Origin of the sequence: Streptomyces sp. H27-H5, assembly GCF_026627505.1 — a bacterium.
In the GTDB taxonomy this organism is placed as follows: Bacteria; Actinomycetota; Actinomycetes; order Streptomycetales; family Streptomycetaceae; genus Streptomyces.
Window position 1 is genome coordinate 1 of record NZ_JAPNLK010000023.1, and the last position, 56089, is coordinate 56089.

The window sequence follows — 56089 nt, forward strand, 5'->3', positions numbered from 1 at the left end:
CAGCGCGGCCAACTCCTCGTACGAGGGCAGCTGCGGCGGGGCATCGGTCACAAGGTCAATCTACCGGCCCCGCAGGACCACCTCGCACCACATCGCCGCAGCTCACCGGCCGTCCAAAACAGTCACGACTGCGCAGCGTGAGCTGCCGGGGAACGCGTGCACCCAGCGCGAAAAGAGCGACGCCCAGTCGTAATCCCCTCTCACCTCGCTCCAGCATTCCCTCCTCAACGAGTTCCGAGATGATCCGATGGGCGGTCGCCTTGGGCATATCGGCTCTGCGCGCTATTTCAGACAGCTGGAGTTCTGGTTCACCCGGCCGAAAGCAACGCAGAACACTCAGGCCGCGCGCGAGCATCGAGCGAGTGTGCTGAATGGACAAGGACACCTCCCGTGAGGGCCTGGTGGAGGGGGTCAAGGGCGCGCCGACGCATGCGCCGGCGGGCATGCCGACTCCCCGATCTCACCTATTGCACGTGCAGAGACATCGAATAAGGAACCCGCGTACCGGCATGCGAGTGCCACAGGACACGCGAAAGCCGGCCCATCCCCCGGAAACACGGCCCCCTTTCGCCACCTTCCGTATCACCATGCGTGGCGCCCGAGTCGGGAGCCGAAAGATGTACGGGAAGAAAACTGTAGCAGTGCGGGAATAGTCACCATGACTTTGCCGCAACGATCCGGTCATTCTGCACGCGTTTATGGGGAAGGGTTTGGAGGTGGCACGCCCGCTGTTGACGCAGGGAAAGGCACGTGGGGTGCGTGCGGCAGGGGCAGGCCCCACAGGCCGCCCACAGCGGACAAATGACGGGAACCAGTCATCCCATCGCACATCACCGCGAGCATCACCGCCGGGCGCGCCTCCGGGGGTTCCAGAGCCCGGGAGGCCGGGCTTCCGGGACCGCGCAACACGTCCGCGACGCATCTCTTGTGACGCGGACAGGAACGACGGCGAGCTCTGTCCGGGTACGGGCGGGGCTGCGTGCGGGTGTCCGGGATCAGCCCGGAATCGGACACTCTCCGGCAGGTTCGGGCCCGGCACGCCCGGCCTATGGGCGGTTCACGCTGTACGTCGGCGGCCTGCGGGACTGGAACCTCGGCGACCTGCAAGGGACCACGAACCAGGACTGCAGCGGATCGTTCGTGAACCAGCACACGAACGGGCAGTTCGCCTGGAATAACGGCGGGTGGGCACCGGACGACGGTGACAGCCCGGTGATCCTGGCTCGCGCCGCGGCCAGGCTCGCAGACCCAGCCCGCGATCCGGGCACCACACGGTAATCGACGGCCAACGATGCCCCCGGCCGTGATCCGGTCGGGGCGTTGGGCAGCCCCACTGACGACGCTTCAGAGCTGCGGGCCTTCAGTTGGAGCTCCGGCGGCCAGGATCGCCCGCAGGGCCGCGATGTGGCCGTTGAAGGCGTCTCGCCCGGCGCCGGTGAGCCGCGCGTAGCGCTTGTGCCGGCTTCCGCTGAGGCGGCGTTCCGTGGCGACGTAGCCGGCTTCTTCGAGTGTCGTGAGCTGTTTGGACAGGGCCGAGTCGGAGAGCTGGACCCGGTCCTTGAGGAAGGCGAACTCCGCCCAGTCGACCGCCGCCAGTGTCGCCACCAGCGACAGCCGGGTGCTGGGATGGATCAGTTCGTCGAAACGCGCATCCGTCATGCCCGCGCCCACCGGCGCAGTACGCGCAGCATCTCCGGCCCGCCGAAGCCGATGACCGCCGCGACCGGCACGGCCGCCCAGATGCCGGCGTGCTCGGCTCCGTCGGCGTCGAGCGCGAGCGCTGCCGCGATGGTGACCACGACGAGCACGAGCAGCATGCCGATCACGATCAAGGGGACGCGGCGGCCGGCGACCGTCCTGCTGACCCGCACCTGACCGGTTCGACGGCGTCCATCGAGCAACCGTGACGCCAGCACCGCGTGCCCCATGCCGAAGGCCAGGGTCGCGGCCCCCGCCAGCCACGGGGAGGCCAGGCTGCCGAGTACCCCCAGCAGGATCCATCCGGCGGCCATCGACCACCAGTAGCCGCGTGGCAGGCCCACCTCCTCGGCGACCTGGTGACGGGCGCGCTCGGCTGCCTCAAGGGCGATGCCGGCCTGCTCCGGAGTGATGTCGGCCATGGCGATACCTCACTTTCCTGGTGGGAAAGCGAGCGTCCCACTTTCCCGCCGGGAAAGTCAAGCGTCGGGGATCGGGGGTGGAAACGGGCACTCATCCTCGAACCGCACGCAACGGTCGCGTACTGGCACGACGGCGCGCTGACCGTCCACGACACCACCCAAGGGCCGTCAGGGACGCGTGACATCCTCGCGCGCCTCTTCGGGATCAGGCCCGACCAGGTACGTGTCATCGCCCGTCACGTGGGGGGAGGCTTCGGTTCGAAGGCCGCGCCGAGGGCCCATGCCGATGCCGAGGGGGACACGCGGCCCCAGGCGATCGCAGAGCCTTCCACCGAGGGGCGCGAAGACGACCGTGGGCAGAGTGAGCGGCAGCACGGCGACACCTGCTTCGAAGGGGGACATTCCCACGACGTCCTGGAGCCAGATGACCCCGAACACCGCGCACCCGACGAAAGCGAAACGCACCGTGGAGATGACGGCGGCTCCCACCGCGAACTCCTTGTGGGCGAACAACTCGAAGTGGATGAGCGGATGGGCGATCGGGCGTTCGCGTACCACCAGGAGCGTCATCAGCGTGGCCCCGGCGGCGAGCAGCGAGCAGCGAGATGACGGTGGCCGAGGCGGGGAGCCGCCCCGTAGAAGAGGGTGGAGATGCTGGACGAGATGCCCATGGCCTGGCCCCGATCCCGGCGGCCGAGTTCCTTGAAGATGAGCACTTGGGATGCGGGGCGAAGGACCGCCGCACCGGCCCCCTGGGCCGCGCGCGCGGCGATGAGCCAGGCCTCGGACTGGGCCAGACCCGCGGCGGTCGACGCCACGACGAACAACAGCGTTCCGAGGCGGAAGGTGCGCTCGTGCCCCAGGATGGCGCCGATGCGTCCGCCGATCACGCTCATACCGACGAAGCTGAGCAGATACGCACTGATGATCCACTGGAGCCCCGGTGGACGAGGCGTCCAGACTCCGCTGGATGGTGGGAAGAGCGACCAGCACCACCAAGGCATCGATGGCGATCATCGACGAAGCGCAGGCCATCACGCCCAGGATCCACCATGGGTGACGCCTGCTCAGGAATTGCTGCCGCCGTTTCACGCGTTCTCTCCCGGTAGATCCCGAGCGGCGGACACCTGCGAACCGGGCGGGAATTCGGCTCGCATCGGTAAGGCGGCAAAAGTTACCAAGACGGGGGCGACTTCCACCGTGCGGACACTCGGGCAGCGTCCCTGTTCGTGCTGGTGCGCGAGGGTGCGAGAGGCCGCGAGAGGCCTTTGACTACCCGGGCGCGAGCCTCCACTTCGGCGCGTCCGCGTCGGAAGCCCGGGCCCAGTAGAGCTTGGCATCGAGGCCCAGCACGGTGAGGAAGCCGTCCGATCCGGTCCGAACGCCGGCGGGGGCACCCGATATGAGGAGTTGGGCGGTGGTCCATCGCGGTGTGCCGCCGCCGATCAGGGTCGTGCCGAGGGTGCCGTCGGGGCCGCGGCCGGCTATGGCGGGGCCGCACAGGCCCACCGCGCCGTAGCCGCCGACTCCACCCAGGTCGAGCACGACCGGGCGGCCCGAGCCGTCGAGCACAGCCGTCTGGACGGCGCCCGAGTCGGGCTTGCGGAAGAACACCCGCACCCCGTCGCCGTCGGCGCGGGCGGAGAGTCCGCTGACCGTGGTCGCGGGCAGGCCGCTCTGCCGGGGACGGGCCGAGAGAGGGGCACCGGGTGTGGACTGGGCCCAGGTCAGCACGGACTTCGGGGTGGCGGCGACGACGTGGATGCGGCCGGCGCTGTCGGTCGTGGCGGCCGGGTCACCGTGCAGGCCGGTGCCACCCAGGTCGCTCCACCCGGACCATTTCCCCTTTGCGTCCTGCTCGATCTGGTACAGCCTGAGGTCTCCCCCGCGCACGAACACCGCGAGGCGGCCGGAGCCGTCGACGGCGGGGGCTGGGGCCGACAGGTCGGACAGGACGCTGGCGCCGCTCTGGGGCGGCGATCCGAGCGGGCGGAAGGGGCCGAAGTCGCCCCCGGGGCGCTGCTGGACCGTGGTCACGATCTCACGACGGTAGTCGGCACCCCGGCCGAGGTGGGTGCAGGTGCCGAACACGGCGATGCGCCCGTCGGGCAGCCGTACCGAGGTGAGGCCGCCGTCGAGCAGCCCGTCCGCCGCCAGTAGTTTCGGGGCCGCCCACGTGTCGTTCGTGCCGGACGGCTTGTGCCAGACGGCCAGCTTCTGGTCGAGGACGCCGAACGCCCACAGGCTGCCGTCCTCGCCGGGCTGGAGCCAACTGGTTGAATTCGCGCGGGAGTAGCGGATCGACTGGGCCCAGTTGTTGCCGTACGGGCGGTTGGAGACCTTGCGGTCGCCACAACCCGCCGGGCTGCCACAGTAGTTGTCCTTCGGATCCATCCAGGCGTATGTCTTCACCGTCTCCGCCTTGGCATCCGCTCCCGCCTTGTCAAGGGTGTGCGGCAGGTAGCTGGTGTTGTAGCCGAGGTAGGTCTGGACGGTGAAGTTCGGGTGGCCGGAGAGGGCGGCGTATTTCTGGAGCGCCGCCTGGGCGAAACGGGCGCTGAAGACGTGGTCCTGGTGGTCGATGATCTGATGCCTGACGCCCTCGCGGGCCGGGGTGGGGTCCAGGGTGCGTATATGGGTGGGGCGGAAGCGCTGCATCAGGCCGACGAGCGCGTCGACGAGCTGGTCCTTGGTGTAGCTGATGGGCTGGGCCGGGGTGCCGGATGCGAGGAACGGCTCCAGCGAGGGGGTCTGGCCGTTCCACAGGCCGCGCAGGCTGTGCGCTACGTCCTTGTACATCTCGCGGGCTTCGCGCAGTTGTATCCAGACCAGGTTGATCTGGGGGTGTGCCTGGAGGGTGTCCAACTCGGCGGTGCCGCCACCGGTGGTGGGTATGGAGGTACGGGTCCAGGGGCTGGTCTTGTCTCCGGTCGCCATCTGGGCGTATGCCGCGCGTATGCCGTTCTGCCTGGCCTCGGCGTACTGCGGCCGGTCGGCGGGCGGCATGGGGTGCCCCACGGACGCGCGCCCGGGGGCGTTGACGCCGTCGGCCTCCCCGGACGTCACGTACACCGAGGTCATCGGGCGGCCGGAGCGCACCGAGTGGCCCGTGTCCGGGTTCATGAAGAACAGGTCGTCGTCCGGGTGGGCGACGATCTGCATGACCGATTCGCTGCTCACGAGGGGAATCTCCTGCGCGCTGTCGGTTCCCGCGCCATCGTCCGCCTCCTCCGTTCCGCCCGGCCAGGAAGCCACCCCGTACCCGGCGGCTCCGACGAGCGCCACCGCCGCGGACGCCAGCATGAAGTGTCTGCGGGACGGCTTGGTTCGGTGCTGACTGGGCGTCATGTATCTGTTCTTTCGGTGCGTCGGCCCGGCAGGGCTCGTTCTCGGGGCGTCAGCACCGCTCTCCGTCTCCGGCCGCGAGTGATGCTCGAATCAGGGCTGGTCAGAACCCGATCCGAATGAGAGACGGAAGGGACAAAAGTTGGGTTTATTGCGACCCGTGTATCTTTCGTCACACCCTGGCCGCACCCTCGTCCCGAGACTGAGGTGCCCCCGGCGACGATGGGCCGCCTACGGGAAATTCCGCCGACGCCGGCTGTGAGTGTCCGCCGCTCGTCGGTGAACCTCTTCATCCACGACACCGAGCGCACCCCGACCGTCGTGTCGGCGCGTCCGCATGTCGGTTGATGACAAAAACCGCCGCATATCGCCCCGCCGGGCAGGTCAGGGTGTTAAGTACTTCCCTACGACGAAGGGATCACGCCATGGCAATGCCCGTACTCACCCCGGCCCAGAGGGCCGAAGCCCGCCGAAAAGCCGCCGCAGTCCGCAAGGAACGCAGTGAACTGATGACCGCGTTGAAGACCGGCGACCTGAACCTGGCTTCCTTGTTGGAGCGTGATGACGCCGTGGTCGGCAGGATCCGGATACGCCGCCTCATCGAATCGCTGCCCGGCATAGGCTCCGTGCGCGCGGAACGACTTCTCGCCAAGCTCGACATCTCCGAGACCCGCCGCATCCAGGGACTCGGCCCCAACCAGCGCGCCCGACTCCTCGCGCTCTCGCCGCACCAGGCCTGACGCCCGGCCAGTTCCCCCGTTTCGGCCGGCGGCGGGGCCGGATGAGGGTGCCGGCGAGGCGGGGTGTGGCCTGGTGGATGAGGGCGAGTTCATCCGTTCGGTTGGCCAGGCCGCACCCCGCCGAGGCGGGTGATGCCTCGTTCGACGGTGTTCAGTGTTCCGCTGCGGCAGCATTCGCGGTCAAAGCCGGGTGAGCGGCTGGCGTTGCGGCCTCACCTCAGAGCGGTGGCCGATCTCGCACCGGCTGGAACCGGGAACTCACCCGGAGACCGCCGCCCGGGCTCCCTCCGGTGACGACATCTCGAACTGCTCCGCCCGAGCGGGCCCGGCCTGCTGCTCCCGCCCTCGCGTCGCGGCGAGCCGCTGCTCCTTCCCGGCGGCTGACGCGCACGCCGGAGACCCGTTCCCCACCCTCTGGTGACCTGGCTTGCCGACCGCGGCCATGCGGGTACCGGCTTCGTGCCCAGGGGAGTTGACATGGAGCTTCCGGTGGCGGCCGTGGCGTCGATGGCGTCCGAGGCGCCGGCCTGGACCGAGCTTGCGGCGGGCGAGGACGAGGATGGTGAGCGCGGTGGCGGCGCCTGCGGCGGGAAGCCCGGCGAGCGCGTCGGGGCGTGCGGCGAGAGCTGCGGCGAGCGCGGTTCCGGCGGCCTGGCCGGTGCCGACGGACAGGATCAGCCAGGCGTACGCCTCGGTGGTGCGAGAGGCGGGAGCGAGAACGTCCACGGTGTGGAACCCGTTGGTGATGATCAAGGTGAAGAACAGACCCGGGATCGCCGTGAGGGCGATGGCCGTGCGGGGGCCGGGCTGGGCGAGCAGAGGCGTCCAGCCGAGGAGGAACAGGGCGCTGGTGGTGATGAGCTGGGTGGAGGTCGGGCCGGGCCGCGCCCGGCGGGCGTAGATCAGGCTGCCCAAGAGACTGCCGGTGGAGAACGCGGCGGGAAGCACGCCGGAGAGCATGGCCAGGCCGTGGGTGGCGGCCATGCCCGCGGACCACACGTTCATCGCTCCGAAAGCGAACCCCGTTCCCGCCAGCGCGGTGAACAGCAGGGTCAGGCCCGCGCTCAGCAGCCGTTCGCTTCCGGTCTCCCCGTCGGCGGCGGGACGCCAGGCCTGCGACGGTGCCGCGGTCAGCACGACCGCCGTGCCGACGAGGGTGAGGGCGGCGGTCGCGGTCAAGGCGGTGTCGGGCCCGTACGCGGTCGCCAGCCACGAGGCGAGCAGGGGGCCGGCGATGTACAGAAGTCCCTGCGAGCCGGTGTCGAGGGCCTGGACCACTCGGCGCCGCCCGAGGTCGGGCAGGACCGTCGGCCACAGCGCTCGTAGTCCTGCCTCCAGCGGCGGGGTGACCAGACCCGCGAACCCCACCACCGCGGTCAGCGCCGCCGGGTGCCCTCCCGCCCCGATCAAGGGAAGCGCGGCCAGGCAGCCGGCGTTGAGCAGCACCGCCGGTGCCGATACACGGGTCTGGCCCTGGCGGTCCATCAGCCTGCCCTTGACCGGCTGGGACAGCCCGGACGCCAGCCCGTACAGCGCGGCAAGCAGGCCGGCGAACGCGAGGGACCCGCCGCCGTCGGTGATCCACAGGACGAGTCCCACGGGAACCATGCTGTTGGGCAGACGCCCGGTGAGAGTGCCGCCGAGCAGACGAACGACGTGTCGGCTGCCCAGTACGGCGCCGTACGTGGCGGACGGCGGGACGGCGGTCGGGTGATCGGCCAGGGTCAACAGGGCAGGGCTTTCCGTCAGGGGGCGTGCGAGGCGGAGGCAGGTACGGTCGGGGCGCCATCGGCGTGTACGGAGCGCATCCGCAGCCGGATGGCCATCTCACGGCAGGACCGGGTGTTCGACGTGGTGGCCCAGGAGGCGCAGCTGTCGAGGAACCCGGAGCGGGAGCGTAACCCGGAGCGGACGGGCCGGGGCGGAACTTGTGATCTTCCGACAAGACCGCGGGAACGGCCGCGGACGCGGACGCCCAAGGAACCGGCCCTCCCCCGCACTTGCGCGGGGGGGAGGGCCGGTTCCTTCTGGAGGGGGAGGTGTCGTCCGGGGGTTTACAGGCCGTTGATTCGGGCCATGCGTCCGGCGCCCAATGCGGGGCGGAGTTCGGCGGTGACGACGCGGGCTCTGCGGGTCACTCGGGAGTGTTGGCGCCTGACCTGGGCCATGAGGCGCCGGCTGCGCAGGGCCATCTCCAGTTCGAAGCGGGTGCGGGGGTCGCGCAGTCCGGCGCCGAAGAGCTTCTCCAGTTGCCGCATGCGGTAGCGGACGGTCTGGGGGTGGACGCTGAGGGCCTTGGCGGCTTCGGGTGCGCCGCCGCCTTCCAGCCAGGCGAGGAGTGTGACTTCGAGTCGTTCGCTCTGGCGGGGTGTGAGGTCGGCCAGGGGGCGCAGCCAGCGTGCGGCCAAGGCCTGGGCCAGGGGTTCGTCCTGGAGGAGCATGAGGGTGGAGAGGTGGTCGTCGACGAACACGGCGCGTGCGTCGGGGCCGGACCGGGTGGGGGTGAGGTTGAGCAGGCGTACCGCCCAGCGGAGGGAGGAGGCGGTGTCGCGGGGTGGGACGGGGTGGCCGACGGCGGCGAATCGGCCGCGCAGGGAGCCTTCGAGTGTGGTGCGGGCCTCGGGGTCGGGTGTGGGGACCAGGAGGCAGGGTTGGCCGTTGACCAGTCCGGCCAGGGCGTCGTCCAGGACGGCCGCGAGTTGCTGGGTTTCGCCGGGCGAGGCCAGGGCGATGGCCCGCACGGAGGCGGGCAGGGGCCAGCGGGCCGCCCCGGCCAGTTCGGCCAGGGCTATTTCGGACATGGGCATGTCAGACGTGAGAGCGGCGAAGAGCTCTCGTCGAGCGCGTTCGGGCCCTGTGCTGAATCCCTGGGAAGGGACTGCCTTGAGGGTGGGCAACGAGCCGCCGCCGTGCGCGTCCTGAGGGAAGAGCGCGTCCGCGTCCTGCTGCCGGGGGTTTCGGGTCGACTCCGTCTGCCGGGCCGACTGAATCTGATCTGCTGCCTCACCCTGCGGTGTTACCGGCGGTTCGCGGTAACCGAGAACCGTGAGCAGGGCCGACTCCACGTGCTCTCTGACGACCTCGTCGTCGATGTCCTCGATCAGAGTGGAGAAACCGGGGATGTCGCTCCGCAGTTCCTCCACGATCCCCGCGGCCAGCGCGGGTAGTTCCTTTCGCAGGACCCGGGTCCATTCGCCGCGTGGGCGGGACCAGATGCGGTTCAGAAGTTCGCACATTGTTACCTCGTTCATGCCGGGGTATGGCCTGCCCCGTGGGAGGGTGACAAGCCTGTAGGGGCTGTCCTCCTCCCCGTCGACGTCAGTGCCGACGGGGGAGTTGAGCGCCTCGTACTCCCTCCAGGAGCATGCCAACCACTTGCAGTCCCGCGACCTTGCCTAGATTTTGCCAACGGGGAGGTGTGGCGGCGGACAAGGCGTGAACCTCGTCGCAACCGCACCACTGGAAGGGAATCTTCCGGGGATGTTCGAGTCGATGACTGCGCGGGGGCCAGAAATTATCACGTTTCGATAAATCCCGTGGAGGTGCTGCGAAGGTCCACGATGCTTCTGCACTCCGGCCCCCGCTCCCGGCCGGCGAGGCACCATCTCCCGCCTGCCGCGGAGCAGTTCCGACGACAGTCCCCGGGCGCCGAGCGCGAGGTGGAGTGCTCGGAGCCCGGGCGTATGGGAGAACTACATGCCCTTGTCCACGCCTCGTACGCCGAGCTCACACCGGGCACGCAGCACCAGACGGCACGCCGGCATGGTCGCCGCCGCGGCCGCCGGGAAGCGGGCCCTACGGCGGCCGCCCCTGCTGTCCGCCGCCGGCGGCCCGCACCCCGGTGCCATCACCCTCGCGGCGCTCGCCGCCCTGGCGGCCCTGGTCGTGATGGCGCAGGCCGGTGCCCTGACGGACTTCTGGAACTTCCTCGACTTCGGTGCGGGCGTGCTCTCGCTCGTCTCGCTGAGTTCCACCGTGCTCTGGGGCCTGGCGGCCACCGACCGGACCCTGTTCTCGTCCGGGCACCGGCTCGTCGCCCAGGGCGTGCACCGCGGCCTCGCCGTCGCGGGACTCGGCTTCCTCGGCCTGCACGTCTGGGTCAAGATCGCCAAGTCGCAGACGGTGGCCGCCTCCGCGGTCGTCCCCTTCGCGGACCCGGTCCAGCCCCTGCGCGTCGGGCTCGGCACCCTCGCCGGCTACCTCTTCATCGCCGTGGCGGTCTCCGGCGCGGTCCGCAGCGCCTTCGCGACCAAGGGCCGCTCCATCTGGTGGCGGGCCCTGCACATGGGCGCGTACCCGGCCTGGGGCGCCTCCCTGGTGCACGGACTCAAAGCCGGCCGCCCCGCGAGCGGCTGGGTGACCGTGGCGTACGGCCTCTGCCTGCTCGGCGTCGCCGCCGTACTCGTCATCAGGCTCCGTCGGCGACTGCGCTCCCTCCCCGACCGGCCGCCGGGCGGAACTCCCCCGAGCCCCAAAGGCGCCAAAGGCCCCAAAGCCCCCGAGCAGGCGCCGCCGCGAAACCCGGGGCCCTTCGTGAGCCGGCCCGCGGAGTGGGCCGCGTCCCGACTGACCGCCCGCCTGGCGCGGCAGTCGGACGAACTCCCGGAGGCGCGTCCCGACTGGGACCAGGAACCCGCACCGCGCGCCGAACAGGCGCCCGCACAGCCCTACGGCCGGCAGTACGCCCAGTCCTACCCTCCGCCGTACGCCGAGCCGTACGCCCAGCCCTCGTACGGTCAGCCCTCGTACGCCGGCCAGGGAGCCGGCCGGGAGCCGCGACCGGGCCCGGTGCCGGACACCCTCCTCATCCAACGGGGAGCCGCCGGCCCGGTGACGGCGGCCCGACCGCAATCCCCACCCGAACCCGACTATCCGGCGTACGGAACCGTGTTCATCCCCAGTCAGGCCCAAGTCACCACCGAAAGGCCCGGCGGGCCCTTCGACGGTAGCCGGGGGCGGCAGTGACCGATCTGCCGCGCCCGGCACTCGGCTGTGTGGGCATGCCCAGACTGCTGGCGGGACTCGACGTCATGGCGCGGCTCGATCGCGCCGCCCACCTCTCCGTCCACGGCGACCTGCCCCGGTACGGTCTCGAAGACCTCGTGCAACTCGCCGAGGGGATCGACCTGCGGGGCCGCGGCGGCGCGGGCTTCCCCTTCGCCCGCAAGCTCCGCGCCGTCGCCCGGTCCGCCCGGGCGGGCGACGGACGCTGCGCCGTCGTCGTCAACGCCAGTGAGGGCGAACCCAGTTGCCTCAAGGACACCGCGGTGCTGCTGCACGTGCCGCACCTGGTCCTCGACGGGGCCCTGCTGTCCGCGGGCGCGCTCGGCGCGGAGGAGGTGGTCATCGGGGTGACCCGCGACGACGTCGAACAGTCCCTGCGCGAGGCCGTCGCCGAACGGGGCCCGGCCGGCCGGCGGGTGCGCGTGTCCCGACTGCCCGAACGCTTCGTCACGGGGGAGGGCACCTCCCTCATCAACGGCATCGACGGCGGCCCCGCACTGCCCAACGGGCAGAAGGTACGGACCAGTGAACGCGGGCTGAGCGGCATGCCCACCCTGCTGTCCAACACCGAGACGTACGCCCAGATCGCCGTCGCCGCCCGACTGGGCGTCGAGGACTACCGCTCCGTCGGCACCGAGAAGGAGCCGGGCACCGTCATGCTCACCGTCGCCGGCGCCACCGCCGTCGAGGTCCCGCTCGGCACCTCCCTCGCGTACGTCCTGGAACTGTGCGGCACCGCCCCCGGCCAGGGCGTCCTGATCGGCGGCTACCACGGCCGGTGGCTGCCCCCGGCGTCCGCGCGCCTGGCCGCGCTCTCCCGGGAATCCCTGACCTCGTACGACGGGGTGCTCGGAGCCGGCGCGGTCCTGCCGCTCCCCGAGGACACCTGCCCGGCCGGCGAAGTCGCCCGGGTGACGCGCTGGATGGCCGGCGAGTCCGCGGGCCAGTGCGGCCCCTGCGCCAGAGGCCTGCCCTCGCTCGCCGACGCCGTGGACGCCCTCGTGGCCGGCGGCGGCGGAGCCGCCCTCGACGCGGTACAGGCCCGGATGCGCGGCGTACGCCGCCGCGGCGCGTGCAGCCACCCCGACGGAACCGCCGGATTCGTCGCCTCCGCGCTCGCGGTCTTCCCCGATGAGTTCCGCGACCACGCGCTCGGCAGCGGCTGCGGACGCCGCGTCCTGGGGGCGCTGCCCCTGCCCGAGGACGAGAGCCCCGAACGTCTCGTCGTGGACTGGACGTTGTGCAGGGGGCACGGCCTCTGCGTGGACCTGCTGCCCGACGTCGTCCGCCTGGACGAGGACGGCTTCCCCGCGATGGCGGTGATGCCGGTGCCCGCACGGCTGCGCCCGAAGGCGCTCCGCGCCGTCCGCCGTTGCCCCGCGCTCGCACTCCGCATTCAGGAATGAGCACGCGGTAGACAACCGCCCGGAAATCGAGTTCAACGTTTGGCACGATCTGACAAAATCCTTTGATTCTGAATTCAGTTGGCCCCACAGGCCTTATGAATAAGCCTGTAAGCGAAAACGCCGGGCTGGACCCGAAGGAGTGATCGTGAACAACAGGCATCGTGGGACGGCAGCCGCCGGATCGGTGATGGCGGTACTTATGCTGGCGGCGGGCTGCAGCGGCGGGGATTCAGACCGCGCGGTGGATTCCGTACAGCCGGCGGGAGCCGGTCAGGCCATCGGCAAGGGATATGACTCGGGAGCCGGATCGGGATCCGGAGCCGGCTACGGGGTGCCCGGCTCGGGCGCGAATCCGGCGGCCGGCGCGGGATCCGGGTACGGCGACGAGCCGGCGGCCGCGGCCAAGGCCGCACCGGCGGGACAACTGGCCCTGCGGGAGATCCCGGAGGTGGGCAAGGTGGTCACCGACAGCGCCGGCGCCACCCTCTACCGCTTCGACAAGGACACGCCCAAGCCCCCCAAATCCAACTGCGAGGGCGGCTGTGCCGCGACCTGGCCCGTGGTGTCGGCCGACGACGCCAAGGCCTCCGCCGGCATCGATCCGAGCATGCTCGGATCGGTCGAACGGGCCGACGGCACCAAGCAGCTGACCCTCGGCGGCTGGCCCGTGTACCGCTACTCGAAGGACGCCAAGGCGGGCGAGGCCAAGGGCGAGGGCGTCGGCGGGACCTGGCACGCGCTGGCCGCGGACGGCAAGAAGGCGATCGACAAGAAGGACGCGCAGCCGCCGAAGGAAGAGGCCGCGCCCCCCAAGACCGGTGGCTCCGACGAAACGGGTGACGCGAATTCGAATGAGAAAATAGAACTCGCGGTGGCCGCCAACGAGAAGCTCGGAAAGATTCTCGTGGATGCCGAGGGCCGCACCCTCTACCGATTCAACAAGGACAGTGCGTGGCCCATGAAATTCGGCTGCCTCGACGCCTGCCTGAACACCTGGAAGCCTGCCCCTCCCGTGGACAAGGCGAAGGCGTCCGGAATTCCCGCAGGGCTGGTGGGCAAGGTCAAGCGACCCGACGGGAGCGAGCAGCTGACGATCGACTGCTGGCCGGTCTACCTGTTCACCGGTGACAAGGAGCCCGGCCAGACCAACGGGCAGGGCAAGCAAGGCCTCTGGTTCGCGGTCAACGACGCCGGCAAGAAGGTCACCACGACCACCGGCTGACCCGAGCCGGAGCCGGAACCCGTGCCCGCCCCGAGCCCTGTGAGGGAGACGTGTCAGCTTCACCCCGGATCACCGCCCGCCACCTGGTGCCCTGTGTCGCCGTGCTGATCGCCTCGATGATGTGTGGCGGCTGCGCGGGACAGGAGAAGGCGCGGGCGGGCGCGACCGACGCCCACCCGGCCGGCGCCGCCACCGCGGCCGAGCCGTCCACCCCGACCGCCCCGGCGCCGTCCGCGACCCCGGCGAGCCCGACGCCGTCGTCCACCGCCCGCCCCGCCTCCCTCGACCAGATCGCCGCCGCCCTCGACTGCCGACCCGAGATCACCGTCGACGCGGAGGAACTGAAGGAAGGAGCGTGCGGGGCGGGCAAAGAGGGATTCCGGATGGCCACCTTCGCCGCCGACCAGGGTCAGCGGGCATGGCTCGACGAATCCCGGATGTACGGAGGCGTGTACCTGGTCGGAGAGCGCTGGGTCGTGACCGCCGCCTCCGCCGAGGCCCTGGCACCCCTGCGGGAACGCCTCGGCGGAACCGTCGAGACCGGCTCCGGCCACGGCGCCTCGCACGGCACGGAGCACGGCGCCTCGCAGGGCCCCTCGCAGGGCGCGGAACACCCCCCGGGCCACGAGGCCATGAGCGGCGCGGGTTCCTGAGGCCCCGCCTTCCCGGGCGACCGTCGGGATCCGTCGCCCCCCCCGGGTGCCGGAGCCCGGCGGCCGCCCCTCCTCGCGGAGCCGGACGCGTCCCGCGAGGCCCCGGCCGTCCCCCTCGGATCGTGCGGGGCCGACAGCGCCCCGTCCCGCCGCCCGGGTTCACGATGCGCCGACCCGCTTCTCCCGCGACACCCCTTGATCTATCGTCGGGAACGATCGACGGGATCGGCGTCGTACGCACGTGAACGCGGGGAGGACGGCCATGACCGGGGACATCGGTGGACGCGTCGCCGTCCTCTCGGACATCCACGGAGTCCTGCCCGCCTTGGAGGCGGTCCTCGCCGAGCCGGACGTACGGGCCGCCGACCTCGTCGTCCTCACCGGGGACATCGCGGCGGTACCCCAACCCACCCGGGTGCTCGACCTCCTCGTCGGCCTCGGCGAACGCGTCGCCCGGGTCGGCGGCAACGCCGACCGGGAACTCCTCGAACACCGTCGCGGCACACGCGACGTCCTCGGCGACCCCGTCTCGCCATGGGCCGCGAAGCAACTGCGCCCGGACCACCTCGACCACCGCCCGCGCACCCTCTGTTGGGCCGACTACTTCCTCCACGCCCGCGCCACCGACAACGAAGTCCTCGACGCGTTCGCCCCCCGAGACGGCCGATCCCCCGACCAGCAGCAGGAGGCACCGTGAGCGAGCACATCTGCGACATCGACGCACTGGCCGAGGACGCCGCCCGGGCGGCCGCACTGCTGGACCGGCCGATCCTGCTGGGCATCGACGGGCCGGGAGCATCCGGCAAGAGCACGCTCGCCGCCCTGCTGGCCGAGCGGCTGGACGCGGCGGTCGTCATCCACGTCGACGACTTCCACCTCCCCTCCGCGGACCGCCCCCGGACCGCCGGCGCGATCGCGGCCGACGTCGACCTCGCCCGACTGGAAACGCAGGTGCTGCGACCTGCGGCCACCGGGGGCACCGTCCGGTACCGCCGCTACGACTGGGACCTGGACCGCCTCGCGGAGTGGACCGAACTCCCGCCCGACACCACGCTGATCGTGGAGGGAGTCCACGCACTCCACCTGCGGCTGCGCCACGTGTACACGTACCGGGTGTTCTGCGACGCCCGCCGCGAGGTGCGGCTGAGCCGTGGCCTCGCACGGGACGGGGAATCGGCGCGCCGGTTGTGGGAGGACGACTGGATGCCGGCCGAGGACCGCTACCTGGCGACCCACCGACCGCACCTGCGGGCCGATGTCGTGCTGAACAGCTCGGTCCACACGAAGGGGGTCGGCGCTCCCGCGTACGCGGTGGTGGCCCACTGACCTGCGGACGGCCCCACGGCACGAGGGGTGGGGCGGATCAGGCGGTACGGGCCGGCTCCGCCGGAGCGGCCGCGCCGAGGAGGCGTTCGGCGCGGTACGGGGACGTGTCCAGCTCCGACAGCACCCCGGGGGCGGCGATGTTGGGCAGCACCAGATCGAAGAGGTTGGAGATCTCCCTGGGCAGATCGCCGCCGGGGATGTCCTCGGTGATCAGCAGCACCCCGGTCCAGGCCCCGACGAGCAGCCGCGAGATCTCGGACGGTACGACGTGCCCGAGCAACTCGCCGCGAAACTGGGCCTCTTCGAGCAGCTGCTTGCCCACCGAGATCCAGTCGGGCCACCGCGTCCCGAACAGAGCGCGGGCCTTGACGTCCACCGACAGCCGCACCGAGGCGCTCAGTACGGGGTCCTTGGGCAACCGATGCGCCAGGAGCAACCCCAGGTCCACCCACTCCTGGAGCTTGTGGGTCTGCGGGGTCAACCCCTCCAGGGTCACGGCCTCGTCGAGGACCGCCCGCGCCAGTTCCTCCTTCGAGGTGAAGTGGAAGTAGAGGCCGCCGCGGGTGAGTGGAATGCGCTCGATGAGGCCGCCGATCGTCGTCGCGTCGTAGCCGAGTTCGTCGAACATCTCGGCCGCGGCCTCGACGATGATCCTGCGCGTCTGGATCGCGCGCTCCTGCCTGGCCACTTCACGCCTCCTGTGTGCACGGCCCGTCGGCGTTCGCAGGGCCCCACCCGCCACCCGCACGGAAACCGACCGAGTGTCCGGTACAGTACCAGCGCTCCGGCCACCCCCCGGACCTCCCGCTTTCCCCAACAGGCCGCCGACGCACCGCTGTTGAAGCGACCGATCGCAGCCGCCCGACCCGTCGGACGGCCCGGGCGGGGGCGGTCAGCGGGGGGAGTCCCCGCCGGCTGGTTCCCGACCGGCGCCGGCCCGGAGGAAGGCGCGCCGGGCGTGCGCGAGGAGTTCGCGGGCCGCGGGGCCGTGCGGGGTCTTCCAGGCCAGCGAGAGCAGGGCGGGCGACGTGACGTCGTCGATCGTGCGGGCGGTGAGCCGGTCGGCGTACTCGGCGGCCATCGACTCGCTGAGAATGGCGACGCCGAGACCGCGGACGGCCAGGTCGACGATGGCGTCGGCGGCCCCCGCCTGCAACGCGATCCCGATCCGGACGTCCTGCGCGGCGCACGCCTGGTCGAACACCGTGCGCAGACCGGTGCCGCGGGGCATGCAGACGATTGGATGAACACCCAGGTCGCGCAGGGTGACCCCGTCCCGCCGGGCCAGGGGATGGTCGAAGGGCACGGCCGCCACGAGCCGCTCGCTGACGATCGTGAAGGTGTCCAGTCCCTCGTGGGCGGCGGTGGAGGTCCCGACGAGGGCCATGTCGAGCGTGCCGTCGCGCACCCCGTCGATCAGCCGGTCGGAGTTGTCCTCCCACAGGGAGATCTCCACCCCGGGATGGGCCCGGTGGAACGCGGCGAGGGCGTCGAACAGCGGTGTGACGGTGCAGCCGATGACCATGCCGACGGTGAGCCGACCCCGGATCAGCTCGGTCACCTCGCCCACCGCCTGGCTGACGGCCGCCGCGGCGGACAGCGCGGCCCGGGCGTGATCGAGGGCCGCCCTGCCGGCGTCCGTGAGGGTGGTCGTGCGAGCCGACCGGTCGAACAGCTCGGCGCCCAGCTCCCGCTCCAGCCGGCGGATCTGCGCGCTGACGCCCGACTGGCTGATGTGCACCCGCTCGGCGGCCCGGGTGAAGTTCCGCTCATCGGCGACCGCGACGAAGTATTCCAACTGCCTCAGGTCCATGACTGTCGATTCTAGCTCTCAGCTGATCCAGCTGTTGGACTACTGGTTCGGCATCGATCAGGCTGGGAGGTGTCGCAGCCCGACGACGATCGTCGAGCACACCAGGCATCAGGCATCAGGCATCAGGCATCAGGCATCAGGCATCGAGGAATGAGGAAGCCCATGACGGAGAACAAGTCGACGAGCGGGTCGGGGAACCGGTCGGAGTACGAGAAGGCCATGCGCCCCGAGGACATCACCCGGCTGTTCGTCGAACGATCCAACGCCGGCGACGCGGCCGGGGTCGCCGCGCTCTACGAGGAGGACGCGGTGATGGCCTATCCGCCGGGCTCCCGGACGGTGGGCCGCGAGGCGATCCGCGCGCTGTGGGAAAAGGTCCTGGCCGGCGGCCCCCGCTTCGAACCGGAGCAGCCGCTGCCGACGCTGATCAGCGGAGACATCGCCCTCACCTCGACCCCGCCGAAGGACGGATCGGGCGCCCGCGCCCAGGTCGTCCGCCGCCAACCCGACGGGAGTTGGCTCCGCCTCCTCGACCAGCCCGAGTTCGTCCCCCCGACCGGCTGACCCACCGGGCCGCCCCCTGATGCGGGGCGCGCCGACGATCGGCCGCGTCAGCGGTACCAGTCCTCGCCGGGGCGGGACAGCGCGCTGCGCAGGTACGCCTCCAGGCGCGGCGCCACCCAGGTACGGCTGTCGTTCCCGCAGCGCGGCCGGGAGCGGCTGCCCCAACGCGGCTGCCAGGTCGCGTAGTTCCTGCTCGGAGGCAGGTTCGTTCAGTTCGGCGCCGTCATGCCGCTCCACGAGTTCACGCCACACGAATCCTCCAGGGGTCCCACCGTCCGCGGCATCGTATTCCGCGGCCCCACCGGGAGGGCTGACCGGACAGGTGAACCGTTGTACGCTCCGGGGACGGCCCTTGACCCGCGATGAGCGGGCAGGGAGCAGACACATCGGGAGTACTCCATGCTGCGCACCATGTTCAAGTCCAAGATCCACCGTGCCACCGTGACCCAGGCCGACCTGCACTACGTCGGGTCGGTCACCGTCGACGCCGATCTGTTGGACGCGGCCGACCTGTTGCCCGGCGAGCTGGTCCACATCGTGGACATCACCAACGGCGCGCGGTTGGAGACGTACGTCATCGAGGGCGAGCGCGGGTCCGGTGTCATCGGGATCAACGGCGCCGCCGCCCACCTCGTGCACCCCGGGGACCTGGTCATCCTCATCAGCTACGCGCAGGTCGAGGACGCCGAGGCCCGGGTGCTGAAGCCCCGCGTCGTGCACGTGGACGCGGACAACCGCATCATCGAGCTGGGTGCGGACCCCTCCGCGCCGGTGCCGGGAACGAACCAGGAGCGCAGCCCCCACGCGGTTGCCGTCTGACGAGTCGGGAGTCGGGACCATGGCGGACGAGCGGACGATCGTGTTCGACGACGACCGTGAGGCCGGGCGGCTGCTCGCCGTCGAGGACGGGGTCGCGGTCGGGTTCATCGCCTACTTCGTCCTCGCGGAGGACCCCCACGCCCTGGTGGCGGTCCACACGATCGTCGAGCCCGGGCACGAGGGGCGGGGCATCGCGGGGCGGCTGGTGGAGACCTTCTCCGCGCTCGCCGCGACCGCGGGGGTGCCCGTGGTGCCGCTCTGCCCGTATGCCGCGAGGTGGGCCGCCAAACACCCCGACCGGGCGCCCGTCGCCCCCGCGGAGGCCGTGGTGGCGGCCGAGGCGCAGCTCGCCTCGGACTCCGACCTGTGGTGACGGGCGCGTCCCTGACGCTGCTCCACACGTCCGCGGTGCACGTGCCGGTCTTCGACGCCCTGCGCGACCGGGATCACCCGGGCGCCGTCCTGCGGCACCTGGTGGTCCCGGAGTTGCTGGACCGGGCCCGCGCGGAGGGGCCGGAGGCGGTGGTACCGGCCGTCCGGGAGGTGCTCGGCGGGTGCTCCGGCCCCGTTCTGGTCACCTGTTCGACGATCGGCGCGGTCGTGGAGGCGCAGGCCGGGCTGCTGGGACTGCCGTTGTTCCGGGTGGACCGGCCGATGGCCGCCGAGGCGGTTCGGATCGGCGGCCGGATCACCGTACTGGCGTCGTTGGAGTCCACGCTGGCCCCGACCGCGGGGCTGCTGGCCGAGGAGGCCGGGACGCGCGACGTGTCCCTCCGGACGCGGGTGGTCGCCGGAGCCTGGGCCCGGTTCGAGGCGGGTGACGTGGCCGGCTCCCTCGCCCTGGTGGCCGAGGCGATCGACGCCGTCACGGACACGGACGTCATCCTCCTCGCCCAGGGCTCGATGGCCGGCGCCGCGGCGTCGGCCACGACCTCCATCCCGGTCCTGACGGGCCCCGCCCGGGGCCTGGCCGCCGCGCTCGGCCGATAGGCCCACCGCGTTTCGGGGGGCGTACCGCCGGGGTTCCGGGGAAGGTGGGACACATGGTGCGAATCGAAGAGCAGACCCAGCCTCCGGTCCCCGGTCCCGACCCGCAGCCCCCGGTGCCGGGTCCCGATCCGACGCCGGGGCCCCGTCCCTTCCCGGACCCCGAGCCGCCCACGCCGCGGCCGGCGCCGCCCGTACCCGGACCGGTGCCCGAGCCCGACCCGATCCCGGCGCCGCCCGGCCCGGCCCCCGTGCCGCAGCCCGGTCCGCTCGGCTCGATCGGGGCCTGAGGCCCGGATCCGCCCCGGTCGAGGTCCGCTCGACCGGGGCCCGGCCGCCTCGGGCCCGTTCGGAGCCCGAGGCGCGTCCGTGCGTGCGACGCGCGTCAGTCCGTGCGCGGCCCCAGTCCGTCATTGTCCGCCGCCGTGCGTCAGTCCGTGCGGACCTCGGAGCGGTCGCCGCTCCAGAGGGTGTGGAACGAGCCCTCCCGGTCGGTGCGCCGGTAGGTGTGCGCCCCGAAGAAGTCCCGCTGGCCCTGGGTCAGGGCCGCGGGCAGCCGCTCCGCCCGCAGGGCGTCGTAGTACGCCAGCGAGGCAGCGAACGCAGGTGCCGGGATGCCCTGGCGGACCGCCGCGACCAGCACCTCCCGCCAGTCGTCCTGCGCCGCGCCGATCTCCTGGGCGAACTCCGGGTTCGCGAGCAGGCTCGGCAGCGTGGGCTCGGCGTCGTACGCGGCACGGATCCGGTCCAGGAACGCCGCCCGGATGATGCAACCGCCGCGCCACAGCGAGGCGACCGCGCCCAGGTCCACGTTCCAGTCGTACTCGGCGCTGCCCGCCTGGATCTGGTGGAAGCCCTGCGTGTACGAGACGATCTTCGAGGCGTACAGGGCCTGCTCGACCTGGGCCGCGAAGGCGTCGGCGGCGGCCCCGGAGAGCGGCGTCGCCGACGGTCCCGCCAGATCGCGCGAGGCCTCGCGCAGATCACCGTGGCCGGACACGGCGCGGGCGAAGACCGCCTCGGCGATCCCCGAGACCGGCACGCCCAGGTCGAGGGCGATCTGTACGGTCCAGCGTCCCGTGCCCTTCTGCTCGGCGGCGTCGGCCACGACGTCCACGAACGGCCGGCCGGTCGCGGCGTCCGTGTGCGCGAGGACCTCCGCCGTGATCTCGATGAGGTACGAGTCCAACCGGCCCGTGTTCCAGGTCCGGAAGGTCTCCGCGATCTTCGCGGGGGAGTAGCCGGCGACCTCGCGCAGCAGGTGGTAGGCCTCGGCGATGAGCTGCATGTCGGCGTACTCGATGCCGTTGTGCACCATCTTCACGAAGTGCCCGGCGCCGTCGGGGCCGATGTGCGAGACGCACGGGGTGCCGTCTGCGGCCTTCGCCGAGATCTTCTCCAGCAGCGGGCCCAGGGAGGTGTACGACTCGGCCGGGCCGCCCGGCATGATGCTCGGGCCGAGCAACGCCCCCTCCTCGCCGCCCGAGATGCCGGCGCCCACGAAGTGGATGCCCTGCTCGCGCAGCTCGCGTTCGCGGCGGCGCGTGTCCTCGAAGTGGGCGTTGCCGCCGTCGATGATGACGTCGCCCTCCTCCAGGAGCTCGGCGAACTCGCGGATCACGGCATCGGTGGGCTCGCCGGCCTTCACCATGACGATCAGGCGGCGGGGTCGTTCCAGCGCGTCGACGAACTCCTTCGCGGACTCGGCCGCGACGAAGGAGCCTTCGTGGCCGAACTCCTCCACCAGGGCATGGGTCTTCGCGGCCGTGCGGTTGTGGACGGCGACGGTGAATCCGTTGCGGGCGAAGTTCCGGGCCAGGTTGCTGCCCATCACCGCGAGCCCGGTGACACCGATCTGGGCGGTGCTGCTGCTCATGCGTGCGCTCCTGCGTGCCTCGATGTGCGGGGACCCCCGACGCTACATCGACCGGGATGTGAGAGCTCGTCCGTTGTGCACTGATTCTCAACTTCGCCTTGAGGCAGGCTGGTTGTGCTACTTGCCGGGCGACTCGTGTCGCCGCTACCTTGTGCCCTTCCTGATGTCTTCAAGGGGGCTCCCATGGGCGTACGGGGCCGGCACCGCCGGTACCAGCCGAGCAGCATCAACCGGGCCTCGCTCGTCGTCACCGCCGGTGGCGCCGGGATCGCGCTCCCTCTCGTCGGAGCCGGGTCCGCCCATGCCGCCTCGGTGGAGACCTGGAACAAGGTCGCCACCTGCGAATCGACCAACAACTGGCAGATCAACACCGGCAACGGGTACTACGGCGGGCTCCAGTTCAGCCAGAGCACCTGGCGGGCCTTCGGCGGTACCGCCTACGCCCCCCGCGCCGACCTGGCCACCAAGGCCCAGCAGATCGCGGTCGCGGAGAAGGTCCTCAAGGGGCAGGGCCCGCAGGCCTGGCCCTCGTGCGGACCCGCCGCCGGACTCAGCCGCAGCGGCCCGGCGCCCGCCGTCACCCCGCACACGCAGTCCGCGAAGCCGCAGCCGGCCAAGGCCCGGACCCCCGCGCCCCAGCCCACGAAGGTGCAGGTCACCGCCAAGCTCCCGCAGGACGGGGCCGCGACGCCGAAGACCGCGCCGCGTCCGACCGGCACGTCCGTGCTCCCGAACCCGTACGTCGTCGCCCCGGGGGACTCCCTGTCGGCGATCGCCACCGACCAGCACGTCGAGGGCGGCTGGCAGGCGCTGTACGAGACCAACCGGGCCACCGTCGGCGCCGATCCGAACCTGATCCTGCCCGGGCAGCGCCTCACCCTGCGGATCACGGCCGCACCGCCGGCGCAGAACCCGGAGAAGCCGCCGCGCACCGCGAAGCCGGTCAAGCCCGTGGCGCCGGCCGCACCGAAGCCCGAGCAGAGCAAGCCCGCGCCGAAGCCGAAGCCCACGCCGGAGCAGAGCAAGCCCGCCCCGAAGGCGAAGCCGAAGACCGAGGCGGCCTCAGCGAAGCAGCAGACCTCCTCGGGGGGCTTCTTCGCGCCCGTCGACGCGGGACTCGGCACCGCCTACCGTGTCGCGGGCTCCTCCTGGTCCAGCGGCTACCACACGGGCGTCGACTTCCCGGTGCCCACCGGCACCAGCGTCAAGGCGGTCGGTTCCGGCACCGTGGTCTCGGCCGGCTGGTCCGGGGCCTACGGATACGAGGTCGTCATCCGGCACGCCGACGGCCGGTACTCCCAGTACGCCCACCTGTCCGCGCTCGGCGTCAGGGGCGGACAGCAGGTCTCCGGCGGCCAGCGGATCGGGCGCTCCGGCTCGACCGGCAACAGCAGCGGTCCCCACCTGCACTTCGAGATGCGCTCCGGGCCCGGCTACGGCTCCGACATCGACCCGCTGCGCTACCTCCGCGGGCACGGCGTCAGCATCTGACCCGCGCACGTGCGGCGGCACGGCCATGAGCAGGAGGAGGCCGGCCGCCGCGACGAGGGCGCACACCGCCGCCGCCAGCGCGCCCAGCGACCCGTAGCGGAAGCCCTCGTCGAACACCGAGATCCCGACGGCCGCCGCGACCACCGGGTTGACCACGGTCACCGTCGCCAGCGGCGCCGTCAGCCCCGCCCCCCGGTAGGCGGCCTGCGACAGCAGCAGACCGCCCGCCGCCAGCGTGGCGATCGCCGCCAGATCGGGCCACATCGCGGTCGGCGCGTCCAGGGAGAATCCCTCCGCCACCGACTTCGTGAACACCGAGGCCATGCCGAAGGCCGTACCGGCCGCCGCGGCCAGCAGCACACTGCGCCGCACCGCCCCATGCGTGCGCTGCGCCGTCAGGAACAACACGGCCACCGACGCACCCGCGACCACCAGCAACAGGGTCCGACCCCCGTGCGTCAACGCCTGCTCCGCCCGGCCCTCGCCGCCGGTCAGGGCCAACAGCCCCGCCAGGCCGACCGTCGCCGCCACCGCCCCGCGCCAGGCCGCGGCGCCCGCCCGGCGATGGACGAGGACGGCCGCCATCGGGAGCGCGAAGACGATGGTCAGGGCGCCGAGCGGCTGCACCAGGCTGAGCGGCCCGTACGCCAACGCCACCACGTGCAACAGTGCGCCGAGCGCGTTCAGCCCGACCGCGAACCACCAACCGGCCCGGCGCAGGGGCGCGTAGGACCGGTTCGGCGAGCCCGCCGCCACCTGCTCCTGGACGATGGCGCCGCCCGCGTACGCGACGGCGGACACCAGGCAGAGCAGAACGGACACCGCGAAGGCACTCATGAATTCCACAATGCCCGACCCAGGCGCCCTATTCCTCCCCCCAGAGGAGCCTCCACAGGGCTTCGAGTCATCCTCTCGGCATACTCCGGTGGTACTACGGAACGCTCGGACGGGCGGATTCCGGCCACGCCGTCGATCAGTGCCCCGTCCCTCCCCACCGTGACGGGCCCCTCGCCGTGCGTGAGGCGTCCGGGCACGGGTTTGTCCCCGGGCGCGTTGCCTCCGTACAGTGGCCCTTTTGGAACCTCCGCAGCAGGCGGACGCGGACGAGTGATCAAGGAACGGCAGCGGCCATGACGGTGACCGAAGACAACCACGCATACGGGCCGGGCATCGACCCCGAGCGGCTGGCCCTCGTCCTCAACGTGCTCGGTGAGCTCGACAAGCTCGACGTCGACCACCCCGACGCCATCACCGTACGCCGTGCCACCGCCGGCCTCTACCGCACGGTCAAGCAGCGCCGCCGCCAGGACCGCCGCGCCGCCAAGACCGCCAACGACAAGGCCGTCACCGAGGCGACCGCGACCGGCTCCGCCGAGCGCATCGACGACGAGACCCAGGGCAACGCCCTGACCGCCGCCACCAAGGGTCCGATCGCCGGAATACTCCAGCGTCCGCGCTCCTGCTACATCTGCAAGACCCGCTACGTCGAGGTCGACGCCTTCTACCACCAGCTCTGCCAGGACTGCGCCGCCTTCAACCGCGCCCGCCGCGACGCCCGCACCGACCTGACCGGCCGCCGCGCCCTGCTCACCGGCGGCCGCGCCAAGATCGGCATGTACATCGCGCTGCGGCTGCTGCGCGACGGTGCGCACACCACCATCACCACCCGCTTCCCCAGCGACGCGATCCGCCGCTTCAAGGCCATGCCCGACAGCTCCGAGTGGCTGCACCGCCTGAAGATCGTCGGCATCGACCTGCGCGACCCGGCCCAGGTCGTCGCGCTCGCCGACTCGGTCGCCGCCGAGGGCCCGCTCGACATCCTGATCAACAACGCCGCGCAGACCGTGCGCCGCTCCCCGGGCGCCTACAGCGAACTCGTCGCCGCCGAGAACGCCCCGCTCCCGGCCGGCGAGCTGCCCACCTCCGAGGTCATCGGCACCTTCGGCAGCGGCACCGTCGACCGGGTCGCCGCCCTGCCCACCGGCAAGGGCGAGAAGCTCAGCGCGCAGGACATCACCGAGCTGGCCCTGGTCTCCGGCTCCGCCTCCCTGGAGCGGATCGCCGCCGGCACGGCCATCGACGCCGGCGGCCTGGTCCCGGACCTGCACGACACCAACAGCTGGATCCAGACGGTGTCCGAGGTGGACCCGATCGAGCTGCTCGAAGTGCAGCTGTGCAACTCCACCGCGCCGTTCATCCTGATCAGCAAGCTCCGGCCGGCGATGGCCGCCACCGAGGCCGGCCGCCGGTACGTCGTCAACGTGTCCGCGATGGAAGGCGTGTTCAGCCGCGGTTACAAGGGCGCCGGCCACCCGCACACCAACATGGCCAAGGCCGCGCTGAACATGCTGACGCGGACCAGCGCCCAGGAGATGTTCCAGAAGGACCAGATCCTGATGACCGCGGTGGACACCGGCTGGATCACCGACGAGCGGCCCCACCCGGACAAGATCCGGCTCGCCGAGGAGGGCTTCCACGCCCCGCTCGACCTGGTGGACGGCGCGGCCCGCGTGTACGACCCGATCGTGCGCGGCGAGGCGGGCGAGGAACTGTTCGGCGTCTTCCTCAAGGACTACGCCCCCGCCAACTGGTAGACCCTCCCGCAACTGGTTGACCCTCCCGCTCCATCCGCTCGCCCGTGCCGAATCCGGCCCGGGCGAGTGGGGTTTCCCGCGCGTGGCGCGGCCCCGGGGTGCGTGGGAGCGCGGTGTCCCCGCGTCCTCCTTTCGGGTGAGGCCGCGAAGGCGCGGTGACCGCCCCCGGCCGCCGCGTCCGGGCCCGTCCCGACGAGGCGTGCGCCGCCCGGCCCGTCACCCGCCCGGCCCAACGCCCGGCCCGGCCCCGCGCACCCCCGGCACCTCCCGTCCGGCCCTGTGTGGCCTGCGCCGGCCATCCCGCTCCGCCGGAACACGGCCGTCGGGTCGGTGGTGGAACTCGCGCGGGTGGCACGGGCCGACGCTACCGTCGGGAGTGCCACCGGCGCCCCGGCAGGCCCGATTTGAACCCCCGCTCCGTGCCTTCTCGTAGGTCCGACAGCCCATTCCGGCGCACCGCCGGCGTCCGACGTACGGAACTCCGGGCGAAAACGAGTGATCCGGAGTGGATTTTACCGTTCCATCGAGCGGGACCCCGCTCATATGTGTACTCTGATCGGCATGGAGGCCTCACCCGGGCCCCGCTCCACCAAGGCGCCACCGCGTCCGGAAAACCTTTATTTCCCTATCTCCGGCGCGCGATCAGCCCGCTGGGTTACGCGACACAAGGGAGTTCGCGGTGACTGAAATGACCAAGCCCGACCCATCGCTGGAGCGAACCGTCCGAGCGGTGAAGGGGAAGACCCGGTCCGACGAACTCGGGAGCCTCGAAGTGTGGGCGCGTTCCGCCCCCATCCGGCTGGCGGGTTACGAAGACGACCTGGCCGAGCCGCACATCCTCCCCGGCATCGACTAGAGCCACCGGCCACACCGGCCCCAAAGGGCCCTACCTGCGCCCCCGCGCCACGACGGCGACGGGGGCGAGGCATGCGCCCCTCGCCCCCGACCGGGCCCGACGCGACTGCGACACCCGTCCCTGCGGCCGGAGTTCCCGATTCGCGTACGCCCTGGGCGTCATCGCCGAGAGCGATCACGGGTTCCGCGCAGGCCGCCCGCCGGGCAGGCTCATCTCATGAAACTGCTGATGCTGGGTGGCACCGAATTCGTCGGACGCGCGATCACCGAGGACGCCCTCGCCCGGGGCTGGGAGGTGACCGTCTTCCACCGCGGTCACCACGCGCCCCCGCCCGGCGTCCTCGCCGTGCACGGGGACCGCACCTCCGCCGAGGGCCTGGCCGGCCTCGCCGACGGAGAGTGGGACCTCGTCGTCGACACGTGGAGCGGCGCGCCCACCGCCGTGCGCGACACCGCCCGCCTGCTGGCCGACCGCGTCGGTCGGTACGTGTACATATCCAGCCGCTCGGTCTACGCCTACCCGGCCCCGGCCGGCCTCGACGAGGACGGCCCGCTGGTCGAGGGCTCGGCCGACGCCGTCTCCCTCGCCTACGCCGAGGACAAGCGCGGCGGCGAACTCGCGGCCCTCGACGCCTTCGGCGACCGCGCCCTGCTGGTGCGCGCCGGCCTGATCATCGGCCCCTACGAGAACGTCGGCCGACTGCCCTGGTGGCTGAACCGCGCCGCCCGCGGCGGGCCGATGGCGGCCCCCGGGCCGCGTGGGCACCGGCTCCAGTACATCGACGTGCGCGACCTCGCGGCCTGGACGCTGGACGCCGCCGAGGCGGGGCGCGACGGCGCCTACAACCTGGTCTCCCCGGTCGGTCACGCCACGATGGAGGAGCTTCTCGAAGCGTGCCTCGCCGCCACGGGCGGGGACGCCGAGCTGCGCTGGATCGACCCGGCCGCGATCGAGGCGGCGGGCGTCCAGCCGTGGACCGACCTGCCGATCTGGCTTCCCGAGGGCGGCGAACTGCACGCGTACATGAGCGGCGACGTGACCAAGGCGGTGGAGGCGGGGCTCGTGTGCCGCCCCATCGCGGAGACCGCCGCCGACACCTGGGCCTGGCTGCGATCCCTCGACGGGGTCGCACCGCTCCGCCCCGACCGCTCGGCCAAGGGGATCTCCGCGGAGCAGGAGGCAGTCCTACTCGGGCTCTGACCAGGAGGTCTCCGCGAGTCGGGTCGGCGGCAGGTACTCGCGCAGCAGGGTGCGGTGCCACCACGCGCCCGTCTCGCGGAGCTCCCGCCAGGTCGTGAAGCGGTAGCGGTAGACCCTGGCCCGCACGTGGACCGGAGGGGCGTCCGGGAACGGGTTGTGCCGCAGCAGCCGCAGCGTGTCCCGGTCGCCGGCCAGCAGCCGCTCGACGAACGGCCCGAACCAGTCCCGCGCGTAGCCGGGGGAGAGCGCCGCGAACCACATCAGCCAGTCCAGGCGCAGGTGGTACGGGGCGAACTGCCGGGGCATCCGGCCCGGCGCGCCCGGCTTGCCCCTGAACTCGTAGGCGCGCCAGTCGCCGTCCTCCCGCGGCACCCGGTCCGCGGTCCCCTCCACCACCACCTCGTCCCGGACACGGCTCACCGTGCCGAACGCCCCGTAGGTGTTGACCAGGTGCAGGGAGTCGAAGGAGCGGTTCATCGCCTGGCGGCGCGAGGCCATGTTGGCCACCGGGTGCCGGCTGAGCCAGAGCACCAGGGCGCTCACCGCGCACACCAGCACCACGAACCAGAGCGGCGCCCCGCGGGAGGCGGCCGCCGGCGGCGGGCCCGCGAGCCCCGTGAAGTCGATCGCCGACAGCGCGATCGTGATCGTGATCCAGTTCAGCCACGCGAAGTTGCCCGACAGGACCAACCACGCCTGGGTGGCCACGATGATCGCGGCGGCGTACGAGGCCACCGGCTGCGGGGTGAAGAGCAGGACCGGGACCACCAGCTGGGTCACGTGGTTCGCCGCGCACTCCACACGGTGCAGCGGCTTCGGCAGGTGGTGGAAGAACCAGCTCAGCGGCCCGGGCATCGGCTGCGTCTCGTGGTGGTGGTAGAGGCAGGTCAGTTCGCGCCAGCAGGGGTCGCCCCGCATCTTGATCAGCCCCGCCCCGAACTCCACCCGGAAGAGGACCCACCGCAGCAGCCACAGCACGAGCACCGGCGGCCCGATCCGGGCGTTGCCGAGGAAGACCGCGAGGAAGCCCACCTCCAGCAGCAGCGACTCCCAGCCGAAGGCGTACCAGGTCTGCCCCACGTTCACGATCGACAGGTACAACAGCCAGGGAACGGCCCACATCGCCATGGCCGCCCCCAGTGGCACCAGGTCCCCGACGCCGGCGGCGAGCGCGGCCGCGAACACCGCCCCGGTCCACGCACAACCGGCGAACAGCCGGTCCGAGTAGCGCAGTTGGAACAGGCTCGGGGCGCGCCGGAAGGGCACGTGCCGCACGTGGCGCGGCACGGGCAGCATGCCATGCGTCCCGATCAGCGCCCGGAACTGCAGGGCCGCCCCCACGAAGGCGAGGAGGTACACCCCGGCCAGGGCCCGCTGGAAGATCAGCCGGCCCAGCCAGGAGTCCGGCGCCGTGAACCAGTCCATCGTCTCCAGTATCAGGCGCCGGGGCGGACCGTGCCGGTCCGCGGGGACGTGAACGCGCAATCGGCACGGCTCCGACCCCACACATTCCTTGAACGCGTTCAAGATGCGGTGTCGGGGGAGATGCGGCAGACAAGGAGGAGCAACCGGGGCGAAAGGAAGAAACACGTGAGCGACGGGCCCGACGTGCACGCACCGACACACCGTCAGAATCCACACCGTCAGACACCACGCCGTCACACCCCCGCCAGAGCGCCCCTCTTCGCGCTCGTCGGACTGCTCGGGCTGCTCGCCACGGCCTGCGGCACGACCGAGGAACCCCGGGCCGCGGCAGCCGGCCCCGAGAGCCAGGAGGTCCACCTCCAGCCGGTCGGCACGGCCGGCCCCGACCCGTTCACCAGCTCCTCCGCCACCGCCGAATCGGCCCCCGTCCAGCCGCCGCTGCCCAACGCGTCCGGCCAGGGCATCCGCACCGTCAACGCCGCCACCCCGGGCCTGTACGGCGGAACCCAGCGGCTCGGCAGTTGCGACGTCGAACAGCAGGTCGGCTTCCTCACCGGGGACGACGCCAAGGCCGGCGCGTTCGCCCGGGCCTCCGGCATCGAACAGGCGATGCTCCCCGACCACCTGCGCGGCCTCACCCCGGTGGTGCTGCGGGCCGATGCCCGCGTGACCAGCCACGGCTTCCGCGACGGCCGGGAGAAGAGCTTCCAGTCCGTGCTCCAGGCCGGGACCGCCGTCCTCGTGGACAACCACGGCATGCCCCGCGTGCGCTGCGCCTGCGGCAATCCCCTGGGAGCCCCGCGCGCCCCCAAGGGGAGCCCGGTGATGAAGGGCGACGCGTGGAACGGCTACCAGGCGAACCAGGTGATCGTCATCGAGCCCACCGCCCAGGTGCTGGGCAGACTCACCATCGTCAACATCGCCAACAACACGTGGATCGAGCGGACGAGCGGCGACGACGGAGCCCAGGACAGGACCCCGCAGGTGACGCCCCCCTACGACCCGTCGGACGGCATCCCGAACGGTCCCGCCACCACCGCCGAGCCGTCCCCCGGGGAGTCGGCACCCTCCGGGGCGCCGTCCGACGGACCCTCCGGCCCGCCCGCGGACGTTCCCGGCGGTCCTCCCCCGGGCGTTCCGAGCGGGCGGCCTCAGGAGATCCCGTCCGGCCCGCCGGCCGGGGTGCCCTCCGATGTCCCCTCCGACGTACCGCCCGGTCAGCCGTCGGACATCCCCCCGGACCTCTTCACGGAGCCGATGCCCGTCGACCCGGGGTTGCCGAACGGTGACCCGGGGTTGCCGACCGGACCGGACGCGGTCCCGGACCAGGGGGATCCGTACGGCCCTGGCAACGTCCCCGACGTCGGGCAGCAGCCCTCGGACCCGGGCGGGCAACTGGAGAGCGCCTGACCCGCCGGTGTGTCATGGTGGATCGGTGCCGACCACCGTATCGCTGCCGGACGACTGGCCCGCACACCCGGACCGGTCGCTCTCGCTGAACCGCATGGGCAGTTTCGACTGGGACCTGGTCACCGGGCTCATGCACCTGGACGCAGCGGCCCTCGACGTCTTCGACACGGACCCCGCCATGTACGACGGACGCCCCGCGTCCCTGTCGCCCCGCGTTCCGGCCGCGGAGGCGACCCGGCTCGACGCCCTGGTCTCCGGCGCACTCAAGAGCGGGGTCGACAGTTACGGCGCCTACTTCCGCATCCGCTGCCGCGACGGCCGACTGCGCTGGACGCACACCCAGGGCCGGGTCATGCGCGGCACGGACGGGAAGCCGCACCGGATCATCGGGATCGTCCGGGACGCGACCGAGGAGCTCAGCCACTCGGCCGAGCGCCTCGGTCTGGACGAGGAGCGCCGACGCCAGACCTCCGTCGTGGAGAGCACCACGGCCGCCCTCGCCCACGCGCGCACCGTTCGGGACGTCATCGACGTCATCGGCGACGCCCACGGCCTGGAGCGGCTCGGCTCCATGGGCATGGTGATGGGCCTCGTCGAGGCCGGCCGCATCCACCTGGTGGCCGAAGGGCCCGTGGGCAGTTTCGTGCCGGGCACCCGCTACACCCGCATCGACGAGGCGTACCCGATGAGCGAGGTCGTCCGCTCGCTCGAACCGCGCTTCCTCGACTCGGCCGAGGAGTTCGCCGAGGGCTACCCGGAGCTCTGGGCCAAGATCTCCTACATGGACATCTCGGCCGCCGCGTACCTGCCGCTGATCGCCCAGGCCCGCCCGATCGGCGCCATCGGACTGCTGTACCAGGACAAGGACGGCTTCACCCAGGACGAACGCAACCTGCTCGTCGCCCTGGGCAGCAGCATCGCGCAGAGCCTCCAGCGGGCCATGCTGCTGGAACAGGAACACGACTTGGCCGAGGGCCTCCAGCAGGCGATGCTGCCGCGCCGCATCCCGTCCGTCCCCGGCGTCGACATCAAGGTCCGCTACCGCTCCGCCCGAATGGGCCAGGACATCGGCGGCGACTGGTACGACGTCATCCCGCTGCCGGGCGGCAAGGTCGGCGCGGTCATCGGGGACGTGCAGGGCCACGACACGCACGCGGCGGCGGTCATGGGGCAGCTGCGGATCGTGCTGCGCGCGTACGCGGCCGAGGGGCACTCGCCGGCCACGGTGATGGCCCGGGCGTCCGTCTTCCTCCACGAACTGGACACCGACCGGTTCGCCACCTGCCTGTACGTCGAGGCCGACCTGGCCACGGGCGTGCTCCAACTGGTCCGCGCCGGCCACATCGACCCCCTGCTGCGCACCGTCGACGGGGACTGCCGGCGGCTGCCGGTGGAGGGCGGGATGCCGCTCGGGCTGTCGGCGGAGTTCGGCAGGCTGGAGTACGGCGTCACGACGGTGGAACTCGATCCCGGGGAAACGCTTCTGCTCTGCACCGACGGGCTCGTCGAACAACCCGGCGCCGACCTCGACGACGGCATCCGACTCCTCACCACCCTGGTCCGCAACGGGCCGGCCGACCTGGGGGAGCTGGCCGACCGGCTCTGCGAGATCGTCGACGAGCGGGGCGGCGACGACGACATGGCGCTGCTGTTGCTGCGCCGCCAACCGGACGAGACCCCCCAGGCCGGCGGCCGCCTCCAGCAGCACGTGGCCCCCGGCGACCCCGAGGCGCTGGTCGCCGCCCGACACATGATCGGCGCGGCGGTGCGGTCCTGGGGGGCCCGCGGCAGGTCCGACGAGATCGAACTGGTCGCGGACGAACTCATCGTCAACGCCCTGATGCACACGGACGGGCCGGCCATCGTGACGCTGCGGATCCTCGCCGGTTCGCAACGACGCCTGCGGGTGGAGGTGGAGGACCGTTCCAGCGCGCTGCCGAGACGTCGGGAGGCGGGCGACTCGGGCGTGTCCGGGCGCGGCCTGATGCTGGTGGACCGGCTGGCGGACGTGTGGGGCGTGGAGCCGCGCGGGAGCGGCAAGTGCGTGTGGTGCGAGTTCGTCATGGGCTAACCCCTCTCTTCCGGATCCTGCCGGGGCCGGGGCGCCGGTCGAGTCGCGCGGGCGGGGAGCCGGCGGCAGGCTGGGAGGATGCCTGAACTGCCCGAGGTCGAGGCTCTGCGGGAGTTCCTCGACGAGCACCTCACCGGACGGGTCGTCGAACGCGTCCTGCCGCTCGCCGTCAGCGTGCTCAAGACGTACGACCCACCGCTCACCGCCCTCGAAGGCCGCCCGATCGGGCGCACCGCGCGGTACGGCAAGTTCCTGGCCCTGAGCATCGGCGAACTGCACCTGGTCACCCACCTGGCCCGGGCCGGCTGGCTGCGCTGGCAGGACGCCATGCCCGAGCAGCCGCCCCGCCCGGGGAAGGGCCCGCTGGCCTTGCGCCTCCTGCTGGAGGGCGGCGGCGGCTTCGACCTCACGGAGGCGGGCACACAGAAGCGGCTCGCGGTGTACGTGGTCCGCGATCCGCAGGAGGTTCCCGGCGTCGCCCGGCTCGGGCCGGACCCGCTGGCCGAGGACTTCGACCGGGACGCCTTCGCCGCCCTGCTGGCGGGGGAGCGGCGGCAGATCAAGGGGGTGCTGCGCGACCAGGGCGTCATCGCCGGCATCGGAAACGCGTACAGCGACGAGATCCTCCACGCGGCCCGCGTCTCGCCGTTCAAACTGGCCGCCTCCTTCGACGACGCGCAGGTGACCTCCCTGTACGAGGCTGTCCAGAGCACTCTGCGCGAGGCGGTGGCCCGGGCCCACGGGGTGGCCGCCGGGCGGCTGAAGGCCGAGAAGAAGAGCGGCCTGCGCGTACACGGCCGGACCGGGGAGCCCTGTCCGGTGTGCGGGGACACGGTGCGCTCGGTGTCCTTCGCCGACTCCTCGCTCCAGTACTGCCCCACCTGCCAGACGGGCGGCAAACCCCTCGCGGACCGGAGGCTGTCCCGGCTCCTGAAGTAGCCTTCTCCCGCCGCGACCGGCCGCGTAGAATCCGCCACCATGGCCGAGCACCAACCGCCGCCCCGCCGGGAGACCGTCACGGGGGTGCCGCGCGGCACCCGCCGCAGGCCGCCCCACACGCCGGCCCGCTCCGAGATCTCGGAACAGACCACCCTCGGCGCCACCTACGTGCGCGCCCTGATGCGCAGTCAACTCCGGGCAGGGCTCGGTGCGCTGGCCGCGCTCGTGCTGTTGGTGGCGACGCTGCCGCTGGTGTTCCTGCTGCCGCGCGTGGGATCGGGGCCGCTGGTCTGGGTGGTGCTCGGCCTGCTCGTGTACCCGGTGATGTGGCTGATCGCCCGGTGGTACGTGACGCGGGCCGAGCGGAACGAGGCCGACTTCACCGGGTTGGTCACCGACCCCGCGGAAGCCCCCGGGCCACGCCGCCCGCGGTAGTCCCCGCGGCGCGCCGTCCCCGTCGCGCCTCAGAACAGGTGCATCGCCAAGTGGCCGAGCGGCAGGCCCAGTTCCCAGGCCGGGGTCCAGATGCGGGCGTTCTCGTCCAGCCCCGCGGGGATCTCCTCGGGCTCGTGCCGCTCGGGTTCGAGGTTGGTGGCGAACAGCTCGGTGCGGTCCAGCCACCGCCAGGCGGCGCGGGCCAGCTCCAGGTCGGCGTTCCCGCCGTCGTCGTGCGCCCCGGCCTCCTCGCCGAGTTGCAGGAAGCGGGTCTCGACCCAGTCGCGCCACGGGTGTCCGTACGCCGTCAGCGACATCCACTCGTCGAGCTGGGACACCACCCGGATCCCCGAGAGCTCACCGGCGGCGTCCGAGAGGTAGATGGTCAGCGCGAGCGTGTCGCGCCCCGCGCGGAACTCCTGTGTGCCGGCCGGGATCAGCCGGCCCGTGCGCAGCAGCTCGTCCGCGATGTACTCCGCGTAGAGCCATGCCATGGGCACCGCCAGTCCACCGCCACTGGTGCCGTTCAAACCCTCGGGCTGCACCGTTCCACCCTCTCCCGCGTGTCGAGCGTCCCGTCGTCAGCACTGAGCCTTCACCGAGCAACTCGCGGAGCGGGGGATGTTTACTCAACTTGAACGCTCTGATGCCGATTTCGATGCGCTTCATGTCCGTTCCGTGCGCATTCGAGACGTTCGTTGAGCGGTCCCTCAACGGCGCACCGCCCGGCCGGGGTCGCTCAGGCGCCGAGTCCGTACCCCTGGAGATCCTTCCGCAGGGCGCGCAGGGCGTAGTACGTGCGGGATTTGACGGTGCCGGCCGGAATCCCCAGTTCCGCCGCGGCCTCGGCCACCGACCGGTCCTGGAAGTAGACCTGCATCAAGACCTCGCGGTGCTCCGGCCCCAGGCTGCCGACGGCGCGCCGCACGTCGATCGCCGTGACCGAGCCGGCCACCGCGTCCACGGGCGCCGGCGCCTGCTCCAGGCCGTCCGGCTCCACCTCCTGCGGCCGCGACAGCCGGGCCCGGCGCGCGTCGATCGCCAGTCGCCGGGCGACGGTGAAGAGCCACGGCCGCATGGAGTCGTGGCTGCTCGCCAGCACCTCCGGGTGCTGCCAGACCCGTACGAGGGTCTCCTGCACGAGGTCCTCGGCGCGTTGCGCGTCCCCTGCCGTGAGGCCGAGCAGGAAACCGAACAGAGCCCGTCCGTGATCGCGCTGGAGTTCGGCCAGCGCCTCGGGATCCGTGCGCCGCAGGGTGGGGGAGGGGGGCACGAGTGGCTCCTTCCGAGGTTCGCCGGCGTCCGCTGGGGAGCCCGCTCGGGTCCGACGCACTCACCCTGACCTGCGCCGAGCCGGCCCGGAACCGTCCGGTGCCGCCGTTGCGCCCAAGCACCCCGGTCGTCCGGTGGGCGGCCGTGCCGGGCGGTGAACGGTCGAACGGCGCGGCGAACGGCCATCGGGGTGAGTCGACGGCCGATGGGCGGCGCCGCTCCTTGACGCGGGGCGTCTTCTTCTATCAATTCAGATCATCGGATAGTCCTACTAATGAGAGTTGGGGCAGATGACCACGCGCACCCGCCGGGCCCTCGCGCTGCTGTCCGCGGTCCTGCTGTCGGCCGCCGTCGCCGGCTGCTCCACCTCCGAGCCCTCCGCCCCCGCCCGACTCGCGCCGTCCCGGAAACCCCCGCCGTCCAAAGCGGCCGGCGCCCCCGCGGCCGCGACCGGCGCCGCCGCGAAGGGATTCACCCTGGTGGCGACCGGCGACGTACTGCCCCACACCTCCGTCATCCGGCAGGGAGCGGTGGACGCGGGCGGCGACGGGCACGATTTCAAGCCGTTGTTCGCGGGCGTCAAACCGGTCGTCTCGGCGGCCGATCTGGCCCTCTGCCACATGGAGACGATCTACGGCGAGGAGGGCGGGCCCTTCAGCGGCTACCCCGCCTTCAAGTCGCCCCCCCAGATCGCCGACGCGCTGAAGGACGCGGGCTACGACGGCTGCTCCACCGCGTCGAACCACACCCTGGACGACGGGGAGGAGGGGCTGGAACGCACCCTCGACCGCTTCGACAAGGTCGGTCTGGGACACGCCGGTTCGGCCCGCACCGCCGCCGAGGCCGCCAGGACCAGGATGTACACCGCGGGCACCGCCAAGGTCGCCCATCTGGCGTACACCTTCGACACCAACGGCTACCCGATGCCCGAGGGCAAGCCGTGGGCGGTCAACCTGCTCGAATCCAAGAAGATCGTCGCGGACGCGCGGGCGGCCCGGAAGGCGGGCGCCGACGTGGTGCTGGTCAGCACGCACTGGGGCACGGAATGGCAGACCGAACCCGACGAGAGGCAACTGTCGCTGGGCAGGGAACTCACCGCGTCGCAGACGGCCGGCCGGCCGGACATCGACCTGGTCCTCGGGACCCACGCGCACATCCCGCAGGCCTACGAGAAGGTCAACGGGACCTGGATCGTCTACGGCATGGGCGACCAGGTGGCGGGCGAGATGTTCAACCACGAGGGCGACCGCGACCTGCGCGGCAGCTACAGCTCCATCGGCCGGTTCACCTTCACCCCGCCGGCCGCGGCCGGGCAGCGCTGGCAGGTCACGAAGGCCGAGTTCATCCCGCAGCTCATGGACAACGACGAGGGCAGGGTCGTCAACCTCGTCGACGCCCTGGCCGGATCGTCGGACCGGGACGACCACCGCACCGCGCACGAGGCCATCACCGAGGCCGTCCTCAGCCGCGGCGCCGCCAAGGACGGCCTGAAAGCGGTGACGCGGCCGACCCGCTGAGGCGCACGACCCGCTCCCGCGGCCGACCCGGTGACCGATCCGGACGGGGCGACCCGGTGACCGGGCCCGGACGGCGGCGAGGCGGTGGGGCTACGGCACGACGGTGACGGGCCAGCGGCCCGCCTTGACCAGCCGGACCGCCACCGAGCCGACGATCCGATGACCGGCCTGCTCGGAGGCGCCGACCACCACCGCGTCCGCCTTCAGCTCCTCCGCCGCGCTCACCAGGCCCCCGTACGGGTCCCCGCGGAACGTGTGGAACTGCCAGCGCACCTCGAAGATGCCCTTGAGGCGTTCCGCCGACGCGCGGATCTCCGCGACGATGCCCTCGGCGATCTCCCCGGTCGCATCCGCCACCGGGACGCCCAACGAGGCACCGGCCTGCATCACCGGCTGGACGTACACCAACGCCAACAGCGCGTTCTGCCGCCGGGCCAGCCCCGCCGCGTAAGCCGCCGCCCGGAGCGAGGACTCCGACCCGTCGACCCCGGCCAGGATCACCTTCGGGCCGTCCGTACCGCGCTCGAATCCCGTGTTCACGTGCTCTGTCACGCCTCCGAGGCTAACCGCCTCGCCGCGCGGACCGGCACGGGCCTCCCTACAGTGCGAACCATGAGTGCCACCGTGGAGGAGACACGCGGAACCCGGAACCGCTTCCTCAACCGGGTTCCCGACGCGTTCGGAGCGTTCTTTGGGGCGCTCGGCTTGTTCTGTGCCCTGCTGGCGCTCTCCCCGACGCTGCGCAGACTCCTGCGGCACGTCGTGCGCTTCCTCGACGAGTACGTGGTGCCCGTCAGCGAGAACCTCGCCTACGCGGTCTTCCTCTTTCTGCTGGCCGCGGCCCTGGGCATGCGCAAGCGGGTCGCGTGGTGGATCGTCGTCACCTATCTGGCCCTGCTGATCCTCGTCGACGTCCTGATCATCGCGGACGGGGACTACTGGGTCGGCGGCGTCTCGATGGGCATCTCCGTCGCGGCCCTCGTCGTCCTGATCGCCGCCCGCCAGGAGTTCTACGCCGCCTCCCGCCCCGGCGCCCTGTGGCGGGCCCTGCTCGTGCTGGGCCTGGGACTGCTCGCCGCCGTCCTCCTCGGCTGGGGCCTGGTCGCACTGTTCCCCGGCACCCTGCCCCAGGGGCAGTGGCTCGACTGGGCAGCCAAGCAGGTGTTCGGCGGACTCTTCTCCGCCCGCCAGTTCGACGGCCGTCCGCCCCGCCCCCTCTACTTCCTGCTCGGCCTGTTCGGCGCCCTCGCCCTGCTGAACGCGGCCGCCACCCTCTTCCGCTCCCAGCGGCTGACCGCCGCCCTCCACGGGGACGAGGAGTCCCGCATCCGCGCCCTCCTCGGCGCATACGGCCGCGCCGACTCCCTCGGCTACTTCGCCACCCGCCGGGACAACGCCGTCGTGTTCGCCCCCAGCGGCAAGGCCGCCGTGACCTACCGCGTGGAGGCGGGCGTCTGCCTCGCCAGCGGCGACCCGGTCGGCGACCCCGCGGCCTGGACCCCGGCCATCAACGCCTGGCTGGCGGTCGCCGGCCGCTACGGCTGGCAGCCCGCCGTCATGGGCGCCTCCGAGGACGGGGCGACCGCGTACGCCCGCTCCGGGCTCGGCGCCCTGCAACTCGGCGACGAGGCCATCCTGCAAGTGGCCCACTTCGACCTCGACGGCCGCGACATGCGCGTCACCCGACAGGCCGTCAACCGGGTCCGCCGCACGGGCGCCACCACGGTCATCCGCCGGCACTCCGCCCTCTCCGAGGACGAGATGCAGATGATCGTCGACCGGGCCGACACCTGGCGTGACACCGAGACCGAACGCGGCTTCTCGATGGCCCTGGACCGGCTCGGAGACGCCGCCGACGGGGACTGCCTGCTCGTCGAGGCCCTCGACGACAAGGGCGAACTGATCGCCCTGCTGTCCTTCGTCCCCTGGGGCAGGGACGGCATCTCCCTCGACCTGATGCGCCGCGACCGCTCCGCGCCCAACGGGGTCATGGAGTTCATGGTCGCCCAACTGTGCGCCGCCGCGCCCGGCCTGGGAGTGCGCCGCATCTCCCTGAACTTCGCCGTCTTCCGGTCCGCCTTCGAGGAGGGCGGCCGCATCGGCGCCGGCCCGATCCTGCGGCTGTGGCGCAAACTGCTCCTGTTCTTCTCCCGCTGGTGGCAGCTGGAGGCCCTGTACCGATCGAACGTCAAGTACGGCCCCGAGTGGTACCCCCGATTCCTCTGCTACCAGGACGCCGGCTCGCTCGCCCGGGTCAGCCTCGCCTCCGGCATCGCCGAGGGCTTCGTCTCCGTACCGCGCATGCGCACCCTGTGGGGCAACGGCCACCCCAAGGGCCTCACCGCCCCGTCCAGCACCGCGGGCCTGCCCTCCATCCACTCCCTCGGACTGGAGTCGGTGGGGGAGCCCGGCCAGGGCGCCCCGGTCGAACGACTGCCCGAGCAGGTACGGGTCCGCCACGCCAAGCTGGACCGGATCCGGGCCGCCGGCACCGACCCCTACCCCGTCGGCATCCGACAGCGCACCCACACCGTCGCGCAGCTGAAGGCCGCCCACCCCGGCTACCCGCCCGGAGCCCGGACCGGTGAAGAGGTGACCCTCGCCGGCCGCCTCATGGTCGTACGCGACCTCGGCGGCGTCGTCTTCGCCGTGCTGCGCGACTGGACCGGCGACACCCAGGTGATGTTCACGCGGGACGAGGCCGGCGCGGAGGTACTGGACACCTTCACCTCCCAGGTCGACTTCGGCGACCAGGTCGTGGTCTCCGGGGAGGTCGGCACCAGCAGGACCGGCGAGCTGTCCGTCGTGGTCACCTCCTGGCAGCTCACCGGCAAATGCCTGCGCCCGCTGCCCGACAAGCGCAAGGGTCTCGCCGACCCCGAGGCGCGCGTGCGCCGGCGCTACCTCGACCTGATCTCCGGCCCGGAGGCCCGGGACGTCGTACGCGCCCGCTCCAGCGCGGTCCAGGCCCTGCGCCAGGGGCTGCTGGATCGCGGCTACCTGGAGGTCGAGACCCCGATGCTCCAGCAGATCCACGGCGGGGCGAACGCCCGGCCGTTCCGCACCCACATCAACGCCTACGACCTCGACCTGTACCTGCGCATCGCACCCGAGCTGTATCTGAAGCGGCTCTGCGTCGGCGGCATGGAGAAGGTCTTCGAGATGGGCCGCACCTTCCGCAACGAGGGCGTCTCCTACAAACACAACCCCGAGTTCACGATGCTGGAGGCGTACCAGGCGTTCGCCGACTACGACGTGATGCTCGACCTCACCCGCGAACTCATCCAGGGCGCCGCCACCGCCGCCTACGGCTCGCCAATCGCCCACAAGGCGGACGCCGACGGAAAGCTCGTCGTCCACGACATCTCCGGGACCTGGCCGGTCAAGACGATGTACGGGGCGATCAGCGAGGCACTCGGCGAGGAGGTCGACGCCGACACCGAGGAACACCTGCTGCGCCGACTGTGCGACCGGGCGTCGGTCCCGCACACCCCCGAGAACACCCGGGGCGACGTGGTGCTGGAGATGTACGAGCGGCTGGTGGAGGAGCGCACCGAACTCCCCACCTTCTACAAGGACTTCCCCACCGACGTCTCCCCGCTGACCCGACAGCACCGCAAGGACCCCAGGCTCGCCGAACGCTGGGACCTGGTGGCCTTCGGCACCGAACTGGGCACCGCCTACTCGGAACTCACCGACCCCGTGGAACAGCGGCGCCGACTCACCGCGCAGTCGCTGTTGGCGGCGGGCGGCGACCCGGAGGCGATGGAACTCGACAACGACTTCCTGGACGCGCTGGAGTACGCGATGCCGCCGACCGGGGGCCTGGGCATCGGCGTCGACCGACTCGTCATGTTTCTCACGGGCCTGACGATCCGCGAGACGCTCCCGTTCCCGCTGGTGCGCCGCGGCTGACCGGTCCGGCCGCGGCTGGCCCGTCCGGCCTCGGGCTGGTCCGTGCGGGTGAGGGGGAGGAAGCGCTCCCGCGCCTCTCGACATCTTCGACGATGTCGTTGATACGTAGTAAGAATGAAAAATGACGAACCGACAGTAGGGCGACGCGTGCTCCTGCGCAGCGCCGTCTTCCTCGGAGTCGCCGCCGCCTCCGGGCTGCTGACCGGGGGCGAGACCGACACACAGGTCCCGAGAACCGCCGGCCCGGCACCGGCCGCCGGCCCCGGGCCCGCCGGAGGCCCGCCCGCCCGCCTGCCCCAAGGGCCGCCGCCCACCTCGTACCGGCTGGCCCCGATGACCTCCGACTCCCCCGCGCGTCCGGCCGTCGCGAAGCCCGCCGTCCGCACCCGACCCATCGAGGGACTGCCGGCCGACCCGAGCACGGCCGGCGCCATGGTGCTCACCTTCGACGACGGTCCCGACCCCCGCTACACCCCCGGGATCCTCGACACCCTCGCCCGGTACCAGGTCCGCGCCATGTTCTTCGTCTGCGGGGAGATGGCCACCGAGAACCGCGACCTCCTGCGCCGCATGGTCGCCGAGGGACATGTCATCGGCAACCACACCTGGACCCATCCGCTGATCCCCCAACTCACCCGCCCCGCCCTGACCTCCGAGATCGGACGCACGAGCGACGTCGTCCACCAGGCGGTGGGGGAGGCGCCCAAGTGGTTCCGGGCGCCCTACGGGGCGTGGAACCGGGCCGCCTTCGAGATCGGCGCCGAACTGGGCATGGAGCCGCTCGCCTGGACCGTGGACTCCCTCGACTGGACGGAGCCCGGCACCACGACCATCGTCTCCCGCGTCCTCAAGGGCGCCGGGTCCGGGGTGATCGTGCTGAACCACGACGCGGGCGGAAACCGCGCGCAGAGCGTCCAGGCACTCGCCACCTACCTGCCCCAACTCCTTTCACGGGGCTACCGGATGACCCTGCCGAAGCTGCCCGCGTAACCGCCGCGCCGAGGATCCACTCCCTCGGCGCGGCGGCGACGTACCGACGTCGATCGACTGCTCAGCGGGCCTCCACCATCCGGGCGAAGACGACCACGTTGCCGTCGTAGCCCTGGGCCTTCGAGTAGCCGCCGCCACAGGTGATCACCCGGAGTTCCGCGTGCCCGGTGTCCCCGTACACCCGGGCTCCGGGGAAGGCGTCCTTGGAGAAGACCTCCACGCCGTACACCTCGAACACGGCCGTCCGCCCGTCGTAGCGCTCCACCTCGATGCGGCTGCCCTTGCGGACCGACCCCAGACCGTAGAAAACGGCCGGACCCTGCGCGTTGTCCACGTGACCCACGATCACGGCGGACCCGCGCTGGCCCGGCGAGATCCCGTTGAGGTACCAGCCGGCGAGGTTCGGATCCGCCGGCGGCGGGGCGTCGATCCAGCCCGTCGCGTCCAGTCCGACCGTCATCACCGGTGCGTCCACGCTGATCCCGGGGATCCGGATGCGCTGGACCGACGAGTGCTCCAACACCTCCATGTCCGCGGGCGGCGCGGGCGGATTCGCCGGCAGCCGGTCGGTATGCGCCCCGACCGCCGCCGCGGCGGCGGGCTGTGGCGGCCCGCCCTCGAAGTCCACGCCGTTGCGCATCATGGCGAGGCCGGTGAGCAGGACCAGCGCGAGCGCACCCCAGGGGGAGCGTCTCCTCGGTCGCTGCTCACTTTCGTCCTCGGTCATGGCTCTCCCTTCCCGACGCGGGGGTCCCGACCCGCGTTCCAGTCCCTCCCCGGTACGCCCTTCTTCACGCACGCTAAGGGTGCACGCGCGGGACGGCGATCGGGGAAGAGCGAACGGGTGGTGCCGCCGGACGGGGTGCGGCCATCCAGGTAATCGTCACATAAATGACTGACGGGTCGTGACCTGCGGATCCGTCAGATGAGATGCCCGCGCTTCGGCGTGTCGCTCAACCGGGCGGCCCAAAGCCGGAAATGCGCTGGTTGCGAGCCGCCCCGAGGGTTCGTGATGGGAGGCGTTCTCGTCGATCTTCCCGGGCGACCGCTCCGGGGCGCTTCCCGCTGGAGGTTCCACCATGCGTGCTTCTCGCGCTCTTGCCGTGACCGCCGCGGCGTTCGCCGTCGTCGGTCTCGGGATTCCGTTCGCTTCGGCGAACCCGGCGGGCGGGCCGCCATCAGGCGGCGGCAACGGCCCAAGCAACGTCACGGTCAACCCGTACTCCGTCCACCAGGGCTCCACGATGCAGGTCAGCGCGGCCGGCTGCGGCCACGGTGGCACGGTCTGGTCGCACGGCAACTTTCCGCAGACGAACCTGTCGGCCGGCTCCATCGGGTTCGCGACCGTCCGCATCTTCAACCACGCGTCTCCCGGCCACCAGACGCTGTCCGTCAAGTGCCACGACAACAGCCTGGTGGCCACGCACCGCTTCACGATCCTCGACGGGCGCGGTGCGCAAGGCGGCCTGGGCGGCTCCTTCGGCCCGTCCTCCACCGAGACCGCGATCGGCGCGGGGCTCATCAGTGCCGCCGCCCTCGGGGCCGGCGTCCACGTGATGCGCCGTCGCCGTCCCGTCGCCGGCCGGGTCTGACCGGCTGACCTCCCCGGTCGTCCCGGAACCGCCGGTCGCCCCGAAGTCCTGACCAGGACTGGGGGCGACCGGCGGTTGTCGGGCGGGTGGCGAATGGTGCGTACGGGCGGGATGGGCGCTGCTGGTGGTGCGTACGGGTCGGGCGGTACCGGTGGTGTGTACCAGGGGGGCGGGGTACGGGCGTGCGGGCGGGTCAGTGGCCGCGGGCCGAGCGGCGACGGCGCAAGGCGTACGTGGTACCGGCCGCGCCGGCGAGCACCAGGGCCGCACCCAGGCCCAACTCCACGGGGTCCATGCCGGCCACGCTGCCGCCGAGGCCGCCTCGGACACCGAGTCCGGGGGCACTGGAGGCGGGGCGGGACACGGACCGGGTGGGCGTGACGCCGGCCGACCGGGTCGGCGTCCGGGTGGGGACGACGACGGGCGGCGGGGGCGGGATCGGGGCCGGCGTGCGGCGGACGCCCACGGTGGAACTGGTGGTCGGCCGGGCCGTGCCGCCGGCGATCGTCAGGTCGGCGGAGCCGGTCTCTCCGTTGCAGGTGAAGGAGACGGAGTACAGGGCCCCGACCCGGGCGTCCCGGTCCACGGTGACCCGCGCGGTCTGGCCGCGCGCGATGCTCACGGTGTCGAAGACCCCGGAGGAGGCGGTGGCGAACGCCGCATCGCAGCCGGTGACGGAGAGCACCGTCTGACCGCCGGGCGCGACGGTCGAGGGGGTGATGGTGAAGCCGAACGAGGTGATGGGCGCGGCCTCGGCCGCAGTCGCGGCGGGCGCGCCCAAGGCGCCGAGCGCGAGAGCGGCGCCCGTGGCACCGGCGCTCAGCAGGGCTGTGGCGGAGCTGCGTATCGCACCCATGGAGTTTCTCCGGATCCCCGAGGAGCAGCCGCGGAACGGTTTCCGCACGTGGGGGGTCGTGCGCCTCGATGCTCGCCACGCTAGGTGCGGGGGCCGTGACCCGCGATCAGGAACGGGCGAATGGGGCATGCCGGTAGGCCGAACCGGGGACGGGAGGCCCGTCCCCGGTTTGCCGACGGGCGTCGGGGTGCGGTGTTCCGTCAGTTCTCCAGGCCCAGATGCGGGAACTGGGCGAGGAACGGTTCCGCGGTCGCCGCGATCCCCCGCCCGAACGGTGCGTCGAAGTCCCAGATCAGGAAGAGCAGGAAGGCGATCAGGGCGCTGAACAGCCCCGCCAGCAGCATCTCGCGGAACGAGCGCCGGATCTGGAGGGTGAAGATCAGCCCGACCGTCACCAGTGCGCCGGCGATCAGCCCGAACCACACCACTCCGGGCATGGTGGCGCCGGCGCTCTGGCCGCGGGCGTTGCGGGCGTCGTCCACGAGCGCGACCTGGTCGACCAGTGGCTGGTAGGCCTGCCCCTCGTGGTTGGTCCGCGGCTCGTAGTCGGTCACGTCCCGGCGGATGCGCTCCAACAACTCTGCGCTCTGATCGGTGAGTTCACCCTTCTCCGCCATCTGCGTCCACTCCGTGTCGACCACGTGCGTCACATACGCGTCGACGTCGGAGCGGATCTTCTTGCGGATGTCCGCCGGATAGACCTCGGATCGGACGCTGATCTCGTGCAGGGCCTGCGATTCCTGGCGCACGTATTCCTGGGCGGCCCCGCGGCCCTCCCAGACGCCCGCGATCGCCAGGCCCAGGACGATCGCGTAGATCACCCCGATCATCATCGTCATGTACTCGATGACGTCCGGGGTCTCGTTCGGATCGTCGTCGTCGCCGATCCGCCGGTGATTGAAGAAGGCGATGGACAGCACCACGGCACAGGCCGCTGCCATCGCGAGGGACAGGACGAGCCATTCCGACAAGAAGACTCCAAGACGAGGGGTAGGGAAAGGATCGAGAGCGGGTCAGCGCGGGCGCAGCGCGACGATCGCGAGCACCGCGGGAGCCGCGGTCATGAGGGTGAAGGTGACCGGCGAGATGTGGTGCTCGACCGGCTTGCGGGTCGCCGCGTGGTAGCTCGGCCGGGCCACGACCTTGGGCGGCGCGGGCGGTGGGGTCACCACGGGGGTGGGCGCCGGCTCCGGTGCGGGCTTCGGCGCAGCGACCGGCGGCTTGTGGACCACGAGGACCGGCGCCGCGGGTGCCGCCGGCTTGGGCACGGGCTTGGGGGCGGGCTTCGGCGCCGGCTTGGGGGCCGGCTTCGGCGGCGCGGGAGGCGGCGGGGTGGGCTTGGGCTTCGGTGGCGGGGTGGGCTTCGGCGGGGTGGGCGTCGGCGTGGGAGTCGGCTTCGGTGGGCACGGTGGGGGAGGCGGCGGCGGGCAGTGGTGCCCGCCGTGATGACCTCCGCCGTGGTGCCCACCGTGGTGCCCGCCGTGGCCGTGACCATGGCCACGGCCGTTTCCGCGGTCGGCTCCCTCGCTGTTCCCCTGGTCGTTTCCGCGGCCGACGACGTGGCTGTTTTCGTGATGTACGCCACCTCGGCCGGCTCCGCCCCCGCCCTTGCCGGCGGCCGCGAGCACCCGGACGGCGCTCGCGCCGTCCCCGGTGTCGATCGTCGCGTAGGCGCGGCTATCGGCCACGGCCGGCGTGGCGGACAAGGCCGCCCACAGCAGGACCGGGACCGCCAGCAGGCGCCGGGCACAGGCTCTGTTCACCCCGGGAGCATGGGCCCGCGCGCGCCCGCGCACGTGAAGGTCGGCTCTGGTTCGCCTGAACGGGCGGAGTTCGGACCATAGAGGTTTGAGCCAGTCTTCGATCGTGTCAGGTTACCCACCGGTCAATTCCCAAAAGGTATTTGTCGGTTTCGCTCAAAGCCCCCGGAGGGACCCGTTCCTGGCTTTGGTGTGTGACCAAGAACGGATCGCCAATTTCCGCTTTTGCTCGCTCCGTTGGGCAATGATCAGTACATTCGGCTCGGACAGGAGTCCGACCCCCGGGCGGACCCTCGACGGCCCACGGCACGACTACCGCTTGGAGACCCCGATGGAGCGCCCCGCCTGGGCCCCGCCAGGCATCGACATATCGGTGCCGAGCGTGTCCCGCATCTACGATTACTACCTGGGCGGCTCGCACAATTTCGAGGTCGACCGCCAGGCCGCCCGGCGCGCCATGGAATTCCTGCCGGGCCTCCCCAAGATCATGCAGGCCAACCGGGCATTCATGCGGCGCGCCGTCCGTCACGCCGTCTCCCAGGGCGTCACCCAGTTCCTCGACATCGGCTCCGGCATCCCGACCTTCGGCAACGTCCACGAGATCGCCCGGGCCGCCAGCCCCGAGGCGCGCGTCGTCTACGTCGACCACGACCCGGTGGCCGTCGCGCACAGCCAGGCCGTCCTGGCCGGCGACGAACTCACCGGAGTCGTCGCCGCCGACCTGCGCAAGCCGCAGGAGATCCTCGCCGGCCCCGAGGTCACCCGACTGATCGACTTCGAACGCCCGGTCGCACTGCTGCTCGTCGCCGTCCTGCACTTCATCGAGGACTCCGACGACCCGTACACCGCCGTCGCGCAGCTGCGCGACGCGCTGGGCCCGGGCAGCCTGCTGATCCTCACCCACGCCTCGTACGAGGGCATCCCCCTGTCCCAGGAGGTCGCGGGCGGGGCCGTCGGCGTCTACCGGGACATCCGCAACCCGCTCGTGATGCGCGACCACCAGGAGATCAGCCGCTTCTTCGACGGCTTCGAATGGGTCGAACCGGGCCTCGTCTCCATGCCGGACTGGCACCCCGACCGCGCCGACTCGCCGGCCGACGGCGACACTCCGGAGGACCCGTACGCCTTCTCGGGCTTCGGCGGCGTGGGACGCAAGGCGTGAGACTCCCGGCTCCGACCCCGCACTCCGCCGGCCCGACCTCGGCCCTCCAGTCGGGCGCCGGGGTCGGGAAGCACCCGAAGGAACCCCCGAGCGAGGACAACCCGCCGCCCGGCCCGCGCGCGGGCCGGGCGCCCGTGGGAGAACTGCGCAGCGGACTGGAGGACCGGATCGCGCGCTTCGCGACGATCTGGGGGCGCGCCATCTTCCCGGTCACCGCCACGTCGCTGACCCGGCCCGAGTTCGAACGACACCTCGTCCCGCTCACCCGCACCCTCACCGAGGCGCTGCACGCGCGACCCTTCGACGCGACCATCGCCCAGCGGGTCGGAGCCGAACTCGTCGCCGTGCACTGCACCGACCCGGAGGCCCTCGCCGGGACCCTCGGCGTGGTCGAGTCGTACCTCGTCCTGTACTGCGGCCCGGACGGCGCCGGAGTGGAGGGCACCGAGGAGTACCGGGCCCGCTGCGCCCGGCTCCAGCACGGCATCGCGGCCGGGTTCGCCCGGGCGCTGCGCGAACGCACCCTCAAGGAGCAGGAGGCCATCGCCCGCTCCGCCCTGACCGCACGCATCGACGCCCAGAAGGCCCTGCACGCCAGCGAGGCACGCTTCCGCGCCGTCTTCGAGGGCGCCGCGATCGGCATCGGCATCGCGGACCTCCAGGGCAACGTACTGGAGGTCAACGACACCCTCCTGCAGATGTTCGGCGGCCTCGAAGGACACGTCCGGGGCCGCAACGTCAGCGATTGGGGCCACCCCGACGACACCCCGCACGTCTGGCGGATGTACGGCGAACTGGTGCGCGGCGAGCGCGAGCACTACCGGGTGGAGAAGCCGTACTACCGGCACGACGGAACCGTGCTGTGGACCAACCTGACGGTGTCGCTGTTGCGTGACGCCGAGGGACGGCCGCAGTACCAACTGGCCCTCATGGAGGACACCACCGAACGCCGGCTGCTGAACCTGCGGCTGCGCTACGAGGCCACCCACGACGCCCTGACCGGCCTGCCCAACCGGACGCTCTTCTTCGAACGCCTGGAAAAGGCCCTCAACGGGGCCGGCGGCAGCCGATTCGGCCTGTGCTACCTGGACCTCGACGGCTTCAAGGCGGTCAACGACAGCCTCGGACACTCGGCGGGCGACCGACTGCTCGTGGAGGTCGCCGACCGGCTGGAGAGCTGCGCGACCGGGCCCGGCGAGGTCGTCGCGCGCCTCGGCGGCGACGAGTTCGTCGCGCTGACCACCGGCTCCGACACCGAGGAGAAGGTGACGGAACTCGCGGTCCGCATCCTCTCCGCGCTCTCCACCCCGATCCGGTTGGAAGGGCGGGAGCTGACCGTCCGGGGCAGCATCGGCATCGTCGAGGGCCCGGCGGGCGAACGCACCCCGGCCGAGGTGCTGCGCAGCGCCGACATCACGATGTACCGGGCCAAGGCGGCCGGTGGGAACCGCTTCGAGTTCGCCGACGAGGAGGCCGACGCCCGCGCCATCACCCGGCACGGCCTGACCAACGCCCTCCCGGCGGCGCTGGAACGCGGCGAGTTCTTCATCGAGTACCAGCCGCTGGTGCACATGCACGACGGCAGCGTCCACGGCGCCGAGGCCCTGGTGCGCTGGTCGCACCCGCAGTACGGGGTACTCGGCCCGGACCGCTTCATCCCGCTGGCCGAGCGGACCGGACTGATCGTGCCCCTCGGCCGCTGGGTCCTGGAGGAGTCCGTCCGGCAGGCCTGCAACTGGCAGCGCCAGTACGGCGGCTCGGCCCTGCGGATCAACGTCAACCTGTCGCCGACCCAGCTCCATCACCCCGGCCTGGTCGCCGACACCGTGCGGGTCCTGGAGGCCTCCGGGCTGGCCCCGGGCGCGCTGTGCCTGGAGGTCACCGAGTCGGCCTTGATCGGAGCCGACGACGAACTCCTCGAGCCGCTACGCCGGCTCGCCGCCCTCGGCGTGGACATCGCCCTCGACGACTTCGGCACCGGCTACTCCAACCTGGCCAACCTGCGCCGCCTCCCGGTCAGCGTCCTGAAGCTGGACCGCTCCTTCACCCAGGGGATGCAGCACCAGCCGGCCAACCCCGTCGACGTCAAGATCGTGGAGGGGATCGTCGCCCTGGCGCACAGCCTCGAACTCGCCGTGACCGTCGAGGGCGTGGAGACCGGGGTCCAGGCCGCCCAGTTGCGCGACCTCGGCTGCGACACCGCGCAGGGCTGGTACTACGCCCGTCCCGGCGCCCCGGACCGCATCCACTCGCTCTCCCTCTCGGACGCGGTCCCCACTCCCTGACGCCACCTTCCTGACGCCCGCGGCGCCGCCCCGGCCCGGGTGTCCCGGCGGCGGTGTGGGGCGGTGTTCGGCGTGCCGGCCGTGCCGCGCGCGTCGCCCGTGTTCAGCGGTGGGGGCGGTGCGGCGAACCTGCGAGGCTGCGGTCACGGTTCGGGTGGGTGGTATGGGGAGCGTCGCCGGGGTGCCGTTTCCGGTCGGGCGTGCGGTGCGAATGAGCGCCGCGGGGCCGCCGTCCCGGTTCGGGTGCCGGCCGGGCGTGAGCGGGACACGACCGCCGGGGGCGCCCCCGGCGGGTCGCGGGGGAGGTCAGCCCCGTCCGGACTCTGTACCGTTGCCCGCCGTGCGCACCGCGGCCAGCACCCGTCGGTGCCGTCGGACGGTCTCGGTCAAGACCTCGGCGGCCGCCGGAAGCCGCTCGGCCTCGTACGCGCCGAGAGCCGCCTCCCGGACGGGCCCGGTCTCTTCGCCGAGCGCCGCGGCCAGTGTTCGCGCCAGGGCCGCCGCGTCCTGGATCCCGGTGTTCATGCCCAGCCCTCCGGCGATCGGTTGGACGTGGGCCGCGTCTCCCGCGAGGAAGACCCGGCCCTCGCGTATCCGGGCCGCCATGCGGACGTTGACCCGCCAGGTCGACAGCCAGGTGGCTTTCCCGAGTCGTATCCCCGGCATCCGGGCGTGCCGGTCGAACAGTCGCTGAAAGCTCTCCAGTGAGGGCGGCAGTGGCCGGCCGTGCTCGTCGCGCTCCCGGGAGGCCTGGAGTTGGAAGGTGTCCGTCCCTGGTATCGGGCAGAGCAACATGACCCCGCCGTCCGAGGTGAACCACTGGTGCCAGACGTCCCGCCCCAGCCCCGGCGCCGTCACGTCCCCGACCACCATCGCCTCGTCCTCCTCGCTCGTCCCCTCGAAGGCGATCCCGAGGAGCGTGCGGGTCGTGCTGTGTCCGCCTTCGCATCCCGCAAGGTACCCGGCTCGGATGACCCGGCCATCGGCCAACTCCGCGTCGATCCCGGTGGAGTCCTGGCGCACGTCCGCGAGTGTGGCTCCGTACTCGACGTGCACACCGAACTGGGCAAGCCGGTCGCGCAGCACCGCCTCGATCTGCCACTGGGCCAGGAACAGGAAGTCGGGGACGGGGGTGTCATTGACATGGGCGCCGTCGAAGTACTTGCGGAACGTCAGGTCCGGGATGCCGACGGCCGCCAGTCGCCCGGCGACGCCGAGGTCCGTCAAGACCTTGAGGCCGTCCTGGTTCAGGGACTTGCCGCGGGACTCGCGGTGCGGCGAGGCGCGCTGGTCGATGACGCGCACGGTGACGCCGCGGCGTGCCAGGTCGCAGGCGAGCGTCAGGCCGGTGGGGCCGGAACCCGCAATCAGAACGTCGGTCATCGGATGTCCTCTCGTCGCCAATTCTCGTCGATGACTCAAGGAAAGCGGATCCGGAAGGAAAATGCAACCCGGTCAAATATTTGACTCGGTCACGTCTTGTGTGTACGGTGTGTGACATGGAAAATACGACAGGGCTCCGTGAGAGCAAGAAACTACGAACGCGTCACCGGCTGGCGGCCACGGCGCTGGAACTCTTCCTGGAACGAGGCTTCGACGCCGTTTCGGTGGCGGATGTCGCCGCTGCGGCCGAGGTCTCCAAACCCACCCTGTTCCGGTACTTCCCGAGCAAGGAGGATCTGATCCTCGATCGCTTCGCGGACCACCAGGACGAGGCGGCGCGCATCGTGCGCGACCGGGAAAGTGGGCAGACCCCGGGGGGTGCGCTCCATGCGCACTTCCTGGCGGGCCTCGCGAAACGGGACCCGATCACCGGCCTCTGCGATCATCCGAACGTCCTGGCGTTCCAGGAGCTGCTGTACTCCACGGCGAGCCTGGAGGGCCGCATGGCCCACTACACGACCCGTGAGGTGGAACTGCTCGCGGAAGTCCTGGAGGCGGAGTCCGTCGCCCCGCTCGCCGCTCGCATGGCGGCCACGCACCTGGTGGCGGTACGTCAGGGGCTGGGCAGGGCGAACTGGGCTCGCATCGCCTCGGGCGTGAGCGCGGACGACGCCTACGCGGCAGCCGTCACCGAAGCCGACCAGGCCTTCGGGATGCTGGCCGAAGGGCTCGACGCGAACCTGTCCAGACGTTCCTGAACGAGCCGGTCGCGGCCCGCGCCCTCCGGGTTCCAGGTTCGGCGCTCCGGGTCCGAGGTTCCGGCCCCCGGCCGCCGGTCGCAGCTTGCCCGTGCGCTGGACGGTCCCCGCAGCCGCAGCCCACACCGCCCTGCGACCCGCATCGCCCCGAGCCCGCCACCGCGCATCGAGCCCGCCCGCCCACTGGATGCCCCGCAGCCCCGCAGCCCCGCCGCCCCCGCATCGGATCCGCCCCACCCCTCCCCCCGCAGCCCCCGCAGCGGTCCGGTCAGTGCACCAGCAGCATGCGCTTGAGTTCCCGAGCCGCGCGGGGCGGGGCGACGTCCGTGCGGTGGGCCAGTGCGATCGTGCGGCGCAGGGGGGAGCCGGCCAGCGGGGTGGCGCGGAGGCCGGGGCCGCCGTGGGCGACCACCATGGCCGGGACCACCGCGAGGCCCAGGCCGGCGCGGACGAAGCCGAGCACCGCGTCCATCTCGCCGCCCTCCACCGTGAACACCGGCTCGAAGCCCGCCGCCCGGCAGGCCGCCACCGTCAGATCGCGCAGGTCGTAGCCGTGTCGGAACATCACCATCGGTTCGTCCCGCAAGGCGGAGATCGTCAGCGGGCCGCCTCCCGCCGGCGGCGGAAGGGCGGCCGAGGAGACCACCACCAGGTCCTCCGTCAACAACTCCACAGTGGTCAGGGCAGGTGCCGACGGCGGCAGCGGCAGCGAGACGAGGGCCAGGTCCAAGACCCCCCGCGCCAGCTCCCGCACGAGGTCCAGTGACCCGCTCTCCTCGATCAGCAGCTCGATCCCGGGGTGGGCGGAGTGGAAGGCCCGCAGCACGCCCGGCAGCAGCCCCGTGCACACGCTCGGCGTGGCTCCGAGTCGCACCCGCCCGCGCCGCAGCTGCGCCAGTTCCTGTACCTCCAGCCGCGCCGTGTCGGCGTCCGCGAGGATGCGTCGGGCCAGCGGCAGCAGGGCCTCGCCCGCGTCGGTGAGCGCGATGTTGCCGCGCGCCCGGCTGAAGAGTTCCGCGCCCAGCTCCCTTTCGAGCGCTTTGATCTGCTGGGACAGCGAAGGCTGCGCCACGTGTTCACGCTCTGCCGCGCGGGTGAAATGCCGGGTCTCGGCAACGGCCACGAAGTACACGAGCTGCTGGAACTGCATCGTGCCAGCGTAGCCCTTGTATAGGGAATCCCTATCGACATCAGCTTCACCATGTCTTGGACCTTTCGGGACCTTCGTCCCTACCGTCGATGTCATGGCATTGGCAACCCGGACGGATCGACGGCCGTCCACCTCGCGCACGCTCTGGGACTCCACCGTCGGCAAGAAGTCCGTGATGGCGGTCTCCGGCCTGATCATGCTCGGCTACCTCGTCGTCCACATGCTCGGCAACCTCAAGATCTTCTTCGGCGCGGACGAATTCAACGGCTACGCCCACTGGCTGCGCACGCTCGGCTCCCCGTTCCTGCACCACGAGTGGGCCCTGTGGATCGTCCGCCTCGTGCTGGTCGCCGCCGTCGTGGCCCACGGGGTCTGCGCGTACCAGCTCAGCCGCCGCGACATCAAGGCACGCCCGGTGAAGTACGCCCACAAGCGGCGGCGCGCGAGCTATGCCACCCGCACCATGCGGTGGGGCGGGATCATCCTCGCCCTGTTCATCGTCTGGCACCTCCTCGACCTCACCACGCTCACCGTCAACGAGCGCGCCTGGGCCGGCCACCCGTACGAGAACGTGCTGTCCACCTTCTCCACCTGGTACGGCAACACCATCTACATCGTGGCGATGGCGGCCCTCGGCCTGCACGTCCGCCACGGCTTCTGGAGCGCCGCCCAGACCCTCGGCGCCGGCAACGCCCGGCGTGACCGGGCCCTGAAGATCCTGGCCGACGCCCTGGCCCTCGTCCTCTTCGCGGGCTTCGTGTCCGTCCCCGTCGCCGTCATGACCGGAGTGGTGAGCTGACCATGAGCACCCCCTACGCCGACTACACCCTCGGCGACCCGATCGTCGACACCAAGGCCCCCGACGGCCCGATCGCCGAACGCTGGGACCGCCGCCGCTTCGAGGCCAAACTCGTCAACCCGGCCAACCGCCGCAAGCACACCGTCATCGTCGTCGGCACCGGTCTGGCCGGCGGGGCCGCCGGCGCCACCCTCGCCGAGCAGGGCTACCACGTCGTCCAGTTCTGCTTCTCCGACTCACCGCGCCGCGCCCACTCCATCGCCGCGCAGGGCGGCATCAACGCCGCCAAGAACTACCGCAACGACGGCGACTCCGTGCACCGCCTCTTCTACGACACCGTCAAGGGCGGCGACTTCCGCGCCCGCGAGTCCAACGTCCACCGCCTCGCCCAGATCTCCGTCGAGATCATCGACCAGTGCGTGGCCCAGGGCGTCCCCTTCGCCCGCGAGTACGGCGGCCTCCTCGACACCCGCTCCTTCGGCGGCGTCCAGGTCTCCCGCACCTTCTACGCCCGAGGTCAGACCGGACAGCAACTGCTGCTCGGCGCCTACCAGGCGCTCTCCCGACAGATCGCCGCCGGCAACGTCGAGATGCACGCCCGCACCGAGATGCTCGACCTGATCACGATCGACGGAGTGGCCCGGGGCATCGTGGCCCGCGATCTGATCACCGGCACGATCGAGGCCCACTACGCCGACGCGGTGGTCCTGGCCAGTGGCGGCTACGGCAACGTCTTCTACCTCTCCACCAACGCCATGAACTCCAACGCGACCGCCGTCTGGCGGGCGCACCGACGCGGCGCGCACTTCGCGAACCCCTGCTTCACACAGATCCACCCCACCTGCGTCCCGCGCACCGGCGACCACCAGTCGAAGCTCACCCTGATGAGCGAATCGCTGCGCAACGACGGCCGGATCTGGGTCCCCAAGGCCGAGGGCGACACCCGGCCCGCCGCCGACATCCCCGAAGACGAGCGCGACTACTACCTGGAGCGGATCTACCCCTCCTTCGGCAACCTCGTGCCCCGCGACATCGCCTCCCGCGCCGCGAAGAACGTCTGCGACGAGGGTCGCGGCGTCGGCCCCGGCGGACAGGGCGTGTACCTCGACTTCGCCGACGCGATCCGCCGCATGGGCAAGGACAAGGTCGCGGAGAAGTACGGCAACCTCTTCGACATGTACGAGCGGATCACCGCGGAGAACCCGTACGAGGTGCCCATGCGGATCTACCCCGCCGTGCACTACACGATGGGCGGACTGTGGGTCGACTACGACCTCCAGACGACCGTCCCCGGCCTGTTCGCGATCGGCGAGGCCAACTTCTCCGACCACGGGGCCAACCGCCTCGGCGCCTCCGCGCTGATGCAGGGCCTGGGCGACGGCTACTTCGTCCTCCCCTCCACCATCAACGACTACCTGGCCCGCCGCCACGCCGAGGCCGACGCCGATGCGTTGGACGACCACCACCCCGAGGTCGCCGCGGTGCTGCGCGAGACCCGCGACTGCCTGGTCAAACTCCTCGCCGTCGACGGCGACCGGACCCCCGACTCCTTCCACCGGGAGATCGGTGAACTCATGTGGGAGTACTGCGGCATGGCCCGCACCGAAGCCGGTCTGCGCAAGGCACTGGCCCGCATTCCGGAGATCCGCGAGGAGTTCTGGAAGCGGATCAAGGTCCCGGGCAGCGGCGCCGAGTTCAACCAGTCGCTGGAGAAGGCCAATCGCATCATCGACTACCTGGAACTCGCCGAGCTGATGTGTCTCGACGCCCTCCACCGCGCCGAGTCCTGCGGCGGGCACTTCCGCGAGGAGTCCCAGACCCCGGACGGCGAAGCCGCCCGCCGCGACGAGGAGTTCGGGTACGTGGCCGCCTGGCAGTACCAGGGCACCGGCGCCGCACCCGTCCTGCACAAGGAAGACCTCGTCTTCGAGTACGTCCACCCCACCCAGCGGAGCTACGCATGAGGCTCACCCTGCGCGTCTGGCGCCAGCGCAACCCCGAGACCCCGGGCGCCATGGCCTCCTACGAGGTCGACGGCATCTCCCAGGACATGTCGTTCCTGGAGATGCTCGACACCCTCAACGAGGACCTCATCCTGCGCGGCGAGGACCCGGTCGCCTTCGACCACGACTGCCGCGAGGGCATCTGCGGAGCCTGCAGCCTCGTCATCAACGGTGACGCCCACGGACCCGAGCGCACCACGACCTGCCAGCTCCACATGCGTTCCTTCGCCGACGGGGACACCATCGACGTCGAGCCCTGGCGGGCCTCGGCCTTCCCGGTCGTCAAGGACCTCGTCGTCGACCGCAGCGCCTTCGACCGGATCATCCAGGCCGGCGGCTACATCACCGCCC

General features: G+C 71.8%; 50 protein-coding genes and 2 pseudogenes (1 of these 52 cut by a window edge). 31 read left to right on the forward strand and 21 right to left on the reverse strand.

The genetic code is table 11. The annotated features are described in order from the left end of the window. Positions 1–55 precede the first annotated feature (55 nt). From OTB19_RS14070 to OTB19_RS14080, 3 genes are all read right to left on the reverse strand, one after another. Positions 56–445 (reverse strand): helix-turn-helix domain-containing protein, encoded by a 390-nt coding sequence (locus OTB19_RS14070; protein ID WP_324290522.1) that lies wholly within the window; start codon positions 443–445, stop codon positions 56–58. Positions 446–1344: 899 nt separating this feature from the next. Then, complete coding sequence (locus OTB19_RS14075) at positions 1345–1659, reverse strand: transcriptional regulator (RefSeq protein WP_267798494.1); 315 nt, start codon at positions 1657–1659, stop codon at positions 1345–1347. Next, on the reverse strand, positions 1656–2120 hold the full coding sequence (locus OTB19_RS14080) for a hypothetical protein (protein ID WP_267798495.1): 465 nt from the start codon (positions 2118–2120) through the stop codon (positions 1656–1658). Before OTB19_RS14080 ends, OTB19_RS14075 begins: the two co-directional genes overlap by 4 nt. Between OTB19_RS14080 and OTB19_RS14085 the strand changes: the two genes are divergently transcribed. Continuing rightward, a complete protein-coding gene (locus OTB19_RS14085) occupies positions 2058–2729 on the forward strand; it encodes a molybdopterin cofactor-binding domain-containing protein (protein WP_267798496.1) in 672 nt (223 codons plus the stop codon). The two genes, OTB19_RS14080 and OTB19_RS14085, sit on opposite strands and share 63 nt — an antisense overlap. Here the strand turns inward: OTB19_RS14085 and OTB19_RS14090 are convergent. Then, on the reverse strand, positions 2690–3124 hold the full coding sequence (locus tag OTB19_RS14090) for an MFS transporter (RefSeq protein ID WP_267798497.1): 435 nt from the start codon (positions 3122–3124) through the stop codon (positions 2690–2692). The two genes, OTB19_RS14085 and OTB19_RS14090, sit on opposite strands and share 40 nt — an antisense overlap. 268 nt (positions 3125–3392) lie before the next feature. Continuing rightward, the gene (locus OTB19_RS14095) at positions 3393–5468 is read right to left on the reverse strand and encodes a PIG-L family deacetylase (protein ID WP_267798498.1); all 2076 of its coding nucleotides are present in this window, start codon (positions 5466–5468) and stop codon (positions 3393–3395) included. Between the two features lie 422 nt (positions 5469–5890). Between OTB19_RS14095 and mihF the strand changes: the two genes are divergently transcribed. Then, a complete protein-coding gene (gene mihF, locus OTB19_RS14100) occupies positions 5891–6205 on the forward strand; it encodes an integration host factor, actinobacterial type (RefSeq protein WP_267798499.1) in 315 nt (104 codons plus the stop codon). A gap of 258 nt (positions 6206–6463) precedes the next feature. On the opposite strand, the gene OTB19_RS14105 is transcribed toward mihF, so the two are convergent. Next, positions 6464–7933 carry an MFS transporter gene (locus tag OTB19_RS14105; RefSeq protein WP_267798500.1) on the reverse strand — a complete coding sequence of 490 codons (1470 nt, stop codon included), beginning with the start codon at positions 7931–7933 and terminating at the stop codon, positions 6464–6466. A 326-nt stretch (positions 7934–8259) separates the two neighbouring features. Then, entirely contained in the window at positions 8260–9441 is a 1182-nt protein-coding gene (locus tag OTB19_RS14110) for a PucR family transcriptional regulator (protein WP_267798501.1), read from the reverse strand. 460 nt (positions 9442–9901) lie between these two features. Between OTB19_RS14110 and OTB19_RS14115 the strand changes: the two genes are divergently transcribed. The 6 genes and pseudogenes from OTB19_RS14115 to OTB19_RS14140 all read left to right on the forward strand — a co-directional run bounded on the left by OTB19_RS14115 (position 9902) and on the right by OTB19_RS14140 (position 15816). Then, positions 9902–11170 carry a hypothetical protein gene (locus OTB19_RS14115; protein WP_267798502.1) on the forward strand — a complete coding sequence of 423 codons (1269 nt, stop codon included), beginning with the start codon at positions 9902–9904 and terminating at the stop codon, positions 11168–11170. 35 nt (positions 11171–11205) lie between these two features. After that, positions 11206–12615 carry an NADH-quinone oxidoreductase subunit NuoF family protein gene (locus OTB19_RS14120; RefSeq protein ID WP_267798503.1) on the forward strand — a complete coding sequence of 470 codons (1410 nt, stop codon included), beginning with the start codon at positions 11206–11208 and terminating at the stop codon, positions 12613–12615. Between the two features lie 145 nt (positions 12616–12760). Further along, positions 12761–13837: an SCO0930 family lipoprotein gene (locus OTB19_RS14125; protein WP_267798504.1), complete on the forward strand. Its 1077-nt coding sequence runs from the start codon at positions 12761–12763 to the stop codon at positions 13835–13837. A gap of 50 nt (positions 13838–13887) precedes the next feature. Beyond that, positions 13888–14490 (forward strand): hypothetical protein, encoded by a 603-nt coding sequence (locus OTB19_RS14130; RefSeq protein WP_267798505.1) that lies wholly within the window; start codon positions 13888–13890, stop codon positions 14488–14490. 274 nt (positions 14491–14764) lie between these two features. Then, positions 14765–15145, forward strand: a pseudogene (locus OTB19_RS14135) (metallophosphoesterase family protein); the annotation flags it as partial. 38 nt (positions 15146–15183) lie between these two features. Continuing rightward, positions 15184–15816, forward strand: a complete 633-nt coding sequence (locus tag OTB19_RS14140; protein WP_267798506.1) for a uridine kinase family protein — start codon at positions 15184–15186, stop codon at positions 15814–15816. 37 nt (positions 15817–15853) lie between these two features. Here the strand turns inward: OTB19_RS14140 and OTB19_RS14145 are convergent, their stop codons facing one another. Further along, positions 15854–16504 carry a ScbR family autoregulator-binding transcription factor gene (locus tag OTB19_RS14145; RefSeq protein ID WP_267798507.1) on the reverse strand — a complete coding sequence of 217 codons (651 nt, stop codon included), beginning with the start codon at positions 16502–16504 and terminating at the stop codon, positions 15854–15856. Between the two features lie 204 nt (positions 16505–16708). Beyond that, complete coding sequence (locus tag OTB19_RS14150; RefSeq protein WP_267798508.1) at positions 16709–17629, reverse strand: LysR family transcriptional regulator; 921 nt, start codon at positions 17627–17629, stop codon at positions 16709–16711. Positions 17630–17791: 162 nt separating this feature from the next. On the opposite strand from OTB19_RS14150, the gene OTB19_RS14155 reads away from it, so the two are divergent. From OTB19_RS14155 to OTB19_RS14175, 5 genes are all read left to right on the forward strand, one after another. Next, on the forward strand, positions 17792–18193 hold the full coding sequence (locus OTB19_RS14155) for a YybH family protein (protein WP_267798509.1): 402 nt from the start codon (positions 17792–17794) through the stop codon (positions 18191–18193). A 399-nt stretch (positions 18194–18592) separates the two neighbouring features. Further along, complete coding sequence (gene panD / locus OTB19_RS14160; RefSeq protein WP_267798510.1) at positions 18593–19012, forward strand: aspartate 1-decarboxylase; 420 nt, start codon at positions 18593–18595, stop codon at positions 19010–19012. 19 nt (positions 19013–19031) lie between these two features. Beyond that, on the forward strand, positions 19032–19385 hold the full coding sequence (locus OTB19_RS14165; RefSeq protein ID WP_267798511.1) for a GNAT family N-acetyltransferase: 354 nt from the start codon (positions 19032–19034) through the stop codon (positions 19383–19385). Continuing rightward, a complete protein-coding gene (locus tag OTB19_RS14170; RefSeq protein WP_267798512.1) occupies positions 19382–20002 on the forward strand; it encodes an arylsulfatase in 621 nt (206 codons plus the stop codon). Before OTB19_RS14165 ends, OTB19_RS14170 begins: the two co-directional genes overlap by 4 nt. 53 nt (positions 20003–20055) lie before the next feature. Continuing rightward, positions 20056–20289 carry a hypothetical protein gene (locus OTB19_RS14175; RefSeq protein ID WP_078999469.1) on the forward strand — a complete coding sequence of 78 codons (234 nt, stop codon included), beginning with the start codon at positions 20056–20058 and terminating at the stop codon, positions 20287–20289. A 140-nt stretch (positions 20290–20429) separates the two neighbouring features. Here OTB19_RS14175 and gndA read toward each other — a convergent pair whose 3' ends face one another. Continuing rightward, entirely contained in the window at positions 20430–21875 is a 1446-nt protein-coding gene (gene gndA / locus OTB19_RS14180; protein ID WP_267798513.1) for an NADP-dependent phosphogluconate dehydrogenase, read from the reverse strand. Positions 21876–22058: 183 nt separating this feature from the next. Here gndA and OTB19_RS14185 point away from each other — a divergent pair, with 183 nt between their 5' ends. Then, positions 22059–23366 (forward strand): transglycosylase family protein, encoded by a 1308-nt coding sequence (locus tag OTB19_RS14185; RefSeq protein ID WP_267798514.1) that lies wholly within the window; start codon positions 22059–22061, stop codon positions 23364–23366. A gap of 102 nt (positions 23367–23468) precedes the next feature. On the opposite strand, the pseudogene OTB19_RS14190 reads toward OTB19_RS14185, so the two are convergent. Beyond that, positions 23469–24524, reverse strand: a pseudogene (locus tag OTB19_RS14190) (DMT family transporter); the annotation flags it as partial. Here OTB19_RS14190 and OTB19_RS14195 point away from each other — a divergent pair. From OTB19_RS14195 to OTB19_RS14205, 3 genes are all read left to right on the forward strand, one after another. Then, on the forward strand, positions 24497–25960 hold the full coding sequence (locus OTB19_RS14195) for an SDR family NAD(P)-dependent oxidoreductase (RefSeq protein WP_267798515.1): 1464 nt from the start codon (positions 24497–24499) through the stop codon (positions 25958–25960). The pseudogene OTB19_RS14190 and the gene OTB19_RS14195 sit on opposite strands and share 28 nt — an antisense overlap. A gap of 679 nt (positions 25961–26639) precedes the next feature. Beyond that, on the forward strand, positions 26640–26816 hold the full coding sequence (locus tag OTB19_RS14200; protein ID WP_159041562.1) for a hypothetical protein: 177 nt from the start codon (positions 26640–26642) through the stop codon (positions 26814–26816). A 216-nt stretch (positions 26817–27032) separates the two neighbouring features. Further along, positions 27033–28016: an NAD-dependent epimerase/dehydratase family protein gene (locus OTB19_RS14205; RefSeq protein ID WP_267798516.1), complete on the forward strand. Its 984-nt coding sequence runs from the start codon at positions 27033–27035 to the stop codon at positions 28014–28016. Here the strand turns inward: OTB19_RS14205 and OTB19_RS14210 are convergent. After that, positions 28002–29441: a lipase maturation factor family protein gene (locus OTB19_RS14210; protein ID WP_267798517.1), complete on the reverse strand. Its 1440-nt coding sequence runs from the start codon at positions 29439–29441 to the stop codon at positions 28002–28004. The two genes, OTB19_RS14205 and OTB19_RS14210, sit on opposite strands and share 15 nt — an antisense overlap. Positions 29442–29606: 165 nt before the next feature. Here OTB19_RS14210 and OTB19_RS14215 point away from each other — a divergent pair, with 165 nt between their 5' ends. From OTB19_RS14215 to OTB19_RS14230, 4 genes are all read left to right on the forward strand, one after another. Next, positions 29607–30851, forward strand: a complete 1245-nt coding sequence (locus OTB19_RS14215) for a DUF6777 domain-containing protein (RefSeq protein WP_267798518.1) — start codon at positions 29607–29609, stop codon at positions 30849–30851. A gap of 7 nt (positions 30852–30858) precedes the next feature. Beyond that, on the forward strand, positions 30859–32922 hold the full coding sequence (locus OTB19_RS14220) for a SpoIIE family protein phosphatase (RefSeq protein WP_267798519.1): 2064 nt from the start codon (positions 30859–30861) through the stop codon (positions 32920–32922). 78 nt (positions 32923–33000) lie between these two features. After that, positions 33001–33861, forward strand: coding sequence for an Fpg/Nei family DNA glycosylase (locus OTB19_RS14225; protein WP_267798520.1), 861 nt, complete (start codon positions 33001–33003; stop codon positions 33859–33861). A 39-nt stretch (positions 33862–33900) separates the two neighbouring features. After that, the gene (locus OTB19_RS14230; protein ID WP_267798521.1) at positions 33901–34296 is read left to right on the forward strand and encodes a hypothetical protein; all 396 of its coding nucleotides are present in this window, start codon (positions 33901–33903) and stop codon (positions 34294–34296) included. 29 nt (positions 34297–34325) lie between these two features. Here the strand turns inward: OTB19_RS14230 and OTB19_RS14235 are convergent, their stop codons facing one another. Both OTB19_RS14235 and OTB19_RS14240 read right to left on the reverse strand, forming a co-directional pair. Further along, on the reverse strand, positions 34326–34790 hold the full coding sequence (locus OTB19_RS14235) for a hypothetical protein (RefSeq protein WP_267798522.1): 465 nt from the start codon (positions 34788–34790) through the stop codon (positions 34326–34328). A gap of 245 nt (positions 34791–35035) precedes the next feature. Beyond that, the gene (locus OTB19_RS14240) at positions 35036–35569 is read right to left on the reverse strand and encodes a sigma-70 family RNA polymerase sigma factor (RefSeq protein ID WP_267798523.1); all 534 of its coding nucleotides are present in this window, start codon (positions 35567–35569) and stop codon (positions 35036–35038) included. Between the two features lie 289 nt (positions 35570–35858). Here OTB19_RS14240 and OTB19_RS14245 point away from each other — a divergent pair, with 289 nt between their 5' ends. Continuing rightward, positions 35859–37085, forward strand: coding sequence for a CapA family protein (locus OTB19_RS14245; RefSeq protein ID WP_267798524.1), 1227 nt, complete (start codon positions 35859–35861; stop codon positions 37083–37085). A 90-nt stretch (positions 37086–37175) separates the two neighbouring features. Here the strand turns inward: OTB19_RS14245 and OTB19_RS14250 are convergent, their stop codons facing one another. Further along, positions 37176–37637: a universal stress protein gene (locus tag OTB19_RS14250; RefSeq protein ID WP_267798525.1), complete on the reverse strand. Its 462-nt coding sequence runs from the start codon at positions 37635–37637 to the stop codon at positions 37176–37178. Positions 37638–37697: 60 nt separating this feature from the next. Here OTB19_RS14250 and lysX point away from each other — a divergent pair, with 60 nt between their 5' ends. Next, on the forward strand, positions 37698–41000 hold the full coding sequence (gene lysX / locus OTB19_RS14255) for a bifunctional lysylphosphatidylglycerol synthetase/lysine--tRNA ligase LysX (protein WP_267798526.1): 3303 nt from the start codon (positions 37698–37700) through the stop codon (positions 40998–41000). A gap of 114 nt (positions 41001–41114) precedes the next feature. Next, positions 41115–41990 (forward strand): polysaccharide deacetylase family protein, encoded by an 876-nt coding sequence (locus tag OTB19_RS14260; RefSeq protein WP_267798527.1) that lies wholly within the window; start codon positions 41115–41117, stop codon positions 41988–41990. Positions 41991–42051: 61 nt separating this feature from the next. On the opposite strand, the gene OTB19_RS14265 is transcribed toward OTB19_RS14260, so the two are convergent. Then, positions 42052–42717: a class F sortase gene (locus OTB19_RS14265; RefSeq protein WP_267798528.1), complete on the reverse strand. Its 666-nt coding sequence runs from the start codon at positions 42715–42717 to the stop codon at positions 42052–42054. Between the two features lie 352 nt (positions 42718–43069). On the opposite strand from OTB19_RS14265, the gene OTB19_RS14270 reads away from it, so the two are divergent. Next, positions 43070–43582, forward strand: coding sequence for a hypothetical protein (locus OTB19_RS14270; RefSeq protein WP_267798529.1), 513 nt, complete (start codon positions 43070–43072; stop codon positions 43580–43582). 193 nt (positions 43583–43775) lie between these two features. Here OTB19_RS14270 and OTB19_RS14275 read toward each other — a convergent pair whose 3' ends face one another. The 3 genes from OTB19_RS14275 to OTB19_RS14285 all read right to left on the reverse strand — a co-directional run bounded on the left by OTB19_RS14275 (position 43776) and on the right by OTB19_RS14285 (position 46201). Next, positions 43776–44438, reverse strand: a complete 663-nt coding sequence (locus OTB19_RS14275) for a hypothetical protein (protein WP_267798530.1) — start codon at positions 44436–44438, stop codon at positions 43776–43778. 200 nt (positions 44439–44638) lie between these two features. Continuing rightward, positions 44639–45409: a DUF4239 domain-containing protein gene (locus OTB19_RS14280; RefSeq protein WP_267798531.1), complete on the reverse strand. Its 771-nt coding sequence runs from the start codon at positions 45407–45409 to the stop codon at positions 44639–44641. 42 nt (positions 45410–45451) lie between these two features. Further along, complete coding sequence (locus tag OTB19_RS14285; RefSeq protein ID WP_267798532.1) at positions 45452–46201, reverse strand: hypothetical protein; 750 nt, start codon at positions 46199–46201, stop codon at positions 45452–45454. Positions 46202–46529: 328 nt separating this feature from the next. Here OTB19_RS14285 and OTB19_RS14290 point away from each other — a divergent pair, with 328 nt between their 5' ends. Together OTB19_RS14290 and OTB19_RS14295 are read left to right on the forward strand one after the other, a co-directional pair. After that, a complete protein-coding gene (locus OTB19_RS14290) occupies positions 46530–47360 on the forward strand; it encodes an SAM-dependent methyltransferase (protein WP_267798572.1) in 831 nt (276 codons plus the stop codon). A gap of 134 nt (positions 47361–47494) precedes the next feature. Then, positions 47495–49645 carry a putative bifunctional diguanylate cyclase/phosphodiesterase gene (locus tag OTB19_RS14295; protein WP_267798573.1) on the forward strand — a complete coding sequence of 717 codons (2151 nt, stop codon included), beginning with the start codon at positions 47495–47497 and terminating at the stop codon, positions 49643–49645. A 306-nt stretch (positions 49646–49951) separates the two neighbouring features. Here the strand turns inward: OTB19_RS14295 and OTB19_RS14300 are convergent, their stop codons facing one another. Further along, complete coding sequence (locus OTB19_RS14300; protein WP_267798533.1) at positions 49952–51028, reverse strand: FAD-dependent monooxygenase; 1077 nt, start codon at positions 51026–51028, stop codon at positions 49952–49954. Positions 51029–51144: 116 nt separating this feature from the next. Between OTB19_RS14300 and OTB19_RS14305 the strand changes: the two genes are divergently transcribed. Further along, positions 51145–51786 carry a TetR/AcrR family transcriptional regulator gene (locus OTB19_RS14305; protein WP_267798534.1) on the forward strand — a complete coding sequence of 214 codons (642 nt, stop codon included), beginning with the start codon at positions 51145–51147 and terminating at the stop codon, positions 51784–51786. A gap of 268 nt (positions 51787–52054) precedes the next feature. Here OTB19_RS14305 and OTB19_RS14310 read toward each other — a convergent pair whose 3' ends face one another. After that, positions 52055–52936, reverse strand: a complete 882-nt coding sequence (locus OTB19_RS14310) for a LysR family transcriptional regulator (protein WP_267798535.1) — start codon at positions 52934–52936, stop codon at positions 52055–52057. Positions 52937–53030: 94 nt separating this feature from the next. Here OTB19_RS14310 and OTB19_RS14315 point away from each other — a divergent pair, with 94 nt between their 5' ends. The 3 genes in view from OTB19_RS14315 to OTB19_RS14325 are tightly spaced (at most 2 nt apart) and all read left to right on the forward strand, a layout consistent with a single transcriptional unit that may run on beyond the window. Then, the gene (locus OTB19_RS14315; protein ID WP_267798536.1) at positions 53031–53735 is read left to right on the forward strand and encodes a succinate dehydrogenase; all 705 of its coding nucleotides are present in this window, start codon (positions 53031–53033) and stop codon (positions 53733–53735) included. Between the two features lie 2 nt (positions 53736–53737). Beyond that, a complete protein-coding gene (locus OTB19_RS14320) occupies positions 53738–55699 on the forward strand; it encodes a fumarate reductase/succinate dehydrogenase flavoprotein subunit (protein WP_267798537.1) in 1962 nt (653 codons plus the stop codon). Beyond that, positions 55696–56089, forward strand: the 5' portion of a protein-coding gene (locus OTB19_RS14325; RefSeq protein ID WP_266952202.1) for a succinate dehydrogenase/fumarate reductase iron-sulfur subunit. 347 nt of this gene lie beyond the right edge of the window; 394 of the gene's 741 nt are visible here — the first part of the coding sequence; its start codon is at positions 55696–55698; the stop codon falls past the right edge of the window. Before OTB19_RS14320 ends, OTB19_RS14325 begins: the two co-directional genes overlap by 4 nt.

Excerpts from the sequence above, each read along its gene's own strand:
- OTB19_RS14150 (WP_267798508.1), bottom strand. The coding sequence starts at position 17,629 with ATGGACCTGAGGCAGTTGGAATACTTCGTCGCGGTCGCCGATGAGCGG.
- OTB19_RS14120 (WP_267798503.1), top strand. The coding sequence starts at position 11,206 with ATGCCCAGACTGCTGGCGGGACTCGACGTCATGGCGCGGCTCGATCGC.
- OTB19_RS14110 (WP_267798501.1), bottom strand. The coding sequence starts at position 9,441 with ATGTGCGAACTTCTGAACCGCATCTGGTCCCGCCCACGCGGCGAATGG.
- OTB19_RS14270 (WP_267798529.1), top strand. The coding sequence starts at position 43,070 with ATGCGTGCTTCTCGCGCTCTTGCCGTGACCGCCGCGGCGTTCGCCGTC.
- OTB19_RS14260 (WP_267798527.1), top strand. The coding sequence starts at position 41,115 with ATGAAAAATGACGAACCGACAGTAGGGCGACGCGTGCTCCTGCGCAGC.
- OTB19_RS14245 (WP_267798524.1), top strand. The coding sequence starts at position 35,859 with ATGACCACGCGCACCCGCCGGGCCCTCGCGCTGCTGTCCGCGGTCCTG.
- OTB19_RS14225 (WP_267798520.1), top strand. The coding sequence starts at position 33,001 with ATGCCTGAACTGCCCGAGGTCGAGGCTCTGCGGGAGTTCCTCGACGAG.
- OTB19_RS14155 (WP_267798509.1), top strand. The coding sequence starts at position 17,792 with ATGACGGAGAACAAGTCGACGAGCGGGTCGGGGAACCGGTCGGAGTAC.
- OTB19_RS14265 (WP_267798528.1), bottom strand. The coding sequence starts at position 42,717 with ATGACCGAGGACGAAAGTGAGCAGCGACCGAGGAGACGCTCCCCCTGG.
- OTB19_RS14235 (WP_267798522.1), bottom strand. The coding sequence starts at position 34,790 with ATGGCATGGCTCTACGCGGAGTACATCGCGGACGAGCTGCTGCGCACG.
- OTB19_RS14075 (WP_267798494.1), bottom strand. The coding sequence starts at position 1,659 with ATGACGGATGCGCGTTTCGACGAACTGATCCATCCCAGCACCCGGCTG.
- OTB19_RS14290 (WP_267798572.1), top strand. The coding sequence starts at position 46,530 with ATGGAGCGCCCCGCCTGGGCCCCGCCAGGCATCGACATATCGGTGCCG.
- OTB19_RS14315 (WP_267798536.1), top strand. The coding sequence starts at position 53,031 with ATGGCATTGGCAACCCGGACGGATCGACGGCCGTCCACCTCGCGCACG.
- OTB19_RS14210 (WP_267798517.1), bottom strand. The coding sequence starts at position 29,441 with ATGGACTGGTTCACGGCGCCGGACTCCTGGCTGGGCCGGCTGATCTTC.
- OTB19_RS14165 (WP_267798511.1), top strand. The coding sequence starts at position 19,032 with ATGGCGGACGAGCGGACGATCGTGTTCGACGACGACCGTGAGGCCGGG.
- OTB19_RS14095 (WP_267798498.1), bottom strand. The coding sequence starts at position 5,468 with ATGACGCCCAGTCAGCACCGAACCAAGCCGTCCCGCAGACACTTCATG.
- OTB19_RS14195 (WP_267798515.1), top strand. The coding sequence starts at position 24,497 with ATGACGGTGACCGAAGACAACCACGCATACGGGCCGGGCATCGACCCC.
- OTB19_RS14090 (WP_267798497.1), bottom strand. The coding sequence starts at position 3,124 with ATGCCTTGGTGGTGCTGGTCGCTCTTCCCACCATCCAGCGGAGTCTGG.
- OTB19_RS14275 (WP_267798530.1), bottom strand. The coding sequence starts at position 44,438 with ATGGGTGCGATACGCAGCTCCGCCACAGCCCTGCTGAGCGCCGGTGCC.
- OTB19_RS14070 (WP_324290522.1), bottom strand. The coding sequence starts at position 445 with ATGCCCGCCGGCGCATGCGTCGGCGCGCCCTTGACCCCCTCCACCAGG.
- OTB19_RS14205 (WP_267798516.1), top strand. The coding sequence starts at position 27,033 with ATGAAACTGCTGATGCTGGGTGGCACCGAATTCGTCGGACGCGCGATC.
- OTB19_RS14310 (WP_267798535.1), bottom strand. The coding sequence starts at position 52,936 with ATGCAGTTCCAGCAGCTCGTGTACTTCGTGGCCGTTGCCGAGACCCGG.
- OTB19_RS14080 (WP_267798495.1), bottom strand. The coding sequence starts at position 2,120 with ATGGCCGACATCACTCCGGAGCAGGCCGGCATCGCCCTTGAGGCAGCC.
- gndA (WP_267798513.1), bottom strand. The coding sequence starts at position 21,875 with ATGAGCAGCAGCACCGCCCAGATCGGTGTCACCGGGCTCGCGGTGATG.
- mihF (WP_267798499.1), top strand. The coding sequence starts at position 5,891 with ATGGCAATGCCCGTACTCACCCCGGCCCAGAGGGCCGAAGCCCGCCGA.
- OTB19_RS14175 (WP_078999469.1), top strand. The coding sequence starts at position 20,056 with ATGGTGCGAATCGAAGAGCAGACCCAGCCTCCGGTCCCCGGTCCCGAC.
- lysX (WP_267798526.1), top strand. The coding sequence starts at position 37,698 with ATGAGTGCCACCGTGGAGGAGACACGCGGAACCCGGAACCGCTTCCTC.
- panD (WP_267798510.1), top strand. The coding sequence starts at position 18,593 with ATGCTGCGCACCATGTTCAAGTCCAAGATCCACCGTGCCACCGTGACC.
- OTB19_RS14300 (WP_267798533.1), bottom strand. The coding sequence starts at position 51,028 with ATGACCGACGTTCTGATTGCGGGTTCCGGCCCCACCGGCCTGACGCTC.
- OTB19_RS14305 (WP_267798534.1), top strand. The coding sequence starts at position 51,145 with ATGGAAAATACGACAGGGCTCCGTGAGAGCAAGAAACTACGAACGCGT.
- OTB19_RS14230 (WP_267798521.1), top strand. The coding sequence starts at position 33,901 with ATGGCCGAGCACCAACCGCCGCCCCGCCGGGAGACCGTCACGGGGGTG.
- OTB19_RS14320 (WP_267798537.1), top strand. The coding sequence starts at position 53,738 with ATGAGCACCCCCTACGCCGACTACACCCTCGGCGACCCGATCGTCGAC.
- OTB19_RS14185 (WP_267798514.1), top strand. The coding sequence starts at position 22,059 with ATGGGCGTACGGGGCCGGCACCGCCGGTACCAGCCGAGCAGCATCAAC.
- OTB19_RS14115 (WP_267798502.1), top strand. The coding sequence starts at position 9,902 with ATGCCCTTGTCCACGCCTCGTACGCCGAGCTCACACCGGGCACGCAGC.